Origin of the sequence: Blautia acetica, assembly GCF_038739805.1 — a bacterium.
Taxonomy (GTDB): domain Bacteria; phylum Bacillota; class Clostridia; order Lachnospirales; family Lachnospiraceae; genus Blautia.
Genome location: NZ_JBBEWO010000017.1, coordinates 1 through 57,671, shown reverse-complemented (window position 1 = coordinate 57,671; position 57,671 = coordinate 1). Strand labels below are relative to the sequence as shown.

The window sequence follows — 57,671 nt, the reverse complement described above, 5'->3', positions numbered from 1 at the left end:
TGCGATATAAAATGAAATTTAAAAGAAGGAGGTGTTCGAATTAGGGGTTACATGATATACTAACAATATCATGTTGCGTCCCCTTGGAGGTAGGATATGATTTCAAAGAGACGTGATGATAAAGGCAGAGTTCTCCAGCAAGGAGAATGGCAGGAACCAAGTGGACGTTACCGCTATAAATATACAGATTCACTTGGTAAGCGTAAAATATTATATAGTTGGAGATTGACAGAAGCAGATAAGATGCCGGAAGGTAAACGGGCAGATCTTTCTCTCAGGGAAAAAGAAAGAAAAGTTCAGTCCTTACAGATGCAAGGGATTACAGGAAGTAACATTACAGTGCTTGAACTTGTGGAACGATATCTTTCCCTGAAAACAGGAGTAAAGCATAATACTTTAGCGAATTACAAATTTGTGGTGAATGTATTGAAAAAGGAAGAATTCGCTTATAAGAAAGTGGATGATGTGAAACTTTCTGACGCAAAGATTTTTCTGATAAAACTACAAAGAGATGGTAGAGGATATAGTTCCATTCATTCCATCAGAGGTGTTTTAAGACCTGCTTTTCAAATGGCTGTGGATGATGACTTGATTCTAAAAAATCCATTTGGATTTGAATTAGGTACAGTACTTGTTAATGACAGTCAGAAAAGACAAGCTGTTTCTCCGGAAGATGAAGCAAAATTTCTCGAGTTTGTAAAGAATGATCCACATTATAATCAGTATTATGATGCATTTTATATCTTATTCAAGACAGGTCTTAGAATATCTGAATTTTGTGGGCTTACTGTAAAAGATTTGGACTTTAAAGAAGATATTATCAATGTGAATCATCAGTTGCAAAGAACTCGAGAAATGAAGTATATCATCGTATCTACAAAGACAACAAGTGGTACGCGGTTACTTCCAATGGAAGCGGATGTAAAAGAGGCATTTCTTCGAATCTTGAAGAATAGAAGGAAACCAAAACGTGAGCCGATGGTGGATGGATATGGAGGATTTCTGTTTCTGGATAAGAATGGAAGACCAATGGTTGCACTTCACTGGGAAAAGTACATGCAGCATGCAAGAGAAAAATATAATCGTGAACATTTGTTGCAGTTGCCGCCAATTACTCCTCATGTATGCAGGCATACTTATTGTACAAATATGGCCAATTCAGGGATGAACCCAAAGACACTGCAATATCTGATGGGGCATTCAGATGTATCTGTAACACTTAATATTTATACGCATACCGGCTATGATGATGCAAAGAAAGAACTTGCCAGATTAAAAGAAGCAAGGGATGAACTGGAAAAGAAAAAGTTTATAACCCAAAAACATGCACAAACAACTCATGTAAGCCTTATCTCATAAGGAATTTGGGACTTTAAAAATAACCCATTTGTACCACAAATGCCCGAAAAAACATGAGAAAATACAAGAATTTATAAGAAAAAGAACCTTTCAAGTAAAAAATGCACAAAGGCTGAAAAGCCAGTATTTATAAGGCTTTGAGAGGATATGAGGAGATAAAATGGAGAAAATAAAGGTACTATTTATTTGCCACGGCAACATCTGTCGCAGCCCCATGGCAGAATTCATTTTAAAAGACATGGTGCAGGCCCAGGGCCTTGCGTCTCAGTTTGAAATCGCCTCTGCCGCTACCAGCACCGAAGAAATCTGGAACGGTATCGGCAATCCGGTGTATCCGCCGGCCAGGGAGGAACTGGCCCGTCACAGTATTTCCTGTGAAGGTAAAAGAGCCGTGCAGTTAAAGAAGTCAGATTATGACAAGTACGACTATCTTATCGGCATGGACACCATGAACATTCGCAACATAGAGAAAATCACCGGACACAGAGGCGGAAAAATCAAAATGTTGCTGGAATACACAGGCAGCACAGCTTCTGTCATAGACCCCTGGTACAGCAGAAAATTTGATGATACATACCGAGACATCGTAACCGGCTGTAAGGCCTTTTTGGAATACCTGCAAAAACAGGGAAAAATAGAAGAATCCTGAGTACAGGAATTTATTTTTGAAAACTGCTTTCGTTTTCTCGAAGAGCTTCAAAAGTAAGCCGGGCAATGGCCTTTGCGCCGTAGGCATCCGGATGCACGCCGTCCAGGAGAAAGTATTCCGGGTGCGTCCGGGTGTAGGCATGTACATCAATGACAGGCAGATGCTCTTCTTCTCCAAGTTCTTTTACAGCATTGGATACCAAATCTGCCACGTCAGCCTGCATTTTGTAGCCGTTAGCGGGTTTGAAACTCTCCGGAAAAATAGTGGCCGGTGTCATGAGATAAATCTGAGGCTGGCTTTTCAGAGAACGGTAGTGGGCAATCAATTCCCGGTAGTCTGCCAGGAAATTTTCCGTTCCCGTCCAATTATAGGGCTTGGTATCATTGGTGCCCAGCATAATCAGCACGATATTTGGCTGAAAAGCAGAGCTTTCCTGAAAAGCAGGGTGATTCCAATAAGGGAAATTTCCGCTTTTTTGCAGTGTGTATCCACTGGCGCCGAAATTCCCCACCAGATAGTCGCTGCCCAAAAACAGCTGTAGCTGGGCTGGATAGGAATTGAGGAAATTGTCTTCAATTTTGGCTCCATAGGTAATGCTGTCACCCACGCAGGCCACCCGTATGGCAAAGTTTTTTTGCAAAGCGGAAAGCAGAATTGGCGAGGTGGTTATGAGAAAAAGAATCAAAATCAGGAAAATGGATTTTATTTTTTGATGTTTAGCTTTCATAAGCGACTCCTTTGCTGTATGCTTAGTTATAGAGATAATTGTAAAAGGTGTTGATAAAAAATACAAGGCAGGGATACAAATGAATGAGAAAAAAGAAGAAATTTTGCGAAAAAAATCGTTTTGGGAACATTTGACGGAGATTCAGAAAGAATTGCTGCTTCGAGAATCCCGGATTGTCCGGTATCAGGCCGGTGACAGCATTTATTCCAGCGTAAGAGAATGTCTGGGGGCTGTGTTTATTCTGGAGGGAATTATGCGGACATACCTGCTTTCCGATGAGGGGAAAGAGGTGACAATTTATCGTTTGCGGGAAGGGGATTGCTGCATATTGGCAGCTTCCTGTGTGCTTTCTGCCATTACTTTTGACGTGGAAATTGAAGCGCAGACGGAGTGTGCGGCTCTGGTGATTCCAGCGGGGCTTCTGGCTGCCATGTCCAGGGAGAATGTATATATGGACAACTTTATGTATAAAGAAGCGGCAAAGCGTTTTTCCGATGTGGTGGAGGCTTTGCAGCAGATGATTTTTTTAAGTCTGACCCAGAGAGTGGTTTCTTTTCTGTTAGATGAATCTGCCAAAACAGGTTCTTCCAGCATTGCTATGACTCATGAAGAGATTGCGAAAATCATTGGGAGTGCCAGAGAAGCCGTGAGCCGGACTTTGAAACAACTGGCCAAAACCGGTTCGATTTCTTTGAATCGGGGAGAAATTAAACTAGAGAGAAAAGAATCACTCTATCAGCTTTTGTAAACATGAAAGCTGATAGAGTGATTTCCAGCACTTATGCAGGGAGAGTTGCTGCAGATTTACCGGAGTAAATCCTGCAGTTTTTCTTTCGGAACCGCACCTACAGATTTACCGGCTACCTGACCGTTTTTGAAGAGCAGAACCGTAGGGATATTCATAATGCCGAATTGTGCTGCAATAGACGGGGAAGCGTCGACATCCACCTTTCCCACTTTGTAAGCCCCATTGGCTTCTTCTGCCAGTTCTTCGATGACAGGTGCCAGCATTTTGCAGGGCATGCACCAGGTAGCCCAGAAATCTACTAGTACCGGAACCTCAGAGTTTAAGACCTCCTGTTCAAAATTTGCCGTTGTGAATTCCATTGCCATAATTCCAATCTCCTTTTCGTCTTTCTGAAATTGTCTTTATTATAACGCAGAAACGTTAAAATGTCTGTGACAAAGTTACATTTTCCTGATTTTTTCTATTGCAGTTCTTTCCGCAGATAGTCTACAGCTTTTGTACCGGCCAGAGCACCTTCGTAAACGGCTTTTGAAATCTGCAGTAAGCCTCCGGTACAGTCTCCGGCTGCAAAAAGTCCGGGAAGGGCGGTGCTGGTATCTTTTTCTATCAGAATATGATTATCTTCCATGAAAAGTCCCAGTTTCCGGGCGATATCCGTGCTGTCAGCAGTCCCAAGGGCCACGAAAAGTCCATCCAGAGGGAAGAGAGTATGGTCTTCAAATTCCAGATGAGACAGAGAGGTGTCGCCTCTGGCAGAGAGTATCTTTTTTTCTTCCACGCGGATACTTCCCAGTTCTTCGGCAGCAAATGCCGGTTCAGTTCCATTTGTGAGAATGGTGACTTTTTTGGCCAGAGGCTCTAAGACTCTGGCTTCGTGCAAGGCGTAAGGCCCGTTTCCCAGAACAGCAACCTCTTTTTGGCGGTAGAAAAAACCGTCGCACACAGCACAGTAGCTGATGCCGTTTCCTTCATATTTTTTCAGCTCTTTTAAGGCCAGGGTATTTCTTTTTGTGCCTGTGGCCAGAATGACAGATTTTGCACGAAAGGTATGAAGGGCTGTATGAATCAGATAGTCTCCGTCATATTCTATGGATAGAAGTTCTTCTTGTAAAGTGGGAACAGACAGAGCCTGTATCTGAAGCAAGCCATTTTCATATAATTGCTTTCCGGAAATGGGATGGGAAAAACCATAGTAATTTTCGATTTTTACAGCTTTTTCCAACGCGCCGCCGTCTTTATAGAGAATCAAAGGCGTAATACCTGCCCGGACCGCATATAACGCAGCAGATATACCTGCCGGGCCTGCGCCTGCAATAATCAGCTTTTGCAGGGTGTTTTCCGTAGATGATTTCATATGGGTTGCACCTCCTTTTAGGTAAGATAAGCATAGCACAAGAATAAAGAGAAGAAAAGTAAAAACGCAGAGAATAGGAAAATGCACACCTGTTCACAGAATGGCCAAAGGAAAAGTGGTTTTATTGGACATTTAAAACAGCTTTTCCTTTTTATTATGAATACAAATGGTAAAAAATAATAAAAATAAATAATGAAATTATAAAATTATTGTGAAAAAAGCAAGTGGTAGAACCAGTGTATACCAAACGGTATACTAAAACCATGGAATATCACACAAAAAGAGAAGAAAACTTTAAAAAACTACAAGAAAAAGTGACGAAATTCCAGCCATTTTTTTCAAAAAAGAGAAAGATTGACAAATCAATTAATTAGCAGTAATGTGTTAAAAGCAATTAATAAGAAGACACAAAAAACAAGTGCCATATCTGTTTTATTGCTCACAGCAACAATAGAAAACGGAAAGGAGAAAGTCAAGAATTCATTAACACAGAAAGGGGAGATGTCCTACGAATAACATAGCGGAAAGAATTACGGAAGAATTAAATTGTGAAACCGTATTCAACATTCCCATCTTCGGCGGGATTCCGATAGGAGAATCTGTGGTGGTTACCTGGATTATCATGGCGGTGCTTACCCTTCTGGCCATTGTGTTTGTTCGAAATCTGAAAGTGGAAAATCCGGGAAAGAAGCAGTTGGCCCTGGAAGCTTTTATCAGTTTCCTGGATGATTTTTTTACAGATATTCTGGGCAAAGAAGGCAGAAGATATATTCCGTATCTGATTTCCACAGCCATTTATATCGGAGTGGCGAACCTTATCGGTTTGCTTGGCTTTAAGCCCCCTACTAAGGATTTAAACGTAACGGCAGCCCTTGCCATTATGAGTTTATTCCTTATTTATTATGCCGGATTCCATAAGAAGGGCACGAAGGGATTTCTGAAAAGCTTTGCAGAGCCCATGCCTATTGTGACGCCGATTAACATTATGGAAATCGCCATTCGTCCTATATCTTTGTGTATGCGACTGTTTGGTAATGTTATTGGTTCCTTTGTTATTATGGAATTGCTGAAAATGATTATGCCGGCAGTTCTGCCAGTTCCATTCAGCTTATATTTTGATATTTTTGACGGTCTGATTCAGACCTATGTATTTGTTTTTTTAACTTCCCTCTTTATTAAAGAGCAGATAGAAGACTAAAACTTAAGAAGAAAAGGAGAAATGAATTATGACAGCAGCAATTGGTGCAGGTATTGCAGTATTAACAGGTATTGGAGCAGGTCTTGGTATCGGTATAGCAACATCAAAAGCGACGGAAGCTATTGCAAGACAGCCGGAAGCAGAAGGTAAAATCAGCAAAGCACTTCTTCTGGGTTGTGCACTTGCAGAGGCAACCGCTATTTACGGTTTCGTTATTGGTTTGTTAATCTTATTCTTATAATCTATCATTAAAAGAAAGGCAGGTGCAGGAAAGGTGCTGAAATTAGGTTGGGACCTTGTCTGGACGATTATAAACCTGATTGTTCTTTATCTTTTGATGAAAAAATTCCTTATCGGGCCGGTAATGGGAATTATGGAAAAGAGAAAAGCGCTCATTGCAAGCCAATTTGATCATGCAAAGGCAGTTCAGGAAAAAGCAGATGAATTAAAAGGACAGTATGAACAGGCCCTTTCTTCTGCAAAAGAAGAATCTGCGCAGATTATTGAAGGTGCAAAAGCAGATGCAAAACGAATGGGTGAAGGCATTGTAAAAAATGCAAATCTGCAGGCAGCAAAAATCATAGAAACAGCAAAAAATACTGCAGAGCAGGAGAAAAAAAATGCCATGCAGGGTGCAAAGTCAGAAATCGCAGGCCTGGCTATGGAGGCAGCAAAGAAATTGCTTTCCGATGGCAGCAGTGACAAGGGAAACCATATGCTCTATGATGAATTTTTAGCAAAAGCAGGTGATGCAAATGACACAGACCTCCATTAATTATGCAAGAGTGCTCTATGAACTTTCCGTTACCCCGGAAAGCATCAAAGATGCAAAACGAGTCCTGGAAGAGACGCCACAGCTTTTACAGATATTGGAAAGTCCGGTGGTGCCTCTTTTACAGAAAGAAAAAGCAGTCGGAAGAATCTTTGAAAAGAAACTGGCAGACTTTATCTGTGTTCTCTGCAAATATCGTCATGCAGAACTTCTCTTTGAGATTTTTCAGGCGTATCAGGAATATTATAACGAACAGAATCATATTTTAAACGCTGTACTTTACTATGTAACTCCTCCTGCAAAAGAACAACTGGAGGAGATAAAGAAATTTTTAGAGCAGAAATACGGTGCAGAGGATACAGCGTTGGAACTAAAAGAAGATAAAAGTCTGGTGGGAGGATTTATTCTCCGGGTAGAAGACCAGGAATTTGATTACAGCTTAAAAGGCCGTATCAATGCATTACAACAAAAATTAATCTGGAGGTGAACGGTTTGAGTTCAATCAATTCAGAAGAAATTATTTCCATTCTGAAAGAAGAAATTGAAAACTTCGATACCACAGCAGGTGTCCGGGAAGTCGGAAACGTTATCTGGGTAGGCGATGGAATTGCGACTGTTTACGGGATTGACCATGCCATGTACGGCGAAATTGTGACCTTTGAAAACGGTGTCAAGGGAATGGTGCAGGATATTAAGAGAAACGAAATCGGTGTTATCATTTTCGGAAAAGACACAGGAATCAAGGAAGGCACTAAAGTGGCCCGTACAAAGAAAAAGGCAGGTATTCCTGTAGGCGAGAACTTCGTTGGAAGAATCGTAGATGCCCTGGGGGCGCCTATTGATGGCAAAGGAGAAATCGAAGCAAAGGATTACCGGCCTATAGAGCAGGAAGCGCCGGGGATTATTGACCGTAAATCCGTATCTGTGCCAATGGAAACCGGTATTCTGGCCATTGACTCCATGTTCCCTATTGGACGCGGTCAGCGTGAGTTGATTATTGGAGACCGTCAGACGGGTAAGACTTCTATTGCTGTAGATACTATCTTAAACCAGAAGGGTAAGGATGTTATCTGTATCTATGTGGCTATTGGACAGAAGGCTTCTACGGTAGCAAAACTGGTAGGAACTTTGGAAAAATACGGTGCTATGGAATACACCACGGTCTTTTCTGCTACGGCCAGCGACTGTGCGCCGTTGCAGTATATTGTGCCTTATTCCGGTACAGCCCTTGCGGAATACTTTATGTATCAGGGGAAAGATGTGCTGATTGTGTACGATGATTTGTCCAAGCATGCAGTGGCTTACCGTGCTCTGTCTCTGCTTCTGGAACGCTCTCCGGGACGTGAGGCTTATCCGGGTGATGTTTTTTATCTGCATTCAAGACTTCTGGAACGTTCCAGTCGTCTGAGCGAAGAAGCAGGCGGCGGTTCTATTACTGCACTGCCTATTATTGAGACACAGGCAGGAGATGTATCCGCATACATTCCGACGAATGTAATTTCCATCACGGATGGACAGATTTTCCTGGAAAGTGACTTATTTAATGCGGGTGTGCGCCCGGCCGTAAATGTAGGTCTTTCCGTATCCCGTGTAGGTGGCGCTGCACAGACAAAAGCTATGAAAAAGGCGTCCGGAAGCATGCGTATTGATTTGGCGCAGTATCGTGAGATGGAAGTGTTCACACAGTTCTCTTCAGATTTGGACGATGCTACAATGGCGCAGTTGGATTATGGAAAATGTTTGATGGAATTGTTAAAGCAGCCCCTTTGCAGACCGCTTGCTTCTCATGAGCAGGTAATTACATTGTGGGCAGCGACTCATAAAATCATGACAGGAATTCCGGTGAAAGAAGTGAAGAAATTTCAGATGGACATGCTGGAATATTTTGATGTTAAATATCCGGAAATCAGAGATGAAATCAATGAGAAAAAAGTCCTTTCCGATGAACTGGGCGAAAAGATTTTAAAGGTAGCAGAGGAATTTAAGAACAGGAACAGGTGATGAGATGGCAAGTGCAAAAGAAATACAAAGCCGTATGAAAAGTATCCAGGATACTATGAAAATTACCAGTGCCATGTACATGATTTCTTCATCAAAACTGAAGAGAGCCAGGAAGACCCTGGCAGATACAGAACCTTATTTTTATTCTCTGCAGTCAGCCATAGGACGTGTTCTGCGTCACATGGAGGACACGGAGCATAAATATTTTGATGAAAGAGCGGAAATCGCACCGGAAGCCAGGAAAATCGGTTATATTGTAGTTTCTGCAGATAAAGGTCTGGCTGGTGCGTATAACCACAATGTTTTTAAAATTGCTGAAGACTGTATGGAAAACCGCAAAAACGTCCAGCTTTTTGTGCTGGGGGAAGTGGGAAGACAGTATTTTTTTAAAAAAGACGTAGACGTGGATACGAATTTTCGCTTTACGGTGCAGAAACCAACCATGCACAGGGCCAGAGTGATTTCTGAAAAGATGATAGCTATGTACCTGGAGGGTGAACTGGATGAGGTTCATATTATTTACACCCGTATGGCTAATGCCGCTACTATGGTAGCGGAAAAGAAGCAGCTTTTGCCGTTGAAGAAGGCTGCTTTCAATACCTCTGTACAAAAGCTGGTAGATATTCATCAGGAAGAAATCGAAATGATTCCTTCCGCAGAGGAGGTGCTGAACAGTATTGTTCCAAACTATCTGCGTGGCATGATTTACGGCTGTCTGGTGGAATCCTATGCCAGCGAGCACAATTCTCGTATGATGGCTATGGATGCAGCAACATCCAGCGCCAGGGATATGCTGAAGGATTTATCTATTAAATATAACCGTGTGCGTCAGGCGGCGATTACCCAGGAAATTACTGAGGTTATCAGCGGAGCTAAAGCACAGAAGAAAAAACTGTAGAAGGAGGTTTCCTTTTGATGGAAAAAGGTAAAATTGTACAGGTTATGGGACCTGTCGTAGACGTAGAATTTGAAAATCAGAACCTCCCAAGCATCAAAGACGCCTTGACTGTAGAGTTAAACGGCAGAAAGCTTGTTATGGAAGTGGCACAGCATACCGGAAATCATACGGTGCGCTGTATTATGCTGGCTTCCAGTGACGGACTTAGCAAGGATATGGAGGTTACTGCTACAGGAGCAGGTATTTCCGTACCTGTAGGAAAAGAAACTCTGGGTCGTCTTTTTAATGTTCTGGGTGAAACCATAGACAAAGGCGAACAGCTGCATGATGTAAAGCACTGGGTTATTCACAGAGACCCGCCGACGTTTGAAGAACAGAGTCCTGTAGTAGAGATTCTGGAAACCGGTATTAAGGTTATCGACCTTTTGGCGCCATATGCAAAAGGTGGTAAAATCGGTCTTTTCGGTGGTGCCGGTGTAGGTAAGACGGTATTGATTCAGGAACTTATCAGCAATATTGCTACCGAGCACGGCGGATATTCCATCTTCACCGGTGTTGGAGAACGTTCCCGTGAGGGAAATGACCTCTGGACAGAAATGAAAGAATCCGGGGTTTTGGAAAAAACAGCTCTGGTGTTCGGACAGATGAATGAGCCCCCTGGTGCCCGTATGCGTGTAGCGGAAACAGGGCTTACCATGGCAGAATATTTCCGTGATGAAGAACATCAGAATGTGTTGCTGTTTATTGATAATATTTTCCGTTTTACACAGGCTGGTTCAGAAGTTTCCGCCCTTTTGGGACGTATGCCTTCTGCCGTAGGTTATCAGCCGACGCTGGCAACGGAAATGGGTGAACTGCAGGAGCGTATCGCTTCCACAAAAAATGGTTCTGTTACTTCTGTACAGGCTGTTTATGTGCCTGCCGATGACTTGACAGACCCGGCGCCGGCCACCACCTTTGCGCATCTGGATGCCACCACGGTTTTGTCCAGAAAGATTGTAGAGCAGGGTATTTATCCGGCGGTTGACCCTCTGGAGAGCAGTTCCCGTATTCTGGAAGCAGATGTAGTGGGAGAAGAACACTATGAGACAGCCAGAAAGGTGCAGGAATATCTGCAGAAATACAAAGAACTGCAGGACATCATTGCGATTCTGGGTATGGAAGAATTGTCTGAAGAAGACAAGAAAGTAGTTGCCCGTGCTAGAAAGGTGCAAAAGTTCCTTTCCCAGCCGTTCCATGTGGCAGAAGTCTTCACCGGTATTCCGGGTAAATATGTACCGTTAAAGGAAACTATCCGTGGGTTCAAGATGATTGTAAACGGAGAGATGGACGAATATCCGGAAAATGCTTTCTTTAATGTGGGTACCATTGACGAGGTAATCGAAAAAGCAAAACAGGAATCCTGAGAAGCTGTAAGGAGTGAAGGCCTATGAATACATTTGGTTTGAATGTCATTGCCAGTGATAAGGATTTTTATCATGGCAGAGGAAAATCTATCTCACTCCCTGCAAAAGATGGCGCCATTACCATACTGGCACACCATGCAGATATGATGGTTGCCATTGTTCCGGGAGAAATGCGCTTTCAGGCAGAAGACAATACCTGGTATACTGCTATTGTAGGCGGCGGCTTTGCGCAGATTATCAATAACCGCGTAACCGTGCTGGCAGACAGTATTGAAAAGCCGGAAGATATTGACCTGAAGCGGGCTCGCGATGCCAAAGAACGTGCAGAGGAACAGCTCCGTCAGAAGCAGAGTCTGCAGGAATACTATGTTTCCAAGGCTTCTCTGGCCAGAGCTATGGCCCGTATGAAAGCGGCAAGAGATAAAGGAATTTAATAACGATATATAATAAGGTAGAAACAGAGTCAGGAACCGGAAGGGGACTGGCTCTGTTTTTTGCTTCAAAGAGAATGAAAATAATATTACTTGTAATTATGCATTGCATAGTAATTAGTTATAACGTGCAGTATGCATTGACAAAGGGAAAAATAGTTGATAGAATGTCAACAAAAGTTAGCCGATAGGCATGGGAGAAGGTGCTGTATGAACAAAAGGATATTATCTATTCTGGTTGAGAATACAGCCGGTGTACTGAGCCGGGTTTCCGGATTATTCAGCCGCCGGGGATATAATATTGACAGCTTATCTGCAGGTATTACCACAGACCCCAATTACACCCGTATGACTGTAGTGTGTAAGGGAGATGAACTGATTCTGGAGCAGATTACCAGACAGGTGGAGAAGCTGGAAGATGTTCTCTCCGTGAAGGTGCTGCAGGACGGGCAGAGTGTTACCAGAGAATTGATGTTGGTAAAGGTGAAAGTCACACCGGAACAAAGAGCAGGCGTGTCTGCCATTGTAGATATTTTCAGAGCCAATATTATTGATGTGGGCAAAGAATCTATGATTATAGAGCTTACAGGAAATAAGTCAAAGCTGGAGGCTTTTATTGATTTGTTAGATGGTTATGAGATTCTGGAACTGGCGAGAACCGGTATTGCAGGTCTTTCTAGGGGCGCAGATGACATTTTCTACCCTTCCGATGAGGAGGAAGAATTTTAAACGGTTATTAGAGATTTTTATCCCTAACATACATAAAAAAAATAGGAGGAAGAAAAAATGGCAGTAAAAATTTATTATCAGGAAGATTGTAACATGGCTTTATTAGAGGGGAAAACCATTGCTATTATCGGTTATGGAAGCCAGGGTCATGCCCATGCATTAAATTTAAAGGAATCAGGCTGTAATGTAATTGTAGGTTTGTATGAAGGTTCTAAATCCTGGGACAAAGCAGTAAAACAGGGATTTGAAGTTTATACAGCGGCAGAAGCAGCAAAGAAAGCAGATATCATCATGATTCTTATCAATGATGAAAAGCAGGCGAAACTGTATAAAGAATCCATTGAGCCAAACCTGGAAGAAGGCAACATGCTCATGTTTGCTCACGGCTTTGCAATCCACTTCGGACAGATTAAACCACCTGCAAATGTAGATGTTACTATGATTGCTCCGAAGGCACCGGGACACACTGTAAGAAGCGAATACCAGATTGGTCGCGGTACACCTTGTCTGGTAGCGGTACAGCAGGATTACACAGGAAAAGCAAAAGACAAAGCGCTGGCTTATGCAGCAGCTTTAGGCGGCGCAAGAGCAGGTGTTCTGGAAACGACCTTTAAAGTAGAGACAGAAACAGACCTTTTCGGTGAGCAGGCTGTTCTCTGCGGTGGTGTAACTGCTCTTATGAAAGCCGGATTTGAAACTCTGGTAGAGGCAGGATACGCTCCGGAAAATGCTTACTTTGAATGTATCCATGAGATGAAACTGATTGTAGATTTGATTTACGAAAGTGGATTCAAGGGCATGAGATACTCTATCTCCAATACAGCAGAGTTCGGTGATTATATCACAGGACCTAAGATTGTAACAGACGAAACAAAGAAAGCCATGAAGCAGATTCTTTCCGATATTCAGGACGGCACTTTTGCAAAGAATTGGATTCTGGAAAACCAGTCCGGCTGTATGCACTTCGGCGCTATGAGAAGAAGAGAAGCAGAACATCAGTTAGAAGAAGTTGGCGCAGAGCTTCGTAAACTGTATAGCTGGAACGGAAAAGAAAAACTGATTGATAACTAAGAGATATATAAAACTGAATATAAAAAGCAAAAAGGGCAGTGGAAACAGAGGTTTTCACTGTCCTTTTTGCTGTGTAAAAAGTTACAGCAGCAGGATTTTAAAGTGTTAAGTAACCTTTTGTTGTGCTTGATAAGGAGAAAATAGGAAAGAAATTCACCAGAATACTTGAAAGAACTGGAAGGAGAAACTATAATATAGTAAAAATGTACAAAAAAACATATTATATATAGTAAAAACAGATAAAATACCGATAATCGTTGACAAGAAGAAAAACTTGTGTTAAGTTATATTTAAGAAATGTTAAGAAACAAATGAAAACGGATAAGAAGGGAGGATATAAAGTGGCTGGAAAAAAAACAGTATCTATGCAGGATATTGCAGATGAGCTGGGAATCAGCAAGGTGACTGTTTCTAAGGCGCTGAATGGAAAAGACGGAGTAGGGGAGGAACTGAAACAGAAAATTTTCCAGAGTGCGCAGGAACATGGCTATATACTTCCCGATTATGGACAGCGCAGGGCAAAAAAAGTGGGAATTGTTATGAGCGACCGCTTTAATTCCGGAGATGCCGGAAAATTCTATATGGGGATGTACGAGAAAATTATCGCAGAACTGCGCAAGGTTATGTGTGCCAGCATGATGATTACTCCGACCCGGGAAAGTCTTCAAAGCGATTTGGATATGCTGGAACGAAAAGGAACGGTTGACGGATTGATTCTTCTTGGTATCCTGGACAGAAAAGTGCGGGATGCAGTAGATGCCATTCCTTTGCCCAAGGTTTATGTAGATGTTTACGATGTGACACACAAATCGGATTCTGTAGTAACCGAAAATATATACAGTGCCTATGAGCTGACAGATTATCTGATACAAAAGGGACATAAAGACATTGGATTTGTGGGAACGGTGGGAGGAACCACCAGTATTACAGACCGTTACCTGGGATTTATGAGAGGTATTCTGGAAACCGGTAGAGCGCCGAATCAGGAATGGGTGATTCCGGACAGGAATGAGGATGGAGCAGCTATTGAACTGATGCTTCCGGAGAGACTTCCGACTGCCTTTGTCTGCAACTGTGATGAAACTGCTTTTCGGCTGGTGAAAACCTTAAAGGCCAAAGGCATACGGGTGCCGGAGGATATTTCTGTTGTAGGGTTTGACGACGATATTTATGCGGAACTTTGCGAGCCGGCGCTGACAACAGTGGCGGTTAATATCGAAGAAATCGGAAAAGTTGCTGCAAAACGTATGATGCGCTACATGGAAAGAACCAGACGCAGGCCGGGAGAAGTATTTAGAATACTGGGTAAAATTATTTACAGAGATTCTGTGAAAGAAATCAAGGAATAAGACAAGAAGAAAAGGAGGGCAACAGCCTTGGAGAAAGTAAGAAAGTCCCCGAAAGAAAAGAAAGTCAGAAAACCGAAATGGACGAAAAATGATTCGGAACTGACAGCGTTGGCACTGCCGACCACGGTCTGGTATGTACTGTTTTGTTTCCTGCCAATGTTTGGATTGGTTATCGCTTTTAAGAATTACAAAATTGCAGGCGGAAGAAGTTTTATTTACAATGTAATACATAGTGACTGGTCAGGGTTTAAAAACTTTGAATTTTTAATTAAGTCTAATGACTTGTTTGTGATTTTGAGAAACACGATACTTTACAATCTGGCTTTCATTGTACTGGGGATGATTTTCTCTGTTGGGCTGGCCATTATGATTAGCCTGCTTCACAGCAAAAGAAAATCAAAAGTATATCAGACTTTGATGTTTTTTCCGTACTTTATGTCATGGGTTGTAGCAGCATATTTTCTGGATGCCTTTTTGAATCAGGACAATGGTCTGGTTAACAGCATGCTTCGCGACGGTGGCGGTGAAGGGATTCAGTGGTATATGAAAGCGGGTGTCTGGCCGGCAATCCTGATTTTCATGTATTTGTGGAAATCAACTGGCTACAACATGGTTATCTATCTTTCCAGTATTTCCGGAATTGATACAACTTTGTATGAGGCAGCCGTTATGGACGGTGCGAATAAGAAGCAGCAGGTTCGTTATATTACACTGCCATGCCTGAAAAATGTCATTATTATGATGTTTATCTTAAATGTAGGTAAGGTTTTTTATTCAGACTTCGGGTTGTTCTTCCAGCTTTCACAGGGAGCAAGCGGTTCGATCTTCAATACGACGGCAACGATTGATACCTTTGTGTATAATGCAATCCAGTCCTCCACACCGATTGGTATGACTTCAGCAGCAACATTCTTCCAGTCTGTAGCATGTTGTATCACGATTCTGGTGGCGAACGCGATTGTAAAGAAAATTGACGCGGACAGTGCAATTATATAGGAGGCGGAAGAATGAAAAAGAATAGACAAAAAGAAGCCGCAGAGGTTTCGAAATTAAACAGGATTTCAGTAAAGACAGATGTGTGTTTTAACATCATCTTTATCATACTGGCTTTGATTTGCATTATTCCGGTTGTTTTTGTTTTCATGATTTCTATTTCATCTGAAAAGTCGATTCAGATGAATGGTTATCGCTTTATACCGGAGAAGTTTTCCATAGATTCCTACGCATTCCTGCTCAGAGAGGGAAAAATGATTCTGTCTTCTCTTGGAATCTCGGTAATGGTAACGGTAATAGGTACAGTATTGGGCGTTATGCTTACAACCATGATGGGATATGTAATTTCCAGAAGAAATTATAAAATGCAGAATTTCTTTACCATGGTGGTGTTTATACCTATGATTTTTAATGGTGGTATGCTTTCCTCTTATGTGGTAAATACACAGTTTATGCATTTGAAAAACAGCATTTGGGCCTTGATTCTGCCCCTTTGTGTTTCTTCGTTTAACGTTGTTATCTGTAAGACGTTCTTTAAGACCAATATACCGGAATCGGTCATTGAATCTGCACAGATTGACGGAGCTTCACAATTTACGATTTTCGGAAAAATCGCGCTGCCTCTGTCTAAACCTATGATGGCAACGATTGCATTATTTTTAACTTTTGGTTATTGGAATGACTGGTTTCAATCCTCTCTGTATATCACAGATAAGAAACTGTACTCTTTACAGGCCCTCCTGGACAGTATCCAGAGAAGTATTGATGTAATGGCAAACAACCCGTCTCTTGGCGTAACTATGACGCAGTATATCAATAGTATGCCGAAAGAAGGGGCGAGAATGGCAATGGCCATTTTGATTATTATCCCGATTGCATGTAGCTATCCGTTCTTCCAGAAATACTTTATTTCCGGATTGACTGTAGGCGCTGTAAAGGGCTGATATAAAAAAATAAAACAAGCAAAAACAAAAGGAGGATTTTTATGAAAGCGAAACAGGCAACAGCGTTGGTATTGGCTTCTGTTATGGGGTTAGGACTCCTGGCAGGCTGCGGCGATTCCAAAAAAGGCGGTAGCGAAACCGCAAAAAATGATGGAGATGTGGTTACTTTAAAATGGATTCAGGTAGGCGGCAGTATGCCGGATAATTACGATGCATGGCTGAAACAGATTAATCCTTATCTGGAAGAAAAAATTGGTGTCAATATCGATATGGAGATTGTTCCATGGGCAGATTGGGATAACAGAAGAAGTGTTATCACAAACTCAGGAGAAGATTTCGATATTCTTTTTACAGACCAGACACGTTACAATGCAGAAGTAAACACAGGTGCATTTTTGGATTTGACAGATATACTGGATGAAAACGCTCCGGAGCTGAAAAAGCTGATTCCTGAAGATTACTGGGAAGCAATGGAAATCGATGGAAAAATCTATGGTGTTCCTACCTACAAAGACAGTTCTGTAACGCAGTACTTTGTATGGGACAAAGCAGTTGCTGACAAGTACGGCATTGATATTAACAGCATTAAATCTTATGAAGATTTGTATCCTGCATTAAAGAAAATCAAAGAAGGGGAAGGAACTGCTCCCTATTATATGTCAAAATCCGGTGCTGATTTCTTAAATACCGTATACTTTGACCAGTTAGGCGCAGGTCTTCCGGCTCTGGGTATTCGTTATGATGACGAGACTAAAACAGTTGTAAATCCTTTAGAGGATGAAGAAATGCTGGCTCAGCTTGATATTATACATAAAATGTACAAAGAAGGCATCATCAACGGTGATGCACCGACAGCAGATGATTCCAGCAAATACAAAACGTTCTTTACAGCACAGGGATGGAGCCAGGCTGCAAAGACAACATGGGGCCCAAGCAATGGTATTGATGACTGTGAAGCAGTGGCTTTTACAGATACCATCGTATCCAATGCAAGTGTTAGAGGTTCTATTAATGCAATTTCTTCCGGCTGCAAACATCCTGAAAAAGCGCTGGAATTTTTACAGCTTGTAAACACAGATACCAAAGTCCGTGACTGGCTGTACTATGGGGTAGAAGGCGAAAACTTTGAGTATACAGATGATAAGAAGGTAAACAAACTGAATACAGACTGGCCTATGGCTGGTTATACACAGGGCAGTTACTTTGATGTTTCACAGCTTGCTACAGAGGAAGTAAATCAGTGGGATGAAGTAAAAGAACTGAACGAAAAAGCAACACCATCTATCATGCTTGGATTTGATATGGATACAAGCAACGTAGAAACAGAACTTGCAAACTGCCGTTCCGTATACGAAAAATATAAATCTGAATTCTTCACAGGCGCACAGGATCCGAGAGAACTGGTAAAAACCATTCATGATGAACTGGAAGCTGCCGGCTGGGATACTATCCGCGAGGAAGCTCAGAAGCAGGTAGATGCTGCAAAATAAAAAGTACAATGGTAAGAAGAGGGGCATTTTCACAAATGGAGAGAATGTCCCTTTCTCTATAAAATACAAAAACCAGGAGGAAAAGAATATATGTGGTTTCTTGACAAGAGAATACAGGTCATCTGTGATGAACTGAAAAAATTAATTACGGTAAAGAACATGCCAATGGAACATATTCTTTATAAAGAAGGACGCTTTTTTTACCCGGACGAAGCGGAAAAAGCAGAACAGGCATGGCAGGACTTTACACCAAAGACCATGAAATGGTACGGACCGGATAAACATTACTGGTTCCGCGCAGATTATACCGTGCCGGAAGAATTAGCCGGAAAAACCTTGCGTCTTCATGTGAAAACCCAGATTGAAGAATGGGATGATGCGAAAAATCCGCAGTTTTTACTATTTGTCAACGGAGAAGAAACGCAGGGTATGGATATGAACCACCGCATTGTGCAGATGGCTGCAGAGGCCAAAGGGGGAGAGACCTGGAGACTGGATATTCAGGCCTATACCGGAATACTTCATTCAGAATTTGACATGATTATGGAAATGCAGGTGGCAGACACACGGATTGAAAAGCTGTACTATGACCTGATGGTTCCGCTTTGGGCATTTAGCCGTATGGATAAAGATGACAAAAACCGTATGGATTTGGAACATGTCATGAACGAAGCCGTAAATCTGCTGGATTTGAGAAATCCCTATTCGCCGGAGTTTTATGACAGTGTGGAAAAAGCAGAGGTTTATCTGGAAAAGGCTCTGTATGAAGATATGGCAGGCTACAGTGATGTGATTGCCACCTGTATCGGACATACCCATATTGATGTGGCCTGGTGGTGGACCGTAGAGCAGACCAGAGAAAAGGTGGCAAGAAGCTTTTCTACCGTTTTGAAATTAATGGACGAATATCCCAATTACAAGTTTATGTCCAGCCAGCCCCAGCTTTATGAATTTTTAAAAGACCGTTATCCGAAGTTGTATGACCGTATCAAAGAGCGGGTAAAAGAAGGACGCTGGGAGCCGGAAGGCGGTATGTGGCTGGAAGCAGATACCAATCTGACGTCAGGAGAATCTCTGGTACGTCAGTTCCTGTATGGAAAACGATTCTTCAAAGACGAATTTGACGTAGACTGCAAGGTTCTGTGGCTGCCGGACGTATTCGGCTATTCCGGTGCGCTTCCGCAGATTATGAAAAAAAGCGGTATTGACTACTTTATGACCACAAAGCTGGCATGGAATCAGATTGACAAAATGCCTTACGATACTTTTATGTGGAAGGGCATTGACGGAAGTTCTGTCTTTACTCACCTGGTAACGACCCTGGGCGTGGGACAGAGCGAAGATGATTTCTTTACAACCTACAACGGAATTCTGCACCCGGACGCGCTGATGGGCGGCTGGAAGAGATATCAGAACAAGGATATCAACAACGACATTCTGATTTCCTACGGTTATGGAGACGGAGGCGGAGGTCCTACAAGAGAAATGCTGGAAACCTCTCTGCGTATGGAAAAAGGAATCAAGGGACTTCCGAAAGTACGTCAGGAATTTTCCAGAACTTATTTTGATGAATTGTATGAAAAATTAAAGGACAACCGCAGACTTCCTACCTGGGAGGGAGAACTGTATTTTGAATACCACAGAGGTACTTACACTTCCATGGCGAGAAATAAACGCTCCAACAGAAAGAGCGAAGTGCTGATGATGAATCTGGAACTTCTGGAACTTCTGGCTTCCTGGAAGGGCGCTGCTTACGCAAAAGAAGAAATGGATAAGATGTGGAAAGTCATTCTGTTAAATCAGTTCCACGACATTCTTCCCGGCTCATCCATTCATGAAGTATATGAAGTGACAAAAAAGGAGTATGCAGAACTGGAAGAACAGGGATGTGCACTTCTTGGAGATTCTATGAAAACAGTGGCAGGAGAAGGAGAAAACGTTACTCTGTTTAATACCCTTGGTTTTGAACGCAGTGATGTGGTCAGCCTTCCAAAAGAAGTTTCCGGTGCGCTGGTAGCAGAGAACGGAAAAGTATATCCCATTCAGACACTGGAAGACCGTGGGGTAGCTTATGTGGAAAATCTGCCTTCTAAGGGCTATGAATCCTTTAAGGTGGAAAGCACAGCCAAAGCGCCATCTTCATTCAGACGCCAGGGTAACTGTCTGGAAACACCGTTTTATACAGTAGAGGTGGACGAAAATGGTCTTCTCTCCTCTGTGTTTGATAAGAAAAACAAAAGGGAAGTGCTGCAGCAGGGCAAAAAGGGAAATCTCTTCTGTATGTATGAGGATAAACCGATTTATTACGATAACTGGGATATTGATATTTATTACACCGAGAAATCCTGGGAAATTACAGAACTGTCCCGTATGGAATGGAAAGAGGAAGGTCCTGTCTGCACAGTTCTGGAGCTGGAGCGCAAGGTCAGCAATTCTGTGATTAAGCAGAAGATTTATTTCTATGCTGATTCTGCAAGAATTGATTTTGAAACCTATGTGGACTGGAAAGAACACCAGCACCTTCTGAAAGTGCACTTCCCGGTAGATATTCATACAGATGAGGCTGCTTTTGATGTGCAGTTTGGAAATCTGACCAGAAAAGTGCACACCAACACAAGCTGGGATATGGCCCGTTTTGAATCCTGCGGACAGAAATGGATAGACCTTTCTGAAGGGCATTATGGAGTCAGCCTGTTAAACGATTGCAAATACGGACATTCTGTAAAGGATTCTGTGATTGGACTGACCTTAATCAAATCCGGTATTGAGCCAAATCCGGTTACAGACCAGGAAGAGCATTACTTTACCTATTCTCTGTATCCTCACGAAGGAAATCTTCGGGACTGCGATACGGTAAGAGAAAGTTATTGCCTCAATTATCCGGTGCTGGCAAAAGAACAGACACAGGCAGCAGGAAAGGCTTCTCTTTTAACTGTGGATAAGAAAAATGTTATGGTAGAGACTGTGAAACTGGCAGAAGATGGAAACGGCATGATCATCCGTGCTTATGAGTACGAAAATACAAAGACGCATGCAGAGCTTTCTCTGGGTATGGGCAAAGAAATTGAGTCAGTTTGCGAATGTAATCTGATGGAAGAAGAGATACCAGGCGAGATTGCACATACGGACAAGGGTTTTGACGTTGACATCAAGCCGTTTGAAATCAAGACTTACAGAGTCATTTTGAAATAAGACTGCTGAAATAAGATGGGAGACAAGGAAATGGAAAGACAGAATTTGAATGGGGGCTGGAACCTGTTGTGGAAAGAGAAAACTCTGGATACACAGGTACCGTTTTCCGTATATCATGATTTGTTTTCCCATGGGGAGATAGAAGATCCGTTTTACCGGGACAATGAAAAGGAAGCTCTTTTGTTGTCCCGGGAGGACTATACTTATCAGACAGAGTTTGATGTGACAGAGCAGATGATGAAAAACAGCCAGATAAGGCTGAAATTTCTCGGCATTGATACTCTGGCAGATATTTATCTCAATGGAACCCATGTGGGAAATACTTATAACATGCACCGCACCTGGGAATTTTCCGTCAGGGAGTTATTAAAAGAAAAGGGAAATCTGCTGGAAATCCGGTTTCACTCTCCGATTCTTTATATGGAAGAACAGAATCGGCTGCAAGGGAAAATTCCCTGTAACACAGATACCATAGACGGATTTCCGTATCTGAGAAAATCCAACTGTATGTCTGGCTGGGACTGGGCGCCCAAGCTTCCGGACATGGGAATCTTCCGTGATGTGATATTGGAAGGCATAGATGAGGACAGACTGGAAGATGTCTGTGTGCGTCAGAGCCATGAGCATGGTCAGGTGACGCTTTCCTTTGGAGTTCATACACTGAAAACTCACAGGGGAGAGAGGGTTCGCTATTGTGTTACCGTGACGGCACCGGATGGAAGCGTTCTGACAGAAGAAAATTCTCCAAAAGAACTGGTCATAGAAAATCCAAAACTCTGGTGGCCAAGAGGTTATGGAGAGCAGGCTCTCTACACTGTGCGGGTGGAACTTTTAAACGGGGATAAGACAGAAGATGTGTGGGAGAGAAGAATCGGACTTCGCACTATGAAAATGCACATGGAAAAAGACCAGTGGGGAGAATCCTTTGCCCATGAAGTCAATGGCGTTGCCATTTTTGCCATGGGTGCAGACTACATTCCTGAAGATTGTTTTCTGCCCAGAACCAGTAAAGAAAAGACGAAAAAACTGTTGGAACAGTGCGCTTTGGCAAATTACAATGCCATTCGTGTCTGGGGCGGCGCTTATTATCCGGAGGACTGGTTCTATGATTTGTGCGACGAATATGGATTTTTAATCTGGCAGGACTTTATGTTTGCCTGCTCCACCTATCAGCTGACCGAAGTTTTTGAAGAAAATATTTCCAGAGAAATCGAGGACAATGTAAGACGTATCCGCCACCATGCCTGCCTGGGTCTTTGGTGCGGAAACAATGAAATGGAAGGCATGATTGTAGAAGGCTACACAAAGGACCCGAAACTTCTGGGAGATTATACCAGAATGTACAGTTATGTGATTCCGAAAATTGTAAAGCGAGAGGACCCGGATACTTTCTATTGGCCATCCAGTCCATCTTCAGGAGGGGATTTCGATGACCCTCAGGATGAAACCAGGGGAGATGCCCATTATTGGAAAGTATGGCACGGATACGAACCCTTTACCGGATACCGCAAGCATAATTTCCGTTATGCCTCCGAGTTTGGTTTTGAATCTCTTCCGGCTATGAAAACCATTGAAAGCTTTACGCTTCCGGAGGACAGAAATGTATTTTCCTATGTGATGGAAAAACACCAGAGAAGTGAAAATGGGTACGCTAAAATGATGGTTTACATGGCGCAGTATTTCCCTTATGCAAAGGATTTATCCCATCTTGTATACGCCTCCCAGCTTATGCAGGCTCAGGCTATGCGCTATGGGGTAGAGCATTGGAGAAGAAACAGAGGCGAGTGCATGGGCGCTATTGTATGGCAGCTCAATGACTGCTGGCCGGTAGCTTCCTGGTCTTCCATTGATTATTATGGAAGATGGAAGGCTCTGCACTACTTTGAAAAGAGATTTTTTGCACCTGTTCTGCTTTCCTGTCATGAAGAGGGTCTGCTTTCTCAGGACCCGAACGTGAACGCGAGACCTTATGAGGTGGAGAAGAGTATTCGTCTGCACGTGGCAAACGAAACGCTGCAGGAGCAGAAGGTTCTGGTGCGTTGGAGTCTGCGTGACAGCCAATCCCGGATTGTAGGGGAAGAAAAGGAGCGGGAAGTCTGCGTCAAACCTCTTTCCGGCGTATGGCTGGAGAAAGAAGAGTATCCTCAGGCCGATTTGCAGGAACACCATGTATTCTACAGCTGCCTGCAGAATGGAGAAGTGATTTCAGAAGGCAGCGTGTTGTTTTCCATGCCAAAGTTCTATCAGTATGCAAATCCAAACCTTACGGTAGAGCGGGAAGGGGACGAACTGTTGGTACGGGCAGAAAAGTATGCCGGTTCCGTGGAACTTTTAAATGAAAATGAGGACTGGGTATTGTCTGACAATTACTTTGATATGGAAGCCGGAGAAAAGAGAGTGCGGATTCTTTCCGGAGATGCAAAAGAAATTCGGGTAAGAAGTATTTATGATATTGCAGCAAGATAAAGAACGAAACAAAAAAGGTTGTCCTTTGGGCAGCCTTTTTTGTTTCATATGTTGCTGTGCAGTTTAAGAGCGGTTTCTGTAAAAATCTATGAATTCCCGAATAGCGGGATTGGCCTGAAAATCTGCCAGGTAGGCAAAGCCGATTTCGCGTTTATGTATGGGAATTTCAAGAGGGATTTCCACCAGTGTGCCCTCTTTCAGTTCCTGCGCTACAAACTGACGGATGACGCAGGCCACTCCCAGGCCGATTTTGGCAAATTCAATGAGCAAGTCCATGGCGGATACCTCCAGTACATTGTTGTTTTCAATGTGATGCAGGGACAGATAGTCGTCAATATACTGCCGGGTAATGTTTTCTTTATCCATAAGCATAAGGGCTGACGTCCTCAGAATATCGTCCTGCTGGCTGGTTCTCAAAGCCAGGTTTTCAAGGTAGGATTTTGTGCTGACGAAAATATCTTCAATTTCTCCTACAGATGCAAAACGCACATGGTGCAGCCGTTCCGGTCTTCCAATCAGACCCAGGTCGATTTTATTTTCCCGGAGGAGCTGGAGGGTGTGGTTGGTGGACTGACATTCGATGGTCATCCGGATATGGGGGTGGGCAATGGTAAATTCCTTCAGGTAATCCAGAAGCACATATTTGCAGAGTGTGGTGGAAACGCCGATTCGCAGATGTCCTACGCCAAGCTCATTGATCTTTTTTAACTGGGCTTCTCCTAACTGAAGGGAATAAAAAGCTTTTTGTACATAATCGTATAAAATCTCCCCTTCTTCGGTCAGCTGAACCCCTCTGGAATTTCTGGAGAAAAGAGTGACCTCCAGATTTTGTTCCAGCTTGCGGATGGATTTACTGATGGCTGGCTGGCTGATAAAAAGCTCTGCAGCAGCTTTGGAAATGTTGCCGGTATTGGCAACGGTGTAGAAAACTTTGTACAGGGAAAGATTCTGGTCCATAAAGTTTTATCCTTTCTGTATATTTATAAATCAAAGTTATGTCTGACATACTTTTTATGTATTTCTATTATAACAATACATATGATAGAATGGCAATAGCAGAAATAGCAGGAGGTAGAGAACATATGGGAATGACAATGACGCAGAAAATTCTGGCAGCTCATGCCGGATTGGATAAAGTAGAAGCAGGACAGTTGATTGAAGCAGATTTGGATTTGGTACTGGGAAACGATATTACCTCTCCGGTGGCTATTCACGAAATGGATAAAATGACGGTGGATACCGTGTTTGATAAAGACAAAGTGGCATTGGTTATGGACCACTTTATTCCTAATAAAGATATTAAATCCGCAGAACACTGCAAATGTGTAAGAGAGTTTGCCTGTCGTCACGAGATTACCAACTATTTTGACGTGGGAGAAATGGGAATTGAACATGCGCTTCTTCCGGAAAAGGGTCTGACTGTGGCAGGAGACGTGATTATCGGTGCGGATTCTCATACTTGTACTTACGGCGCTTTAGGGGCATTTTCCACAGGTGTGGGAAGCACAGATATGGCAGCAGGCATGGCAACGGGAAAGGCCTGGTTTAAGGTACCCTCTGCCATTAAGTTTAATCTGGTGGGCAAGCCGGCTAAGTGGGTCAGCGGAAAAGATGTAATTCTTCATATTATCGGTATGATTGGTGTGGACGGCGCCCTTTATAAATCTATGGAATTTGCAGGAGAGGGGATTCGGAATCTATCCATGGATGACCGCTTTACCATTGCCAATATGGCTATTGAGGCAGGCGGCAAAAACGGTATTTTTCCGGTAGATGACCTTGCAGTAGCTTACATGAAAGAACATTCCATGCGCCCGTATACGGTGTACGAGGCAGATGAGGATGCGGTTTATGAGGAAGAATATACCATTGATTTAAGCACTTTGAAGTCCACCGTGTCTTTCCCCCATCTTCCTTCCAATACCAGAGTGGTGGAAGATCTTAAGGAGGATGTGGTGATTGACCAGTCGGTCATTGGTTCCTGTACCAACGGCAGAATTGATGATTTGCGCTGTGCCGCAGAGATTTTAAAAGGACGCAGGGTAAAGAAGGGGGTTCGCTGTATCGTGATTCCGGCGACCCAGAAGATTTATCTTGAGGCCATGGAAGAGGGATTGTTGAAAATCTTTATTGAGGCAGGCGCTGTAGTAAGTACTCCTACCTGCGGTCCGTGCCTGGGCGGTTACATGGGAATTCTGGCAGAAGGGGAAAGATGTATTTCCACTACCAACAGAAACTTTGTAGGACGTATGGGACATGTGAAATCAGAGGTTTATCTGGCGAGTCCTGCAGTGGCGGCAGCCAGCGCAGTGACAGGGAAGATTTCTCTGCCTCAGGAATTAGGGTTATAAGGAGGATGTGTAAATGAAGGCAACAGGAAAAGTTTTTAAATATGGTGACAATGTAGATACAGACGTAATTATTCCTGCCAGATACCTGAATTCTTCAGACCCGGCAGAACTGGCAGCCCATTGTATGGAAGATATTGACAAAGAGTTTGTGAAAAAAGTAAAAAAAGGCGATATGATTGTGGCAGATAAAAATTTTGGCTGCGGCTCTTCCAGAGAGCATGCGCCTCTTGCTATTAAAGCAGCAGGAGTCAGCTGTGTGATTGCAGAAACCTTTGCCCGGATTTTTTACCGCAATGCCATTAATATTGGTCTGCCTATTGTGGAGTGCCCGGAGGCGGCTAAAGGCATCGAAGACGGAGATGAAGTGGAAGTGGATTTTGACAGCGGTGTGATTACCAATAAGACAAAGGGAACCACCTTCCAGGGACAGGCATTTCCGGAATTTATGCAGAAAATCATAAAGGCTGAGGGATTGGTGAACTATATCAACGGACAGAAATGAGAATAAACTCCATGAGCCGTCTTGTCTTTGTAAAAGACAGGCGGCTTATTGGAGTGTTCGCCTGAGTCTTTTTGTTAAGCATGTTAAGAATTGTGAAAAAAATTTGAAAAACTATTGCTTTTTTCTTTGTAATCTGATAATATATAACTCGTTCCGGGGTATGGCGTAGCTTGGTAGCGCGCACGGCTGGGGGCCGTGAGGTCGCAGGTTCAAATCCTGTTGCCCCGATACCTAAGCCCCTTGTAAATCAAGGGGTTTTTAATTTCGTGTTGCATAGTTCTTAATATTGCATTTTTTGTGTTTCTTCATCAATAGCATTTCGGTATACACTCTTCATGACATAATCTGTCTTCCATCCACCATAATTCATAATGTACTGATCCGGTATTCCGATAGCATGCAGGATAGACGCTGCATAATGACGTAAGTCATGAAAACGAAAATCTGGGAGAGCATTCTTCTTTAACGCTCGTTTTAGTGCCTTGGTTACATTATACGGCTTCATGTTTAGAAATTTTTCCATCTATGCCAGAAAGTCGTTGTATAACGAAATCAGGAGCGTGTACAGTGCGATAAGAAGAAATAGCCGTCTACTTTTCTCAGGAGCAGGACGGCTATTTCTTATGTGTAAGATTTAGAATTGCAACAATCAGTAAAGCAACGCTTACGATTAGACTTCATTCTTCATATCTACTCATAATAATCACCGCCTTCCGTAAGGTCTCGGAATAGGTGAGAGCACGTCCCCAAGTTCCCTGGGTAAGTATTATTATATTATCAAGGTGTTATTCAATAAAAGAACAATTATGTGTTATCCAACCGGATGACACTCCGGGTATATCTTTAAGACCACTAAAGCGTGATAGTTACCTGTTCTATTTTGGGATAAAAACAAAAGGTGCTTCCGCAATGGAAACACCTTCGGTTTTAAATTGAATCACAAGCTGGGCGGCGTATCCAGCATCTCAGGTACTCTTGTGAGTGTGTCGGGAGCCTTTCCGACCTTTGCGACTCAATTTATTGTATTACCATTATAGCGGAAAATATACTATCTGTCAAATTTTTTTAAGCGACCATTTTCTATACCGTGCTTTAATTTGCCATTTGTAATGGTGTGTAGCGTAGCAACATATAGATAAATTTCTTTGATATCAAGTTTTATTCCAATTTGGATATTTTCATTAAAAATCTTAACAAGCTCGAAACTATCACCAATCTCATTAGGATTTACTCCGATATAATCAGGAGATGAGATAATAGAGGAGATAAATCTGAGATAAGGAAGACACTCAGGATGTCGTTTCGCTATATGTTTTTCTAACCCCAAGGATTGATATATAAAGTCCTGTTCAAAATGCACAGGTAGATATTTATTAAATTCTTTATTATAAGATGCAACGGGGAATACTTTGTTATTTATGATTTATCTCACCTCTTTTCTGTATGTGTTAAAACGCCAATGATTCTTTGAGTAAGTATATTATATTGTCAAGGTGTTGCTTCTGCATTGGCAGGGCAGTTTAATTTGTTTTTACCGTTGTAAGAATTAAAGTACATTCAAAAAGGTGCTATTTTTTATAAATCTCTTAGTAAAAAATATTTTAAATATAGGATTATGGAGTATCCTCTTCATGGTTATCACCTTCTATTAAATCGATGTTGTGAAATATTTCCTGCAATTTGTCATTTACATTGGATGTATTTTGTGTAATAGAAATATCAATGTTTTCTTGCGTAACAAAACACCCAAGGCAGAGATTTGCTTTTAAATCAAGAAGTTTATTTTTGACCAGAAATTTTTACCACATCATAAATATTTCTTTCGATTTTTTCTTCAAAATATTTTTTCAGTGCTAAATTTCTTTTCCACTTTTCCTCAGGATAGAAGCCGTATCTGCGCCTTACATCTGCCATGCGGATTTCTATATCCAGAACGCCCTCACTTCCAGCCAAAGCGTCACACAACTGAATCAAGCGGTCGTACTCGTCAAAGGAAATTTTCTGCAGAGTGTTTTGAATCAGAGTCAGTTCTTCTTTCGTAGTATCATATTTCCCTACATAGTCCTCCAGTTTCTGATTGGGAAAAGAGTGGGTGAGACATACCCGTGCAGCTTCTTCATATCCGAGAGACATCATATAGGAATATCCGTCAGAAACATGTCCCAGATGACGGATGCCGAATTTTCTGCCAATATCGTGCAACAATCCCAGAACATAGGCTTTTTCGGAGTCCAGATTGCCGCAGGCTTGAGCGATTTTTTGTGCGCAGTCCCCGGCAATACGACTGTGATTGCCCCATGGACCGGGGTTGCAGTATTCTCCCTCTTGCAGCAGTCTTTTGGCTTCCTCTCTTGTAGGCAGCATATGGAATTCCCCCTTCCAGTTAATGTTATAGTTAGTATACACTGTTTTTCAAACTGATACAATAGAGTGATAAAGAAACAGCTTTGAATTTTCCTGAAAGATATTGACAATCGCAAAGATTGGCGATATGGTTAATTACATAAGTAATGAACCATATAAGTAAGGGGATTCATTGGAAAACGGATAAAAAATTTTCTACAGCAGGAAAGGGAGTGAAAGAGATTGCAGGAATTGCTCAATCAGGAAAAATCTATTTATATACAAATTAAAGAAATGATTGAAACTGATATTTTAAGAGATATTCTGCTGGAGGAGGAGAGAGTACCCAGTACCAATGAACTGGCAAAACTCTATGCTATTAATCCGGCGACAGCGGCAAAGGGGGTAAATTTGTTAGTGGACGAAGGTATTTTGTATAAGAAAAGGGGTATCGGCATGTTTGTGGCAGAAGGAGCCAAAAAGACCATACAGAAGCGCAGAAGAGAAAATTTCTTTGAAACTTATATTCAGGGTATGCTGACAGAAGCAGCCAGTCTGGGCATTACGAAAGAAGATTTGATTGACATGATTACAACAGAAAGAGGAAACCAGCAGGAGGTATGAATTTATGAAGATAGAGTGCAGGGATGTCAGAAAAAACTATAAAAAGAAAGAAGTCTTAAAGGGAATCGACTTGGTATTGGAAAAAGGAAAAATTTACGGTCTGATTGGAAGAAACGGAGCAGGAAAAACGACGCTGTTGTCCATTTTGTCCGCGCAGAATCCGGCATCTTTTGGAAACATTCTCCTGGATGGCAGGGAAATCTGGGAAAATGCAGAGGCATTAAGCCATATTTATTTTGCCAGAGAGATTATCACTTCATCCAACAGCAATGCTTCCGGGCTGAAAGTGAAAGAATACTTGAAGCTGGCAGAAACCTATCTTCCCCGCTGGGACAAAGATATGGCTCAACGCCTGACAGAACTTTTTCACCTGGACAGGAAACAGCGGATTACGAAACTGTCAAAGGGAATGGTGTCTATGCTGCAAATTGTAGTAGCGCTGGCCAGCAAGGCGGATTTCACTTTTTTAGATGAGCCGGTATCCGGTCTGGATGTGGTGGCCAGAGAAGCGTTTTACAGGCTCTTACTGGAAGAATTTACCGAAACAGAAAGAACATTTGTCATTTCTACTCACATTATAGAAGAAGCCGCAGATATTTTTGAAGAAGTGATTTTTCTGCATGAGGGAAAAATTCTTTTGAAAGAGAATACCCAGGGACCTTTTGGAACACAGTGTGTATGTCAGCGGCAAGACAGAAGCCGTAGACAGGCTTATTCAGGGAAAGCAGATATACTGCCCGGAAGTTCTGGGAAGAAGCAAAAGTGCATTGGTGCGGTTACGGGAGGGAGAACGGCTTTCCGGGGGAGAGGGCGTTACCCTGCAGGGAGTCAATCTCCAGAAAATCTTTGTGGCCCTGTGCGGAGGGGAGGAACGCGTATGAGAAAGAAGAAGTCCTGGTTTTATCATGCAGCCGACAATTTGTGCGGTATGGCCTTGTTTCTGGGTATTTTGCTGGTGCTTATAGCTGTAAGGAGAGAAGAATTTTCCTGGGAAAGTGCCAAAACGGTCATTCATAATTATTTCTCTTTACCCGGAATTGTTCTAGCCGGGGTTTTGGGCGCTTTCAATGTGATTCTTCTGTACGAGAGTACAGAACCTTTGAAAATCAGTTTTGGATGCACAAGAAAACAGGTATTTAGAGATATGCAGGCAATGAAAATTGCAACGCTGTTTACTGCAGGTATTCTCTCTTTTTTCTTATCCGGACAGGAACGCAGCAGGATTTTTTTAAAGGAATTGTTGTTTTGGGGGCTTTTATTGCTGTTCTTGCAGAGTATCTGTGAATGTATGTCCATTTTGGGAATGAGATACAAGGGACTGATGCTGGTTTCCATTTTGTGTATCTCTGGAATTATTGGATTTGTGGTGGCTTTTATGGCAATGGATTTTATAAAAAACGGAGAAATTCACATGGAATGGCCGATTTCAGGAGTTTTAGAAAATTGGCTGCTTTGGGCAGCGGTGTTTTTACTGGGAACAATTTTATTGGTATTCTTTTCCTGGAAATTTTTCAGAAAAGCGGAAGTACACATCTAGGAGGTTGTTATGAGAGAGATAAAAACAGAGTGGAGGATAAAGAAAACAGATTTATTGGCAATGGGTTTGTTTCTGTTGGTATTCTTTCTGGCTGTGTTGGGACTGGATAAATGTTTGGGCTTCAGCCAGCGCATAAGTGCAGAGAAATTTCCATGGATAGCAGCTGGATTTGTAGCCGTATCATGGATAGTGGCAGATTTGTATATGAGCTTTGACTGGGCTGTGGGATTTGGCAGAACCAGAAGGCAATATCTTCTGGGAACTGTCTGGGTATATGTGGCAGGAACTTTTTTGCTGCTTTTGGAAAGCCGGTTCTTAAACGAGATTTTTCCTATAATAGCGGGAAAATATGACAGAATAGAGCTGGGGATTGTATCCGGAAGTATGGTGCTTTTAAAAATTGCTGCATGGGCAGTGTTTTTTACGGGGATAGGAGGTATATGTGCGCTGGTGTTGCACCGTTTTGGCATAAAGGGTGCTACTGCACTGATGATGTTGGTTTTTCTGTGCCTTGGGATTTGGAACAGCGATTTGTGGCAGACTCTGAAAATAGAAAACCTGACGGGCAGGCTGCAGAACGCTTCTGAACTGCTGCAGAGCATGCTCACTCTGCTGGTGGGTGTCATGTGCTGCGGAATCTGGATTTGGAGATTCAGAAAAGCCCCGGTGAATTAGATAAAGGCAAAGAAATTTCCATATTTTATGGAATTTGCGATTGACGTTTACACTTTAAAATGGTATCGTAATAAGAAATTATTTATGTGAAAAAGGGAGGAGCTAGAAAGTGAAGAACAGCAGCAAATACAAAAGACAGTATTTCCTTCCCCCGGTAAAGTGTATGGACTGGGCAGAGAAGGACTATGTAGACCATGCGCCGGTATGGTGCAGTGTGGATTTAAGAGACGGGAATCAGGCCTTGGTCATTCCCATGAATCTGGAGCAGAAGGTGGAATTTTTTAAACTACTGGTAAAAATTGGGTTTAAAGAAATTGAAGTAGGGTTTCCTGCCGCATCTGAAACAGAATACACTTTCCTTCGTACCCTGATTGAAGAAAATCTCATTCCGGATGATGTGACAATTCAGGTTCTGACGCAGGCCAGAGAGCATATTATCAAAAAAACTTTTGAAGCGGTAAAAGGCGCCAAAAACGTCATTGTTCATGTATATAACTCCACTTCTCTTGCGCAGAGAGAGCAGGTGTTTAAAAAATCCAAAGAAGAAATTCTGCGGATTGCCGTAGAGGGAGCAAAACTGTTAAAGGAGCTTACGGAGAAAGCGGGAGAACAGTACCGTTTTGAGTACAGCCCGGAGAGTTTTACGGGAACAGAGCCAGAGTATGCTCTGGAAGTGTGCAATGCAGTTTTGGAGGTATGGAAACCTCAGGCAGACCGAAAGGCCATTATAAACCTGCCGGTTACGGTACAGCATTCCATGCCTCATGTGTATGCCAGCCAGGTGGAATATATGTGTAAAAACCTGAAATACAGAGAAAACGTAGTAGTTTCCCTGCACCCGCACAATGACCGGGGGTGTGGTGTGGCAGATTCCGAAATGGGGCTTTTAGCCGGAGCAGACCGTATTGAGGGAACCCTGTTTGGAAACGGAGAGCGAACCGGAAATGTGGATATTGTAACCCTGGCTTTAAATATGTATTCCCAGGGGGTAGAACCAAATCTGGACTTTACCCATATGACAGATATCTGTGAGCAGTATGAGAACTTTACCGGCATGAAAATTAACGAGAGAAGTCCTTACAGCGGAGCGTTGGTATTTGCTGCTTTTTCCGGTTCTCATCAGGATGCCATTGCAAAGGGCATGCACTGGCTGGATGAGAAGAAGCCGGAACACTGGACGGTTCCTTATCTGCCCATTGACCCAACCGATTTGGGCAGAAATTATGACGCAGATGTGATTCGTATTAACAGCCAGTCCGGAAAAGGCGGTGTGGGCTATATTCTGGAAACAAAATTTGGACTGAATCTTCCTGCAAAAATGCGGGAGGCTATGGGATATACGGCAAAGGCAGTTTCTGACCACACCCAGAAGGAACTTATGCCGGAGGAAATCTTTGAACTGTTTAAGAAAACTTTTGAAAATAAAGTTTCTCCATTTTCTGTCCGTGAGGTACACTTTAACCGGACAGCAGACAGCATGAAGGCAGAAGTGACGTCTTCTTTTAACGGAAAAACCATTACGACCCGGGCAGCAGGAAACGGACGTCTGGACGCTGTGAGCAATGCGTTGAAGCAGGCTTATGATTTGCAGTTTGAACTGGTGACTTATCAGGAGCATGCTCTGGAAAAAAGCTCCAGCTCCAGAGCCATTGCCTATGTGGGAATCCAGAAGCCAGACAGAACACTGGCTTGGGGAGCAGGAATTGATGCGGACATTATCAGCGCTTCTATTGACGCTTTGGTCACGGCGATTAATAATCGATAAACAGAGAATATTATACGAAAAACAAAGATGAAATTGTGCAGAATTCCTAAAAACAAGGTATCAGCTTGACTTTGGTATCGAAAGTCCTTTATAATTTCAGAAAATCAGTGTTAGAAAATACAACAGGCTAAAGGAAAAACGTATGGACATTATATGTGCAATTTTAACCGGTTTTCATTACCTTATGGAGAAGATGGAAAGATTTGCGGCAAGAGTCAAGATTTCCAAAAAGAGCAGAAGAGAAAAAGCAATCTTTCTGTTAGGTGTTATTGCCGTGGCTGCTTTGGATTTTGCCTGCCACGGGGTACATGCCGCAGGATTTCATGAAGTCTATGCAGCCGAATCGGAAGAAGAGGATGAGGATGAGCCGGAGAAGAACAGCACTTACGGGCTGGATTCCATTGTGGAAGGTGTTTTCATCAGTCAGAATACCCAGACAGAAGTAGAAAAACTGGGAACTTCCTTTGAAGTGGTTCTGGTAGGGCAGCGCATGGGAAGAAGAGAACTGGCTTCAGAACTGGATTTCAGTGACCAGGGTGCCCGGGAAGTGGAAAAGCTTCAGGATAAATCCATAGGGATATCGGAAGAACAGTTACCTATGTCGGATGAGGATTACAACACCCTGCTGAAAATCGTAGAGGCAGAGGCCGGAGGCGAAGATATGAAAGGAAAGATTCTGGTGGCTAATGTGATTTTTAACCGTGTAAAAAGCCCTCAGTTTCCATCCACCGTGACAGACGTGGTTTGGGAGAATGTAGCGGGAAGTCCTCAGTTTTCCCCTACAGCAGATGGCAGGATTTACACAGTAACGGTCTCTGAAGAAACCAGAGAAGCCGTAAACCGGGCCATTGACGGCGAGGACTATTCCCAGGGTGCTTTGTTTTTTGTAGAAGAGGCGTATGCAGATAAAGGCAATGTTGCATGGTTTAAAAAAGATTTGAAATTTTTGTTTAAATACGGAGTACATGATTTTTATACATATCCGTAAGAAAGGACGGAAATATGCAGGTATTATACAGAAGTACAAGAGGAACAGACAAAGCATATACAGCATCAGAGGCAATTTTAAAGGGACTTTCCGAAGACGGCGGGCTGTTTGTACCGGACAGGATTCCAAAGCTGGATCTGCCGTTGTCCGCACTGGCAGGCATGACCTATCAGGAGACTGCTTATGAGGTTATGCGCCGTTTCCTCACAGATTTTACAGCAGAGGAATTAAAGCAGTGCATAGAGAATGCTTATGATGAAAAATTTGACACCCCAAAGATTGCCCCCTTGGTTGAGAAAAACGGCACTTTTTATCTGGAATTGTTCCACGGAGCAACCATTGCATTTAAAGATATGGCGCTTTCCATTCTTCCTCATCTGCTGACAACAGCGGCAAAGAAAAATCAGGTGAAGAATGAAATCGTAATTCTCACTGCTACTTCAGGAGATACCGGAAAAGCGGCTATGGCAGGCTTTGCAGACGTACCGGGTACCCGAATCATTGTGTTTTACCCCAAGAATGGCGTCAGCCCTATTCAGGAAAAGCAGATGGTGACACAGAAGGGGAAAAATACTTATGTAGTGGGAATTACCGGGAATTTTGATGATGCCCAGACTGGTGTGAAGAAAATGTTTAACGACAAAGAACTGGCAGCGCAGCTGGATGCAGCAGGTTTTCAGTTTTCTTCTGCAAACTCGATTAACATCGGCCGTCTAGTTCCACAGGTGGTATACTATGTCTATGCTTACGGAAAACTTCTGGCAGAAGGAAAAATCCATGAGGGTGAGAAAATCAATGTGGTAGTGCCTACCGGAAATTTTGGAAATATTCTGGCAGCTTATTACGCAAAACTTATGGGTTTGCCCCTTGGAAAATTTATCTGTGCCTCCAATGAAAATAAAGTTCTTTATGATTTCTTTTCCACTGGCTGCTATGACAGGAACAGAGCATTTATGCTTACGAATTCACCTTCCATGGATATTTTAATTTCCAGCAATCTGGAAAGGCTGATTTACCGTATTGCCGGAAATGACCCAGAGAAAAACAGCCGGCTTATGGAGGGTCTGGCGAAAGACGGAAAGTATGAAATTACGGATGAAATGAAGCAGAATCTTCAGGAATTTTACGGAAACTATGCCACAGAGGAAGAAACAGCCGGGGCTATCCGCAGACTGTATGAAGAAACAGGTTATGTTATGGATACCCATACGGCAGTGGCTGAGGCGGTTTACGAAAAATACCGTCAGGAGACCAAAGACGAGACAAAGACCGTAATCGCTTCTACAGCAAGTCCGTTTAAGTTTACCAGAAGTGTGATGAATTCCATTGATGGAAAATACGACGCCCTGTCTGATTTTGAGCTGGTAGACCAGTTGTCCCGGATTGCCGGAGTAAGAGTGCCAAAAGCTATTGAAGAAATTCGCACAGCACCGGTTCTCCATGACCGGGTAATCGCAGCAGAGGAAATGCCGCAGGCTGTGAAAGAAATCCTGGGTGTATGAGAATGCTTCGGCAGAAAGAGGAGAGAATATGGAAAAAATTGACCTGGAGTATGCGAAGAAAAGTTTTCGGGAATATCTGCAGTCCTATGACCAGAAGGATGAAAAAATCAAATTAAAGAGAATTCATACGTTCTGTGTAGTGGACGCAGCGGAATATATCTGCAGGCATGAGAGGCTTTCCCAAGAGGATACGCAGCTGGCACTTTTGATTGCCTTGCTTCATGATATCGGCCGGTTTGAGCAGCTGAAGAAATACAACAGCTATGATGACAACATTATGGATCATGCGGATTTTGGTGTGCAGGTGTTGTTTCAGGAGGGTATGATTCGGAAGTTCCTTGAGACTCAGGAATATGATGAGCTTATCCGTCAGGCCATTGCCAATCATTCCCGCTATGCGCTGCCTGAAATTGCAGATGAGAGAGCGCTTCTTCACTGCAGGATTATCCGGGATGCGGACAAACTGGACAATTTCCGGGTGAAGGCTACAGAAAGCCTCGAAGCACATTTTGATGTGTCAAAGGAGGTTGTGGAGAAAGAAACGGTTTCCGATAATATTCTGGAAGCAATCCGAGAAAACCGGTGCATTTTAAGAGGAGAGCGAACCACACATCTCGATATGTGGATTTCTTACCTGGCCTTTATTTTTGACTTGAACTTTCCCTCCAGTTTCCGATATATTCTGGAGCATGACTATGTAAATCACAACATTGACCGCATGGCATATGCGTCAGAAGTGACCAGAGGGCGAATGGAAGAAATCAGAAATATTTGCCTGGAATATCTGGAAAAGCGCAGTCGTGGTTAAAAAGTTGTTAAATTTTTCTGTGTGAATTGGCGCATTTTTGTTGAAATATTTCATATACTAGAGTATAATAACAATTAAGAAAAGTCCTGGGGTGTACGAGGCTCCCATTTATTTTGAACCTACATTACTTTAAACGGGATTCCTATATTGCCGTCTCAGATGTCAGGCCGTCATTGTGCAGCGGAAGACAGAAGATTCGGCTGCGGTTGCCCACCTAGCATAAGCTAGGAGTCAGAAGATGGGAAACGGCACTCTGGGATAAAAAATAAGACCCTGAAAAGGGTTTTTTTCATATGAAAAAACAGAATTTTTAAACATTAACAGGAAAGCAGGTAGAGAAACATGGGGATTCAGAAACAGTTATTCGGGAAAAGTCCGGACAACCGGGAGGTTTTTTTATACGAGATTACAAATGAGAATCATATGACTATAGCGGTCAGTGACTTTGGAGCCACGCTGGTAAAAGTACTGGTGCCGGATAGGGACGGACACCTTCGGGATGTGGTATTGGGATATGACAGTGCAGAAGGATACTATGATAATCCAGGGCATTTCGGCGCCGTGGTGGGAAGAAACGGAAATCGTATCAAAGCTGCAAAATTTACCATCAATGGGAAGGAATATCAGCTGGCCGTCAATGACAATAAAAACAATTTACATAGCGGTCCCAACTGGTACCGCACCCGTGTATGGAATGTAACAGAAATCAATGAAGAAAAAAACAGTGTTACCTTCGGAATTTTAAGTCCGGACGGTGACCAGGGATTTCCGGGAAATTATACCGGGTATGTGACTTATGAGCTGACAGAAGCAAATGAGATTGTGCTGCATTATGAAGGAAGTGCGGATATGGATACGGTTGTGAATATGACCAATCATTCTTACTTCAATCTGGCCGGACATAAAGCAGGTGCAGAGGCTATGCTGAATCATGTGGTGCAGATTTTTGCACCGGAATACACACCGGTCAGCGACAGCGAAGCCATTCCTACAGGAGAAATTCTTCCGGTAAAAGGGACACCTATGGACTTTACTAAGCCAAAGACCATTGGACAGGATGTGGAAGCTGACTTTGAACAGCTGAAACTTTTGGGCGGCTATGACCATAATTATGCCCTCTGCCGTGAAAAAGGAGAATTGCAGCAGGCGGCAAAAATTGTCTGCAAAGAATCCGGTATTGAGATGGAAGTTTTCACAGACCTTCCGGGCATGCAGTTCTATATCGGTAACTTTATTGAGAAAGAAAACGGAAAAGAAGGCTGTGTTTATGAAAAACGGGGCGGCTTCTGTATGGAAACCCAATACTATCCAGATGCCTGCAATCAGCCGGCGTTTCAGAGTTCTGTATTAAAAGCGGGAGAAAAATACGATACGGTAACGGTGTACAAGTTCTCATCAGAAAAATAAAGCAAAAAAGAAAGAGTTCCGAAATCGGGACCCTTTCTGGCGTATGGAAAAGGAATTTCCCACATATATTAGGAATATGAACTGGAAAGAAAAATTAAAATGGAAACTCCTGATTATCGGAGCTGCTCTGGTAGGAATTTTGATTGTGTGGTGTGCAGGAAAGGCGGGAGAGAAGCAAGCAAATGCCGGGAAAGAAATTCTGAAGGAGTATGCTTTAAGGGAGAATGAATGGGCAAGCGCAGGGACAAAATTTCAGCCTGAACAGCAGGCTGAAGAAGAGCATGCACAAAAGCAGCAGGAACAGACAGCACAGGAAGACAGTCAGCAGACACAGTCGGCCGCCGCAGATGTGCAGGAAACCTATGGAAAAGGACCGGACATCAAGGTACTGCTCATGACGTCAGGGTATCAAAGCTATTTTCATGAACAGATTTCTTTGAAAGTGCACGGGAATTATGAACTGGAAGGGGCAGAGTCTCAACAGATTCCCGATGGGGAAATTCTGACTTTGGATGCAGACAGCCCGCAGATTTCGGATGGAACTTTGTCCCTGAAGCCTTTAGAAGAAGACAGCCGGATAGAGCTGCTTTCCATAGAACGGGGCCAGGGAAACCCCCGGTATCGCGGCAGTTTGACAGTATACCGGGAAGAGAAGGGGCTGCGTATGGTAAATACGCTGCCCCTGGAAGAGTACCTCTGCGGTGTGGTTCCCAGTGAAATGCCTGCATCCTATCCGGAGGAGGCGCTGAAAGCCCAGGCGGTCTGCGCCCGTACCTATGCCAGTGTACAGATGCAGGAAAGCAAGCTGGAGGATTTGGGCGCGCAGGTAGACGACAGTGTGGCCTTTCAGGTGTATCAGAACAGCCCGGAGGCGGAGAGCAGTACCAAAGCAGTAGAAAACACGGCGGGAAAGATTCTGCTGAGTGACGGGGCGCCCATCTGCGCCTATTATTTTTCTACCTCTCACGGAAAGACCAGTACGGACGAGGTATGGGAGGCTTCTGCCCCCTCCTCTTATCTGCAGAGTGTGGCATGCAGTTATGATGCAGCAGAACCCTGGTACAAATGGAAGGTATCTGTGGCAAAAGAAACCGTTTTGTCAAATGTGCAGAAGCTTTATCCGGAGGTAAAAGCCGTAGAGGCATTGGAAATCCGGGAGAAAGGAGAGGGAGATGCCGTTCTGAAGCTGGCTGTCCATACAGATAAAGGCATAAAAGAGTGCCGCAGCGAATATGACATCCGTTCTCTGCTGGCGCCTGTAGGAGCAACCATTATTCGGCAGGATGGTTCTGAGGCCAGGGGAGGTACGCTTTTGCCCAGCGCTTATTTTGATTTGCAGGAGCAGAAGAATACGGAAGGTGTGACAGAGGGATGGGAGATAAGCGGCGGAGGTTACGGACATGGTGTGGGTATGAGCCAGAACGGCGCGAAAGGCATGGCTGCCCAGGGGAAAAACTGGGAGGAAATTCTGCAGTATTTTTACAAAGATATTGAAATCGGAAATTTGAACCAGGTTGTCAAGTGAGCAGATTCGTGATATAATTGGCGAAATTGTGTGAAAAGGAACAGAGGGGAGTCTGTATGAAACGATTCAGAAAAGCGGTGGATACCGTTATAGGCTTTACAAACAGCATGAGCAGAAATCATACTACAGCCTACGCAGCTCAGGCCGCTTATTTTATTATACTTTCCTTTATCCCTTTTATGCTGCTTTTGATGACCTCTGTAAAGTATACTCCTTTGACAAGAGAAGAAGTGATACAGGCTGTAATGCAGATATGTCCGGAAAATTTTGACAGTTTTATCCGGGGCATTGTAGGCGAGGTCTATGAAAAGTCTCTGGGTGTTGTGCCTGTTTCCGCAGTTATGGCTATGTGGTCTGCCGGTAAGGGGATTCAGGCTTTAACCAATGGATTCAACTGTATTTATCAGGTGGAAGAGACCCGTAATTATATTGTAACCAGAATCCGTGCAGTCTTTTATACGCTGGTGTTTGTCCTTGCTATTGTATTGACCCTGACGCTGCAGGTTTTTGGAAACAGTCTGCAGAGAGAACTGAGTAAGCGCCTTCCGTTTCTGGATAAGCTGGTGGGAATGATTATCAGTATGCGTGTGGTGATTACCTTAAGCATGTTGTGTCTGGTTTTCCTGCTGATATATAAATTTATTCCAAACAGAAAAGCGACCTTCTGGAGCCAGTTTCCGGGAGCCGTATTTTCTTCTTTGTGTTGGTCCGGATTTTCTTTTTGTTTTTCTATTTACATTGACGTTTACAACGGCGCTACCAATATGTACGGAAGTATGACCACCATTGTGCTGGTTCTGCTGTGGCTGTATTTCTGTATGATGTTTGTGATGATTGGGGCGCAGATAAACCATTATTTTGAAGAAAAATTTCGCAGGGTTCATGATGCAGCCAGAGAAGCCATACGGCGGGAATATTATCAGCTGACCAGGTCGGAGGAGGAAGAAGAGCCGGAGAAAAAGGCAGCTGCCGGAGAAGGAACAGAAAAGAAAAAAGAAATTCTTGACAGAAACTGAGAAAGTGGCTACAATATAGGTCAGATATGACAAAGACAAGGAAAGTGTAAGTAGATATTTGTTTCCTGCCAGAGAAGGAGAGTCATCGGCTGAAAGCTCTCTTCAGTTCAGACAGATATTGAAGTTCCCACCGGAGTTGCATTTCCTAAATTCTGTATAAGCGGAAGAGTAAGAAATGACGTGACTGTGCGTTAAACAGATACGAGTGCCTGTTGATTGTTTTGACAGGAACAAGGGTGGTACCACGGAATTTGACTTCGTCCCTTTTGGGGCGGAGTTTTTTTGTTTCATAAAATGGCTTTGTTATGATACAGAAGGGAGAATATCATGAGAGAAAAATTACAGCGTATTCAAGCGGAAGCCCGCAAGCGCATTCAGGAATCAGATGGCCTGGACAAATTAAACGAAGTGCGTGTTGCATTTTTAGGAAAAAAAGGAGAACTGACAGCTGTATTAAAGGGTATGAAGGATGTAACTGCCGAAGAAAGACCAAAGGTTGGACAGTGGGTCAATGAGACAAGAGCAGAACTTGAAGAACTTTTGGAAGAAACCAAGAAGAAACTGGAAGCAGCTGCTCTGGAACAAAAATTGAAAGAGGAAGTCATTGATGTTACCCTTCCCGCAAAGAAAATGGAAGTGGGACACAGACATCCAAATACCATTGCCCTGGAAGAAGTAGAGAGAATCTTTATTGGTATGGGGTATGAAGTGGTAGAAGGTCCGGAAGTGGAATACGACTTATACAACTTTGAAAAACTGAATATTCCGGAGGGACATCCGGCAAAAGATGAGCAGGATACTTTCTACATTAACAAAAACATTGTGCTTCGTACCCAGACTTCTCCGGTACAGGCCCGTGTTATGGAAGAAGGAAAACTGCCTATCCGTATGATTGCACCGGGAAGAGTGTTCCGTTCTGACGAGGTAGATGCTACCCATTCTCCTTCCTTCCACCAGATTGAAGGACTGGTAATTGACAAACACATTACTTTTGCAGACTTAAAGGGAACTCTGGAAGAGTTTGCCAAAGAATTGTTCGGATCGGAGACAAAGACGAAATTCCGTCCGCACCATTTCCCATTTACAGAGCCAAGCGCAGAGGTGGACGTTTCCTGCTTCAAATGCGGTGGAAAGGGCTGCCGTTTTTGTAAAGGTTCCGGCTGGATTGAAATTTTAGGCTGTGGTATGGTACATCCTCATGTACTGGAAATGTGCGGCATTGACCCGGAAGAGTACACCGGTTTTGCCTTTGGTGTGGGGCTGGAACGTATCGCGTTGCTGAAATACGAAATTGACGATATGCGTTTGCTGTATGAAAACGACACAAGATTCTTACGTCAGTTCTAGGAGGAGAGAGAAGAATGAATACATCTTTATCATGGATTAAAAAATATGTGCCTGATTTGGACGTTACGGCTCAGGAATATACAGACGCAATGACGTTATCAGGAACAAAGGTGGAAGGCTTTGAAAAGCTGGACGCAGATTTGGAAAAAATTGTAATCGGACAGATTGAGAAAATCGAGAGACATCCGGACGCAGATAAACTGATTATTTGCCAGGTGAATATCGGAGCCGAGACCATTCAGATTGTCACGGGTGCGCCAAACGTAAAAGAAGGAGATAAGGTTCCTGTAGTTTTAGATGGCGGACGTGTGGCAGGCGGCCATGATGGGAAAAAGACACCGGGAGGAATCAAAATCAAGACCGGAAAGCTGAGAGGAATCCAGTCCTGCGGTATGATGTGCTCTATTGAAGAACTGGGTTCTACTACAGAATTTTACCCGGAAGCACCGGAAAACGGCATTTACATTTTCCCGGAAGATGCAGAGGTAGGCAGCAGTGCCATTCATGCGCTTGGTTTGGACGATGTGGTTTTTGAATACGAAATCACTTCTAACCGTGTAGACTGCTACAGCGTTATCGGAATTGCAAGAGAGGCTGCAGCAACTTTTGGGAAGAACTTCCAGCCGCCGGTTGTGGAGGTGAAGGGAAACAGCGAAGACGCTCACGATTATATCAAAGTTCGTGTAGAAGATACAGATTTGTGCTCCCGTTACTGTGCGAGAGTGGTAAAAAACGTAAAAATCGGACCTTCTCCAAAATGGATGCAGAGATGTCTGGCTGCCAATGGTATTCGCCCTATTAACAACTTTGTAGACATTACCAATTATGTTATGGAAGAGTTTGGACAGCCTATGCATGCCTATGACATGGCGACCATTGAAAATCAGGAAATCGTTGTCCGCCGTGCTCAAAAAGACGAAAAATTCGTAACTCTGGACGGACAGGAACGCACCTTAGATGAATCCGTATTGATGATTTGCGACGGCAAGAAACCGGTTGGCATTGCTGGTATTATGGGCGGTGAAAATTCTATGATTACCGAAAATGCCTCTGCCGTACTTCTGGAAGCGGCTTGCTTTGATGGCGTAAATATTCGTCTTTCCAGCAAAAAAGTGGGACTTCGTACAGACGCTTCCGGTAAATTTGAAAAGGGCTTAGACCCTAACAATGCACAGGCAGCCATTGACAGAGCCTGCCAGCTGATTGAAGAATGTGGCTGCGGTGAAGTGGTAGGCGGTATGGTAGACGTTTACTCTAAAAAGAAAGAACCCGTAAGAGTGGCTTTTGATCCGGAAAAAATCAATGACCTTCTGGGTACGGATTTGACAAAGGAGCAGATGTTGGAATATCTGGAAAAAGTAGAACTGGTATACGATGCAGCTGCAAATGAAATTGTTGCTCCTACGTTCCGCCACGATATTTTCCGCATGGCAGATTTGGCAGAGGAAGTGGCGCGTTTCTACGGCTATGACAATATTCCAACCACCCTTCCAAGGGGAGAGGCTACGACAGGAAAACTGCCTTTTAAGCTGCGTATTGAGCAGGTAGCCAGAGATATGGCAGAATTCAACGGCTTTTCACAGGGATACTGCTATTCTTTTGAGAGTCCGAAGGTATTTGATAAGCTGCTGATTCCGGAAAACCATGAACTGAGAAAAGCCATTGTGATTTCCAACCCATTGGGAGAAGATTTCAGCATTATGAGAACCATTTCCTTAAACGGTATGCTGACTTCTCTGGGAACCAACTACAAGAGAAGAAACAAAGATGTGCGTTTGTATGAATTAGGAAATATTTACCTGCCAGAGAGCCTGCCTCTTACGGAGCTTCCGGAAGAGCGCATGATGTTTACTCTGGGTATGTATGGCGCAGGAGACTTCTTCTCCATGAAAGGCGTGGTAGAGGAATTCCTGGATAAAATTGGTATGCATAAGAAAGAAGAATACAATCCGAAGGCTGGAAAGCCGTTCCTGCACCCGGGACGTCAGGCAGAAATTATTTATGACGGAACCGTTGTCGGTTACATGGGCGAGGTACATCCAACGGTAGCTGCTTCTTATGGAATCGGAGAAAAGGCTTATGTGGCTGTATTGGATATTCCGGCAATTCTGGAATATGCAACCTTTGACAGAAAATATGAAGGCATTGCGAAATTCCCGGCAGTCAGCCGTGATATCAGTATGGTCGTGCCGAAAGAGGTGCTGGCCGGACAGATTGAGCAGATTATTGCCCAAAGAGGCGGCAAGATTCTGGAGAGTTATCAGCTTTTTGATATTTACGAAGGAAGCCAGATTAAGAGCGGCTATAAATCCGTTGCTTACTCTGTAACCTTCCGTGCAAAAGACAGAACACTGGAAGACGCAGATGTAAATGCAGCGATGAAGAAGATTCTTAACGGACTGGAAGGTTTGGGAATCGAACTGCGTAAATAAAAGGAGTCCATCCATGAAATTATATATTATCCGTCACGGAGAGACAGAATGGAATGTGCAGAAAAGACTGCAGGGGGTGTCGGATACCAATCTGAATGAAAAGGGTATTGAAATGGCAAAACAGACGGCAGAGGCATTAAAAGAGATTCCATTTGCCTGCTGTTTTACCAGCCCTTTAAAGCGGGCAAAAGACACAGCCATGTATATCCTGAGGGATCGCCAGGTGCCGGTGTATGAGGACGCCAGAATTCGGGAAATTTCTTTTGGAGAATGGGAGGGCAGAGAATCTGCCCTTCTGCCTCAGGATATGCTGGATAATTTTTTTCATCATATTGAGGTATATCAGGCACCAAAAGGCGGCGAAGAAATTGTTCAGGCCTGTGCCAGAGCAAAAGATTTCTGGAAGGAACTGACTGCCAGAGAAGACCTGCAGGACAAAACCATTCTGATTACAGCCCACGGCTGTATGGTAAGAGCACTTTTGCAGAATGTGTATGAAGACGCCGGTATAGAAAATTTCTGGCACGGGTGCGTGCCGCCCAACTGCTGTGCCAACATTGTAGAAATAAAGGAAAACAAGGCTATACTTCTGGCAGAAGATGTGGTATATTATAATAGGATTTAAGAGAACTTGGAAGAGACTGCGGCGTAGCAGTCTTTTCTTATGATATTTTTGCGGCATTTTATACAAGAAGGGAAGTAAGCCATGAGAACAGCAGATTTTTATTATGATTTACCTGAAGAATTGATTGCCCAGGACCCTTTGGTGGACCGTTCTTCTTCCAGGCTGATGCATTTGGACAAAAAGAGCGGAGAAATCCAGCATACAGATTTTAAGCATATTGTGCATTATCTGAAGCCTGGAGACTGTCTGGTGATTAATGACACCCGTGTAATTCCTGCCCGCCTGTACGGAAGTAAAATAGGCACAGATGCAGGAATTGAAATTCTTCTTTTAAAGAGAAAAGAGAACAATATCTGGGAAACTTTGGTAAAACCCGGTAAAAAAGCAAAGCCGGGCACAAAAATCAGCTTCGGAGATGGACTTTTAATCGGAGAAGTGCTGGATATTGTAGAAGAGGGAAACCGTCTCATTCAGTTTTCCTATGAGGGGATTTTTGAAGAAATACTGGATCAGCTGGGTGAGATGCCCCTGCCTCCTTATATTACCCATAAACTGCAGGATAAAGAGCGCTACCAGACCGTCTATGCAAAAAACGAAGGAAGCGCTGCGGCTCCTACTGCGGGACTTCACTTTACGAAAGAATTGCTGCAGCAAATCCAGGATATGGGAGTAAACATCGCCCATGTGACGCTTCATGTGGGGCTTGGAACCTTTCGGCCTGTAAAGGTAGATGATGTGGAGAAACATCATATGCATTCCGAGTTTTATGTGGTAGAAGAAGAGCAGGCGAAACTCATTAATGATACGAAAAAAAATGGGGGACGAGTGATTTCTGTGGGCACTACCAGCTGCAGAACTCTGGAGTCTGCTACAGATGAAAACGGAATGCTCCAGGCCAAAAGCGGCTGGACGGAAATTTTCATTTATCCGGGATATCAGTTTAAGATGATAGATGCCCTGATTACTAATTTCCATCTTCCGGAATCCACACTTTTGATGTTGGTTTCCGCGTTGGCTGGGAAAGACCATATTATGGCGGCTTATGAGGAAGCCGTGAAGGAGCGGTATCGGTTCTTTAGTTTTGGAGATGCGATGCTGATAGAATAAAGAAAAAAGCGAGGGACTTTACAGTTTACAGAGTCCTTCGCTTTTTCTTTCCCTTTTTCTATGCCAGCTTCTCCAGGTCTTTATAAAACCCCGGATAGGAGATATTCACACAGTCTGCCCTGGCAATCTCTGTTTCTCCCTCTGCCGCCATGCCTGCAATGGCAAAAGCCATGGCAATACGGTGGTCCAGATGACTGTCCAGAACAGCTCCATAAAGTGTTTTGCCGCCTGTAATGATCATACCGTCTTCAGTAGGTACAACGTCAGCCCCCATAGCAGACAGGTGATGTACCATAATATCCAGCCGATTGGACTCCTTTACCTTCAATTCCTGTGCGTCCCGAATCATGGTCGTGCCCTCGGCAAAGGCGGCCAGAACGGCCAGAACAGGCAATTCATCAATCAAAGTAGGAATCAGAGCTCCTTCGATGACCGTACCCTTTAAAGAACTGTGTTTCACCAGCAAATCAGCCACGTCCTCGCCGCACTGAACACGCGGATTTAAAACCTGGATATCCGCATTCATTTGCGCGCAGACCTTCAAAATCCCGTCACGGGTAGGATTGATTCCCACATTTTTAATCAGCAGTTCTGAGCCGGGGATGAGAAGAGCCGCCGCAATAAAGTACGCTGCCGAAGAAATATCGCCCGGAACAACTACTTTCTGTCCTGTAAGCTTTGGCTCCGGCTGTATAGAAACCGTTGTTCCTTCACTGAAAATTTCGGCTCCAAAGGAACGCAGCATAAGCTCGGAATGGTTTCTGGAGAGAAAAGGCTCTGTCACCGTAGTTTCCCCTTCTGCATAAAGTCCGGCCAGAAGTACGCAGGATTTCACCTGTGCGGAACTGACGGGAGATTGGTAGTGAATGCCTTTTAAGTGTTTTCCGGTAATGCAAAGAGGAGCGCAGCCATTGCCGCGCAGACTTTCCACAGAGCCGCCCATGAAAGTCAGCGGTGTGATAACCCGGGCCATAGGTCGTTTCTGAATAGAAGCATCTCCGGTCAGTTCCGTTGTGAAGTTCTGTCCTGCCAGAATACCGGACAGCAGGCGCATGGTAGTTCCGCTGTTCCCTACGTTCAGGACAGAAGCAGGCGCCAGAAGTCCGTGAAGTCCCCTGCCGTGTATGAGAATTTCACTTTCCGTTCGGGAAATCTCAATGCCCATGCTGCAGAAACAATTTATGGTAGAGAGGCAGTCCGCACCTTCCAGAAAATTGGTAACAGCCGTAGTACCCTCAGAAAGAGAACCCAGCATAATAGCCCGGTGAGAAATGGATTTATCTCCCGGAACCGTAATTTCGCCTTTTAAGGGCGCTGATTTTGTAAACCTCATAGGCCACCTCCTGTTTATCTTTCGTAAATGATGTAATTTCGTTTCTTCAACTGTTCTGCCGCCTGCTTCTGGGCTTCCTCATCATAAAATTCAATTTTCAGAACCCCGTCTTCAAACTCCCGGTTGTGAAGAATCCCGATATTTTTAATGCTGATACTGTTCATGGAGAGAATGGTGGCAATGGTAGCAATAGCCCCTGTCTCATCTACCACATCGCAGTACAGGGTAAAGGACTTCTTCAGAGGACCGCTGGGGGCGTCACTGAAGGAATTGCGGTAATCTCTGGAGTTTGCAAACATATCATACAGTCCATCCGCATCTTTTTGGTCTACCAGGTACTTGGCCTGCACAATGAGACGGATGTATTCGTCCAGAACTTTGGAAATGTGTTCCGGATTTTCCAGACAGATTTGCTGCCACATGTGAGGGGAGGAAGAGGCAATTCTGGTGATGTCCTTAAAACCTCCCGCCGCAATGGTTTTCATGTGTTCCAGAGGAGAATCCAGCTTCTGTACCACATTCACAAGAGAGGCGGCCACAATGTGAGGCAGATGGCTGACACAGGCGGTAATGTAGTCGTGCTCCTCCCAGGTGAGAATCATGGGCAGAGAGCCGATAGAGGAAACCAGTTCGGTGTATCTGCCGATTTTGTCCAGTCCCACTTCTTCGGAAGGGGTGAGTATATAGTAGGCATTTTCAATAAGATGGTCCGTGGAATGTTCATATCCCGTTTTCTCACTTCCTGCCATGGGATGTCCGCCAATGAAATTTCCCGCCATTTCAAGCGCTGTAATTTTTTTGTGAATTTCTCCTTTTACACTGCCCACATCTGTGAGAATACATCCCGGGCGAATGGTCTGCTTCAGCCAGGGGAGGCACTCCAGATTGTAGTCCACTGTAGCACAGAGGAAGATATAGTCACAGAGGGCAAAGCGGGTGTCACGTTCCGTGCAGGCAATATCTACAATGCCGTCAAAGACCGCGTCCTCCAGCACATCTTTTGTACGATTATAGGCCAGAATCTGATATCCCGGGTGAAATTTTCGTATTGCTTTGGCAATGGAGCCGCCGATAAGCCCCAGACCGATAAAACCAATGGTTGTGGTTTCCATGTATTTTAACTCCTTCTATCTTATAAATATCCTGTCAAACAGTATCATTTTATGACAGGTGAGAGAAAAAGTCAATGATTTCGCGCGTTAAAGCGAAAAAACAAAATAACTTGTTTAATTTGAATAAAATACTTGAAATTTTGAAAGATTTTTAGTAAAATATACACATAATAAATTTGGGAGGTATTACATATGGACGTTTTTAGAACCGACAGAATTAGAAATGTGGTCCTGCTCGGCCATGGGGGTGCCGGAAAAACAAGTCTGGCAGAGGCAATGGCTTATTTATCAGGTATTACAAGCCGCTTGGGGAAAGTGACAGATGGAAACACCGTCAGTGATTATGATAAAGAGGAGATAAAGAGAAAATTCTCTATTACGACATCTGTAGTTCCCATTGAATGGGGAAAAGTAAAGATTAATGTATTGGATACACCGGGATACTTCGACTTTGTGGGGGAAGTGGAAGAAGCGGTGGCAGCAGCCGATGCTGCAATTATTGTGGTTTCCGGAAAGAGCGGCATTCAGGTGGGAACCCAGAAAGCATGGGAATTGTGTGAGAAATACAATCTTCCCAGAATGTTCTTTGTGACAGAGATGGATATGGATGATGTCAGTTACCGTCAGGTGGTAGAAGATTTGACTGAACTTTACGGTAAGAAAATCGCACCTCTTCACATGCCTATCCGTGAGGACGGCAAATTTGTGGGCTATGTCAACATCGTGAAACAGGCAGGCCGCAGATACATTGAAAGAGGGCAGAAGAAGGAATGCCCGGTACCGGAATATCTGGAGGAATATCTGGAGAAATACCACGAAACGCTGATGGAATCCGTAGCAGAAATCAGTGAAGAATTTATGGACCGTTATTTTGCAGGAGAAGCCTTCTCCGTAGCTGAAGTTTCCGCTGCCTTAAAAACCAACATTTCAGACGGCAGCATTGTTCCGGTGTGTATGGGTTCTGCCATAAACATTCAGGGTGTAGCCAATCTGTTAGATGACATCTGCGGCTATTTCCCAAGTCCGGATCAGAAAGCCTGTGCCGGTATGAACACAAAGACAAACGAAATTTATCAGGCAAATTATGACTTTACAAAGGCAAAATCTGCCTATGTATTTAAAACCATTGTAGACCCCTTCCTGGGTAAATATTCGCTTATCAAAGTCTGCTCCGGTGTTATCAAGGGCGATGACACGCTGTACAATACGGGAAAAGAAACGGAAGAGAAACTGAATAAGCTGTATGTACTGGAAGGTTCCAAACCCATAGAAGTGCCGGAACTGCATGCAGGTGATATCGGAGCCATTGCCAAATTAAATACAGTGGCAACCGGAGATACTCTGGCAGTAAAAAATACCCCTATCCTTTATGGGAAAACAGAACTTTCCGTTCCTTATACTTATAAACGCTATAAAACCGTAAACAAAGGTGATGAGGATAAGGTGTCTCAGGCGCTGTCCAAGATGATGCAGGAAGATTTGACTTTGAAAGCAGTAAACGATTCCCAGAATCATCAGTCCCTGCTGTACGGTATCGGCGAGCAGCACCTGGATATTGTAGTCAGCAAGCTGAAAGAACGTTACAAAGTAGACATTGTGCTTTCTGAGCCCAGGGTTCCTTTCAAAGAAACCATCCGTAAAAAAGCAGATGTAGAATACAAGTATAAAAAACAGTCCGGCGGTCACGGTCAGTACGGTCATGTGAAAATGACTTTTGAACCTTCCGGTGATTTGGAAACACCGTATGTATTTGAACAGACTGTTGTTGGCGGCGCAGTTCCCAAGAACTACTTCCCTGCAGTGGAAAAAGGTATTCAGGAATCTGTGTTAAGAGGCCCGGTTGCTGCATATCCGGTAGTGGGTGTGAAAGCTACGCTGTATGATGGTTCTTACCACCCGGTAGACTCTTCCGAAATGGCATTTAAGACTGCTGCCATTCAGGCATTTAAGAAAGGATTTATGGAAGCGTTTCCCATTCTTCTGGAACCTATTGTTTCTATGAAAGTCAGTGTACCGGATAAATTCACTGGTGATGTGATGGGGGATTTAAACAAGAGAAGAGGCCGTGTGCTCGGCATGAATCCAGACCCTGCACATAAGGGCAATACCATTGTAGAAGCAGACGTTCCTATGCTGTCCATTTACGGATACTCCACAGACCTGCGTTCCATGACAGGCGGAAGCGGATTATTCTCCTATGAATTTGCCCGCTATGAACAGGCGCCTTCTGATATTCAGGAAAGAGAAATTGAAGCCCGTGCAAAGGCAGAAGAGGAATAGAAAACAACAAAAAACAGAAGTGATATTGTAAAAACGGGGCTGCTGCGGCAGTCCCGTTTGACGTGAACGCTTTCTAAAGGAGAGTCTTGTAAAATTCGGTCATCTTTATGTAACCTTTATAGGAACTTGCCCCCGGATTGTTGAAACTGTGTGCCGGGCATGCTACAATGAGGAACAAAGCAGAAAAATCTGCTTGGAAAGGTATGGTAAAACTATGAAAAAGAAAATTGCAGCAGGTTTGACGCTTCTGGTTCTGGCATTTTTGTATTACTATGTCACCTTGCCGGCAGTCAACATTCACGAAAGCGGTTTCTGGTTCTTTCTGGGAGCCCTGGTTGTGGCAGTGCTGGTGCTGTATGGATTCAAAAAGCGGATTTCCAGTGTGCAGGAACTGCGGACCAACAAGGTGCTAAAGGGAGGAATCTTTGTGATTCTGGCTATTGCAGTGGTATATGGGGCAGGGGCTCTTTTGTCATCCCCTATTATCAATGCAAAGAAATACCAAAAGCTGGTAACACCCGAAGAACGGGATTTTGCAGAAGATATTAAAGAAATCAGTTATGACCAGATTCCCCTTTTGGATAAGGAGTCGGCAGAACTTCTGGGAAACAGAAAAATGGGAAGTATGGTGGACATGGTGTCACAGTTTGAGGTGAGCAGTCTGTATTCCCAGATTAATTACCAGGGACAGCCTTATCGTGTCTCCCCTTTGGTTTACGCCAACGGAATTAAATGGCTGACAAATCAGAAAGAGGGGATTCCAGCTTATATCCGCATTGATATGGCAACCCAGGATACGGAACTGGTAAAGCTGGATAAGCCCATTAAATATTCGGAATCGGAATACTTTAACCGAAATATTTACCGTCATCTGAGATTCCGGTATCCCACTTATATGTTTGACCAGTTGAGTTTTGAGATTGATGACGATGGTACACCTTACTGGATTTGTCCGGTGAAAAAATTTAATATTGGGCTTTTCGGCGGTCAGACTATTGGAAAAGTCATACTGTGTAATGCTCAGACAGGAGAAACGACAGAATACAAAATCGAGGACTGCCCTCAGTGGGTGGACCGGGCCTATCCTTCGGACCTTCTTCTGGAACTGTATAATTACCACGGTATGCTGAAAAACGGATTTTTTAACAGCATTCTGGGACAGAAGGGATGTCTGAAAACCACAGACGGATTTAACTACCTGGCCTTAGAGGATGATGTGTGGGTGTACACAGGCGTGACCTCGGTCAGCGGTGACAAGTCCAATGTAGGTTTTGTGCTGATGAATCAGAGAACGATGGAAACCCGGTATTATGTGTGTGACGGCGCTCAGGAGCGTTCTGCCATGGACTCTGCGGAAGGACAGGTGCAGAACCTGAAATATGAGGCGGCTTTTCCGCTTCTTCTGAACATTTCCGACCAGCCGACGTACTTTATAGCCTTAAAGGATGGAGCGGGCCTGGTGAAAAAGTATGCCATGGTGAATGTTCAGAAATATCAGACGGTGGCCATTGGAGATACGGTGGAAGAGTGTGAAAAAAATTATGAAAAACTGCTGGAAGCAGACGGTGGTGAAAGTACAAAGGGAAAGACAGAGGAGGCATATAAAGTTACCGGAAAGATTGAAAAAATTGCCCAGGCTGTTCTTGACGGAAATTCACACTTTTATGTGACCTTTGATGATACGGATTTGGTCCTTACTCCTCCAGAGGAAGGGGCTCAGAAACTGGAAGGCACGCTGATTTTTGATATTCCGGTTACCGAGTTTCCGGAGGTGATTGCTTATAATCCGGGAGATACCCTAAGCCTTAGTTTCCTGCCCGGAAATACGGTGTGCTCCGTTGTTTCCATGGGAGAAGAGGAACAGGAGTAGAAAAAAGGCGTGCAGGGGTTGACAAAGGGGCAATCACTGGGTAAAATGTGTAATAGCTTTATAAGGAAAAGCGTTGAAGAGGAGTATTAAGAAACACCGCATAGAAACGTGGAAAACGAAGAGAAAGAGAGCTGCCGGGTGGTGCAAGGCAGGTATGCAGGATTCCCAACTCGCCTCGGAGTTCCCGGATTGAACAGACCCAAACAGTCACAAGTAGATACGGGCGGGATTTCCCGTTACAGAAAAAGGAGTGCGCAGACGCAAAAGAGTCTGCGAATTAGAGTGGTACCACGGAATATTAGCCCTTTCGTCTCTAAAGAGGAGACGGAAGGGCATTTTTTGATGTGAAGGAGGAAGAAATTATGGCAGTACCTTATAATTATAAGGCGATTGAACAGAAATGGCGTAAAAACTGGGAGGAACACCCAGTCAACGTAGAGGACGGAAACAAACCAAAATATTATTGTCTGGATATGTTTCCATATCCGTCAGGAAACGGACTTCATGTAGGACACTGGAGAGGATATGTAATCTCTGACGTGTGGAGCCGCTTCAAAATGATGCAGGGATATTACCTGATTCACCCTATGGGTTGGGATGCTTTCGGTCTTCCGGCAGAAAACTATGCCATTAAAATGGGAGTCCACCCGGCGAAATCTACGGCAGACAATATTGCAAACATTAAAAGACAGATTAACGACATTGCTGCTATTTATGACTGGGACAGAGAAGTCAATACTACAGACCCTGCTTTCTATAAATGGACGCAGTGGATTTTTGTAAAAATGTTTAAAGAAGGCCTGGCTTATGAAAAGGAATTCCCAATTAACTGGTGTCCTTCCTGTAAGACAGGTTTGGCCAACGAGGAAGTGGTAAACGGCAAATGTGAACGCTGTGGTTCTGAAGTTACCAAGAAAAACCTGCGTCAGTGGATGCTGAGAATTACCAAATATGCAGACCGTCTTTTAGATGACCTGGACAAACTGGACTGGCCGGAAAAAGTAAAGAAAATGCAGGCCGAATGGATTGGAAAATCCTATGGTGCAGAAGTAGACTTCCCGGTAGAAGGAAGAGAAGAAAAAATCACTGTTTACACCACAAGACCGGATACCCTTCACGGTGCAACCTTTATGGTACTGGCACCGGAACACGCTATGGCGAAGGAACTGGCTACGGATGAGACAAGAGAAGCCGTAGAAAAATACATTTACGACGCTTCCATGAAATCCAATGTAGACCGTCTGCAGGATAAAGAGAAAACAGGTGTGTTTACAGGAAGCTATGCAGTCAATCCTTTAAATGGAGCAAAAATGCCTATCTGGCTGTCGGATTATGTACTGGCTGATTACGGTACCGGCGCGATTATGTGTGTACCGGCTCATGATGACCGTGACTTTGAATTTGCAACCAAATTCAACATTCCGGTTATCCAGGTTATTGCCAAAGACGGAAAAGAAATTGAAAATATGACAGAAGCGTATACCGAGGCTTCTGGAACTATGATTAACTCCGGTGAATGGAATGGCATGGAATCCGCAGTGCTGAAAAAAGAAGCGCCTGTGATGATTGAAAAAATGGGCATTGGACGCAAGACGGTCAACTACAAACTTCGTGACTGGGTATTCTCCCGTCAACGTTACTGGGGCGAGCCCATTCCGATTATCCATTGTCCGAACTGTGGTAATGTACCCGTTCCGGAAGACCAGCTTCCACTGACTCTGCCGGAGGTAGAATCTTACGAACCAACAGGTACAGGAGAATCTCCGCTGGCAGGCATTGAAGACTGGGTGAACACCACTTGTCCGTGCTGCGGCGCTCCGGCAAAAAGAGAAACCAACACCATGCCTCAGTGGGCTGGATCTTCCTGGTATTTCCTGCGCTATGTGGACAGCAAAAATAACGAAGCGCTGGTATCCAAGGAAAAAGCAGATAAATATCTTCCGGTAGATATGTATATCGGTGGAGTAGAGCATGCGGTACTGCATCTTCTGTATTCCCGTTTCTATACCAAGTTCCTGCATGACATCGGTGTGGTAGACTTTGATGAGCCGTTCCAGAAACTGTTCAACCAGGGTATGATTACCGGGAAGAATGGTATCAAGATGAGTAAATCCAAAGGAAATGTAGTTTCTCCGGATGATTTGGTAAGAGATTACGGCTGCGATTCCTTGAGACTTTACGAACTCTTTGTGGGACCGCCGGAATTAGACGCAGAGTGGGATGACCGGGGAATTGACGGTGTTTACCGTTTCCTGAACCGTTTCTGGAAACTGGCTATGGACAGCAAAGAAGCGGCTGTAGCAGAGACAAAAGAAATGGTAAAACTTCGTCACAAGCTGGTATTTGACATTACCCAGCGTCTGGAAAGCTTCAGTCTGAACACCGTTATTTCCGGATTCATGGAATATAACAACAAACTGATTGATATGGCGAAGAAGACAGGCGGTATCGATAAAGCAACCATTGAAACTTTTGTTCAGCTTTTGGCGCCGTTTGCACCGCACATTGCAGAAGAACTGTGGCAGGAATACGGTCATGAGGATTCTGTATTCCACACCCAGTGGCCAAAGGCAGACGCAGAAGCAATGAAGGACGATGAAATCGAAGTTCCGGTACAGATTAACGGCAAGACAAAAGCCGTAGTTTGTATCAGCGCAGAGGCTACAAAGGAAGAGGCGATTGCAGCAGGAAAAGAGGCGATTGCAGATAAGCTGACCGGAAATATAGTGAAGGAAATTTATGTTCCTAAGAAGATAATTAATATTGTAATGAAATAATTGAGAAGAAATTCTCACAACAGAATAAAGTGCTTGGAAATATTGAAAAGTTCGCTGAAAATCAAGGTTTACAGACATTTTTCTTCAATGAAAAGGTATCGTAGAATATCGCAAAATATCGTAACAGATTTTTAAAATGGAGTAAATTTGGAGTAAAAGTTGAAAGAAAATGGAGTAAATATTTCAAGAAGACATGAAAGGAATGACGCAGATGGTAGAGATATTGTCTGCGTTATTTTTTTTGATTATAATGGTGTAAATAATTGCAAAGTATGATATTATGAGAAATAAACAAATTGGAATTTAACACGAACAAGATTTAATTATAGGAGTGTACTCAATGTGGCTTTTAGGGAGTATTTTTATATTCACATCACTATTAATTCTATACATAAAATATAGGGTTGTTTTTACTGGCGAAAAATGCAAAGGGAAAATAATCGACATTGTAGAACAAAATGCAGGTTATGTAGTAGGTGGTGTTAATGTCAAAAAGCATGCTTATATAGTGAAGATTAAAAACAAAAAATATCATACTGCACATGGTTGTATCTTTTTGTCATTGGGAAAGAGAAATATTGGAAAAGAAATTTCCGTATTTAAGAATGAAAAATATGGAAATGAGGTTTTCAAATGCTTTGATTTTCGTATAGAGATTGTTGCTTTGTTAGTATTTTTATTTGGCGTTTTTATGATCTACTCAGCCTTATGATAAAGCCAAGCAGGTTTCAGTTTGAAAAGAAGTTATACGCAAAGAAAAATTTAGAAGTTATGGAGGAAACCATATGGAAAATTTAAGTGCATATAGATACTGTATCGCTATGAAAAAAGGTCGAAAAATATTAAATCTGATTGTGGGCTGCTTAATGATTCTTATAAGTATCATTTTCATAACCACAACTGTTTTTAGCTGTATTTTTATGCAAGAATTTGTTTATTACACATTTTTAACAATATTCCTTGTAATTATACCCCTACCTCTTTTTATTTTTGGAATTATAGGTATTGTCTCAGCTACAAAACGAGTTGAAGTTTATAAAGGAAAAGTGATTTATCATATTGGTTTTAAAAATAAGGAATATCGTATGTCTGATATTAAAACATCAAAAACAAAAAGTGAAACATATAGAACAGGATTAGATTATGGAAATATTGTACCCACCTACAGTTATGATAAATTAACTGTATTCTATGATAAAAAAGGGAAAAAGATTTTTAAATTTGGATTGGCATACGATAATGTAGAACGACTGAAAGCAGATGTTAATAATACTCAAAAAAGCATAGCAAAACAGCATAACAAGAACTAAATAAATTCTTTAGGTTAGAATCGATGATGGGGTAAACGAAAAAGCAGTTTTGGCATTCCAGTGAACTGCCCCTTCGTTTACACCATTTTCGATTTGACCTAATTGAACAAAGTGAGCGTCCGGGTAGCTACTACCTATGGACTTTCAATCTTTTGTTCTTACCCATGATTATACAGGAGTTCCTGTGCAGAAGCTACAGAAATCAAGTGTTTTCAGATAAATTAGGTACGACAACAAAACCTCAAGCTTTGAGGCTTTAGAAAATGTATGAAAGAATAAGATTTTAACATCTTTGTGGTATTCGAAGCTGTGGTTTTCCAAGATGCCCACCACAGGATTTACACACACAAATATTTATTTCATAAAGCTGTTTTAATATTTCCGGCATCTCCTTACCTCGAAGCTTCGAGAGATACTTTTGGCATCCAAGGAGATTCCGGCATAAAGTAAGCTTCTTGTGTTTGCTACGGGAACAAAGAAGTCCGTAATGCCGAATCCTGACAAAACGTTTTGGCGGTACATGCATCAGAAACCGTCGTATAAATTCAACACCAGAAAGGGTCAGTTCTTTCCATTGTCCTTTGTTCCGGTAATCTTTTACAGAAAAAGTAACGTTTTCATCGTCCATACAGATGATGCGGTGATTGCTGATGGCAAT

51 protein-coding genes, 1 tRNA gene, 1 other RNA gene and 2 other annotated features (1 of these 55 running past the window's edge) are annotated in these 57,671 nt (G+C 43.3%); of the genes, 43 read left to right on the top strand and 10 right to left on the bottom strand.

The window, feature by feature from the left end; all coding sequences use genetic code 11:
* The 3 genes from WBS51_RS11590 to WBS51_RS11580 form a co-directional block, all read left to right on the top strand.
* Positions 1 to 10, top strand: partial view of an excisionase gene (locus WBS51_RS11590; RefSeq protein ID WP_117549533.1) — the 3' portion only. It extends 194 nt beyond the left edge of the window; 10 of the gene's 204 nt are visible here — the last part of the coding sequence; the start codon falls outside the window, past its left edge; its stop codon occupies positions 8 to 10.
* Between the two features lie 86 nt (positions 11 to 96).
* Positions 97 to 1,359 (top strand): tyrosine-type recombinase/integrase, encoded by a 1,263-nt coding sequence (locus WBS51_RS11585; RefSeq protein WP_117549535.1) that lies wholly within the window; start codon positions 97 to 99, stop codon positions 1,357 to 1,359.
* A 160-nt stretch (positions 1,360 to 1,519) separates the two neighbouring features.
* On the top strand, positions 1,520 to 2,008 hold the full coding sequence (locus tag WBS51_RS11580) for a low molecular weight protein-tyrosine-phosphatase (RefSeq protein WP_173749763.1): 489 nt from the start codon (positions 1,520 to 1,522) through the stop codon (positions 2,006 to 2,008).
* Between the two features lie 10 nt (positions 2,009 to 2,018).
* Here the strand turns inward: WBS51_RS11580 and WBS51_RS11575 are convergent, their stop codons facing one another.
* Positions 2,019 to 2,735, bottom strand: a complete 717-nt coding sequence (locus WBS51_RS11575) for a GDSL-type esterase/lipase family protein (protein ID WP_173749764.1) — start codon at positions 2,733 to 2,735, stop codon at positions 2,019 to 2,021.
* A 79-nt stretch (positions 2,736 to 2,814) separates the two neighbouring features.
* Here WBS51_RS11575 and WBS51_RS11570 point away from each other — a divergent pair, with 79 nt between their 5' ends.
* On the top strand, positions 2,815 to 3,483 hold the full coding sequence (locus WBS51_RS11570; RefSeq protein ID WP_294462609.1) for a Crp/Fnr family transcriptional regulator: 669 nt from the start codon (positions 2,815 to 2,817) through the stop codon (positions 3,481 to 3,483).
* Positions 3,484 to 3,539: 56 nt separating this feature from the next.
* Here the strand turns inward: WBS51_RS11570 and trxA are convergent, their stop codons facing one another.
* On the bottom strand, positions 3,540 to 3,848 hold the full coding sequence (gene trxA, locus WBS51_RS11565; RefSeq protein WP_173749766.1) for a thioredoxin: 309 nt from the start codon (positions 3,846 to 3,848) through the stop codon (positions 3,540 to 3,542).
* A 95-nt stretch (positions 3,849 to 3,943) separates the two neighbouring features.
* A complete protein-coding gene (locus tag WBS51_RS11560) occupies positions 3,944 to 4,837 on the bottom strand; it encodes an NAD(P)/FAD-dependent oxidoreductase (protein WP_294462605.1) in 894 nt (297 codons plus the stop codon).
* Positions 4,838 to 5,366: 529 nt separating this feature from the next.
* Between WBS51_RS11560 and WBS51_RS11555 the strand changes: the two genes are divergently transcribed.
* The 16 genes from WBS51_RS11555 (at position 5,367) to WBS51_RS11480 (ending at position 23,777) form a co-directional block, all read left to right on the top strand.
* Positions 5,367 to 6,035, top strand: coding sequence for a F0F1 ATP synthase subunit A (locus WBS51_RS11555; protein WP_334295097.1), 669 nt, complete (start codon positions 5,367 to 5,369; stop codon positions 6,033 to 6,035).
* A 28-nt stretch (positions 6,036 to 6,063) separates the two neighbouring features.
* Entirely contained in the window at positions 6,064 to 6,276 is a 213-nt protein-coding gene (atpE, locus tag WBS51_RS11550) for an ATP synthase F0 subunit C (RefSeq protein ID WP_294462603.1), read from the top strand.
* A gap of 33 nt (positions 6,277 to 6,309) precedes the next feature.
* Positions 6,310 to 6,810 (top strand): F0F1 ATP synthase subunit B, encoded by a 501-nt coding sequence (atpF, locus tag WBS51_RS11545; protein ID WP_291683647.1) that lies wholly within the window; start codon positions 6,310 to 6,312, stop codon positions 6,808 to 6,810.
* Complete coding sequence (gene atpH, locus WBS51_RS11540) at positions 6,791 to 7,294, top strand: ATP synthase F1 subunit delta (RefSeq protein WP_173749769.1); 504 nt, start codon at positions 6,791 to 6,793, stop codon at positions 7,292 to 7,294. Before atpF ends, atpH begins: the two co-directional genes overlap by 20 nt.
* Before the next feature lie 5 nt (positions 7,295 to 7,299).
* Positions 7,300 to 8,808, top strand: coding sequence for a F0F1 ATP synthase subunit alpha (atpA, locus tag WBS51_RS11535; protein ID WP_298061545.1), 1,509 nt, complete (start codon positions 7,300 to 7,302; stop codon positions 8,806 to 8,808).
* A gap of 4 nt (positions 8,809 to 8,812) precedes the next feature.
* On the top strand, positions 8,813 to 9,706 hold the full coding sequence (atpG, locus tag WBS51_RS11530) for an ATP synthase F1 subunit gamma (protein ID WP_294462593.1): 894 nt from the start codon (positions 8,813 to 8,815) through the stop codon (positions 9,704 to 9,706).
* A 17-nt stretch (positions 9,707 to 9,723) separates the two neighbouring features.
* The gene (gene atpD / locus WBS51_RS11525) at positions 9,724 to 11,112 is read left to right on the top strand and encodes a F0F1 ATP synthase subunit beta (protein WP_294462590.1); all 1,389 of its coding nucleotides are present in this window, start codon (positions 9,724 to 9,726) and stop codon (positions 11,110 to 11,112) included.
* A 23-nt stretch (positions 11,113 to 11,135) separates the two neighbouring features.
* Complete coding sequence (gene atpC, locus WBS51_RS11520; protein WP_173749773.1) at positions 11,136 to 11,546, top strand: ATP synthase F1 subunit epsilon; 411 nt, start codon at positions 11,136 to 11,138, stop codon at positions 11,544 to 11,546.
* Between the two features lie 207 nt (positions 11,547 to 11,753).
* A complete protein-coding gene (gene ilvN, locus WBS51_RS11515) occupies positions 11,754 to 12,272 on the top strand; it encodes an acetolactate synthase small subunit (protein ID WP_173749774.1) in 519 nt (172 codons plus the stop codon).
* Between the two features lie 57 nt (positions 12,273 to 12,329).
* A complete protein-coding gene (gene ilvC / locus WBS51_RS11510) occupies positions 12,330 to 13,343 on the top strand; it encodes a ketol-acid reductoisomerase (RefSeq protein WP_173749775.1) in 1,014 nt (337 codons plus the stop codon).
* A gap of 341 nt (positions 13,344 to 13,684) precedes the next feature.
* The gene (locus WBS51_RS11505; protein ID WP_291683648.1) at positions 13,685 to 14,692 is read left to right on the top strand and encodes a LacI family DNA-binding transcriptional regulator; all 1,008 of its coding nucleotides are present in this window, start codon (positions 13,685 to 13,687) and stop codon (positions 14,690 to 14,692) included.
* Between the two features lie 27 nt (positions 14,693 to 14,719).
* Positions 14,720 to 15,688 (top strand): ABC transporter permease, encoded by a 969-nt coding sequence (locus WBS51_RS11500; protein ID WP_294462576.1) that lies wholly within the window; start codon positions 14,720 to 14,722, stop codon positions 15,686 to 15,688.
* An 11-nt stretch (positions 15,689 to 15,699) separates the two neighbouring features.
* Positions 15,700 to 16,629 (top strand): carbohydrate ABC transporter permease, encoded by a 930-nt coding sequence (locus WBS51_RS11495; protein ID WP_173749778.1) that lies wholly within the window; start codon positions 15,700 to 15,702, stop codon positions 16,627 to 16,629.
* 41 nt (positions 16,630 to 16,670) lie between these two features.
* The gene (locus WBS51_RS11490) at positions 16,671 to 18,119 is read left to right on the top strand and encodes an ABC transporter substrate-binding protein (protein ID WP_291683712.1); all 1,449 of its coding nucleotides are present in this window, start codon (positions 16,671 to 16,673) and stop codon (positions 18,117 to 18,119) included.
* 90 nt (positions 18,120 to 18,209) lie between these two features.
* Complete coding sequence (locus WBS51_RS11485) at positions 18,210 to 21,311, top strand: alpha-mannosidase (RefSeq protein ID WP_294462569.1); 3,102 nt, start codon at positions 18,210 to 18,212, stop codon at positions 21,309 to 21,311.
* 30 nt (positions 21,312 to 21,341) lie between these two features.
* Complete coding sequence (locus WBS51_RS11480) at positions 21,342 to 23,777, top strand: beta-mannosidase (protein ID WP_291683714.1); 2,436 nt, start codon at positions 21,342 to 21,344, stop codon at positions 23,775 to 23,777.
* A gap of 63 nt (positions 23,778 to 23,840) precedes the next feature.
* Here WBS51_RS11480 and WBS51_RS11475 read toward each other — a convergent pair whose 3' ends face one another.
* Complete coding sequence (locus WBS51_RS11475) at positions 23,841 to 24,734, bottom strand: LysR family transcriptional regulator (protein WP_173749782.1); 894 nt, start codon at positions 24,732 to 24,734, stop codon at positions 23,841 to 23,843.
* Between the two features lie 125 nt (positions 24,735 to 24,859).
* Between WBS51_RS11475 and leuC the strand changes: the two genes are divergently transcribed.
* The 3 genes from leuC to WBS51_RS11460 all read left to right on the top strand — a co-directional run bounded on the left by leuC (position 24,860) and on the right by WBS51_RS11460 (position 26,858).
* Positions 24,860 to 26,128, top strand: coding sequence for a 3-isopropylmalate dehydratase large subunit (gene leuC / locus WBS51_RS11470; RefSeq protein WP_173749783.1), 1,269 nt, complete (start codon positions 24,860 to 24,862; stop codon positions 26,126 to 26,128).
* 13 nt (positions 26,129 to 26,141) lie between these two features.
* A complete protein-coding gene (gene leuD, locus WBS51_RS11465; RefSeq protein ID WP_173749784.1) occupies positions 26,142 to 26,630 on the top strand; it encodes a 3-isopropylmalate dehydratase small subunit in 489 nt (162 codons plus the stop codon).
* A gap of 154 nt (positions 26,631 to 26,784) precedes the next feature.
* Positions 26,785 to 26,858 (top strand) — tRNA-Pro (locus WBS51_RS11460).
* Between the two features lie 52 nt (positions 26,859 to 26,910).
* On the opposite strand, the gene WBS51_RS11455 is transcribed toward WBS51_RS11460, so the two are convergent.
* From WBS51_RS11455 to WBS51_RS11445, 3 genes are all read right to left on the bottom strand, one after another.
* Positions 26,911 to 27,135 (bottom strand): tyrosine-type recombinase/integrase, encoded by a 225-nt coding sequence (locus WBS51_RS11455; RefSeq protein ID WP_291683540.1) that lies wholly within the window; start codon positions 27,133 to 27,135, stop codon positions 26,911 to 26,913.
* Positions 27,136 to 27,678: 543 nt separating this feature from the next.
* The gene (locus tag WBS51_RS11450; RefSeq protein ID WP_226853682.1) at positions 27,679 to 28,050 is read right to left on the bottom strand and encodes a PBECR3 domain-containing polyvalent protein; all 372 of its coding nucleotides are present in this window, start codon (positions 28,048 to 28,050) and stop codon (positions 27,679 to 27,681) included.
* A 359-nt stretch (positions 28,051 to 28,409) separates the two neighbouring features.
* Complete coding sequence (locus WBS51_RS11445) at positions 28,410 to 28,994, bottom strand: HD domain-containing protein (RefSeq protein WP_173749787.1); 585 nt, start codon at positions 28,992 to 28,994, stop codon at positions 28,410 to 28,412.
* A gap of 222 nt (positions 28,995 to 29,216) precedes the next feature.
* Between WBS51_RS11445 and WBS51_RS11440 the strand changes: the two genes are divergently transcribed.
* The 15 genes from WBS51_RS11440 to queA all read left to right on the top strand — a co-directional run bounded on the left by WBS51_RS11440 (position 29,217) and on the right by queA (position 46,331).
* Positions 29,217 to 29,597, top strand: coding sequence for a GntR family transcriptional regulator (locus WBS51_RS11440; RefSeq protein ID WP_173749788.1), 381 nt, complete (start codon positions 29,217 to 29,219; stop codon positions 29,595 to 29,597).
* 4 nt (positions 29,598 to 29,601) lie between these two features.
* Positions 29,602 to 31,134: an ATP-binding cassette domain-containing protein gene (locus tag WBS51_RS11435; RefSeq protein WP_330489642.1), complete on the top strand. Its 1,533-nt coding sequence runs from the start codon at positions 29,602 to 29,604 to the stop codon at positions 31,132 to 31,134.
* A gap of 9 nt (positions 31,135 to 31,143) precedes the next feature.
* On the top strand, positions 31,144 to 31,809 hold the full coding sequence (locus WBS51_RS11430) for a hypothetical protein (protein ID WP_173749791.1): 666 nt from the start codon (positions 31,144 to 31,146) through the stop codon (positions 31,807 to 31,809).
* Positions 31,810 to 31,918: 109 nt separating this feature from the next.
* On the top strand, positions 31,919 to 33,574 hold the full coding sequence (locus WBS51_RS11425) for a 2-isopropylmalate synthase (protein WP_173749792.1): 1,656 nt from the start codon (positions 31,919 to 31,921) through the stop codon (positions 33,572 to 33,574).
* 142 nt (positions 33,575 to 33,716) lie between these two features.
* Positions 33,717 to 34,562 carry a cell wall hydrolase gene (locus WBS51_RS11420; protein WP_226853678.1) on the top strand — a complete coding sequence of 282 codons (846 nt, stop codon included), beginning with the start codon at positions 33,717 to 33,719 and terminating at the stop codon, positions 34,560 to 34,562.
* A 14-nt stretch (positions 34,563 to 34,576) separates the two neighbouring features.
* Positions 34,577 to 36,064 carry a threonine synthase gene (gene thrC / locus WBS51_RS11415; RefSeq protein WP_173749793.1) on the top strand — a complete coding sequence of 496 codons (1,488 nt, stop codon included), beginning with the start codon at positions 34,577 to 34,579 and terminating at the stop codon, positions 36,062 to 36,064.
* Between the two features lie 28 nt (positions 36,065 to 36,092).
* Positions 36,093 to 36,872 carry an HD domain-containing protein gene (locus WBS51_RS11410; protein ID WP_173749794.1) on the top strand — a complete coding sequence of 260 codons (780 nt, stop codon included), beginning with the start codon at positions 36,093 to 36,095 and terminating at the stop codon, positions 36,870 to 36,872.
* An 80-nt stretch (positions 36,873 to 36,952) separates the two neighbouring features.
* Positions 36,953 to 37,136: non-coding RNA, 6S RNA (ssrS, locus tag WBS51_RS11405), on the top strand.
* 78 nt (positions 37,137 to 37,214) lie between these two features.
* Complete coding sequence (locus WBS51_RS11400) at positions 37,215 to 38,279, top strand: aldose epimerase family protein (RefSeq protein WP_173749795.1); 1,065 nt, start codon at positions 37,215 to 37,217, stop codon at positions 38,277 to 38,279.
* A 76-nt stretch (positions 38,280 to 38,355) separates the two neighbouring features.
* Entirely contained in the window at positions 38,356 to 39,804 is a 1,449-nt protein-coding gene (locus WBS51_RS11395) for a SpoIID/LytB domain-containing protein (protein WP_226853680.1), read from the top strand.
* Between the two features lie 56 nt (positions 39,805 to 39,860).
* Positions 39,861 to 40,820, top strand: coding sequence for a YihY/virulence factor BrkB family protein (locus WBS51_RS11390; protein ID WP_173749797.1), 960 nt, complete (start codon positions 39,861 to 39,863; stop codon positions 40,818 to 40,820).
* Between the two features lie 29 nt (positions 40,821 to 40,849).
* Positions 40,850 to 41,088: a binding site (T-box leader), on the top strand.
* A 59-nt stretch (positions 41,089 to 41,147) separates the two neighbouring features.
* Positions 41,148 to 42,167, top strand: coding sequence for a phenylalanine--tRNA ligase subunit alpha (pheS, locus tag WBS51_RS11385; protein WP_342694090.1), 1,020 nt, complete (start codon positions 41,148 to 41,150; stop codon positions 42,165 to 42,167).
* 14 nt (positions 42,168 to 42,181) lie between these two features.
* Complete coding sequence (gene pheT, locus WBS51_RS11380) at positions 42,182 to 44,599, top strand: phenylalanine--tRNA ligase subunit beta (RefSeq protein WP_294462384.1); 2,418 nt, start codon at positions 42,182 to 42,184, stop codon at positions 44,597 to 44,599.
* 13 nt (positions 44,600 to 44,612) lie between these two features.
* Entirely contained in the window at positions 44,613 to 45,224 is a 612-nt protein-coding gene (locus WBS51_RS11375; RefSeq protein WP_173749800.1) for a histidine phosphatase family protein, read from the top strand.
* A gap of 81 nt (positions 45,225 to 45,305) precedes the next feature.
* The gene (gene queA / locus WBS51_RS11370) at positions 45,306 to 46,331 is read left to right on the top strand and encodes a tRNA preQ1(34) S-adenosylmethionine ribosyltransferase-isomerase QueA (RefSeq protein ID WP_173749801.1); all 1,026 of its coding nucleotides are present in this window, start codon (positions 45,306 to 45,308) and stop codon (positions 46,329 to 46,331) included.
* A gap of 58 nt (positions 46,332 to 46,389) precedes the next feature.
* On the opposite strand, the gene aroA is transcribed toward queA, so the two are convergent.
* Complete coding sequence (gene aroA, locus WBS51_RS11365; protein WP_173749802.1) at positions 46,390 to 47,664, bottom strand: 3-phosphoshikimate 1-carboxyvinyltransferase; 1,275 nt, start codon at positions 47,662 to 47,664, stop codon at positions 46,390 to 46,392.
* Between the two features lie 14 nt (positions 47,665 to 47,678).
* Positions 47,679 to 48,776 (bottom strand): prephenate dehydrogenase, encoded by a 1,098-nt coding sequence (locus WBS51_RS11360; RefSeq protein WP_173749803.1) that lies wholly within the window; start codon positions 48,774 to 48,776, stop codon positions 47,679 to 47,681.
* A gap of 192 nt (positions 48,777 to 48,968) precedes the next feature.
* On the opposite strand from WBS51_RS11360, the gene WBS51_RS11355 reads away from it, so the two are divergent.
* The 5 genes from WBS51_RS11355 to WBS51_RS11335 all read left to right on the top strand — a co-directional run bounded on the left by WBS51_RS11355 (position 48,969) and on the right by WBS51_RS11335 (position 57,013).
* A complete protein-coding gene (locus WBS51_RS11355; protein WP_294462376.1) occupies positions 48,969 to 51,056 on the top strand; it encodes an elongation factor G in 2,088 nt (695 codons plus the stop codon).
* Between the two features lie 214 nt (positions 51,057 to 51,270).
* Positions 51,271 to 52,926, top strand: coding sequence for a CvpA family protein (locus WBS51_RS11350; RefSeq protein ID WP_173749805.1), 1,656 nt, complete (start codon positions 51,271 to 51,273; stop codon positions 52,924 to 52,926).
* A 64-nt stretch (positions 52,927 to 52,990) separates the two neighbouring features.
* Positions 52,991 to 53,244, top strand: a binding site (T-box leader).
* Positions 53,245 to 53,288: 44 nt separating this feature from the next.
* Positions 53,289 to 55,703, top strand: a complete 2,415-nt coding sequence (gene leuS / locus WBS51_RS11345; RefSeq protein WP_173749806.1) for a leucine--tRNA ligase — start codon at positions 53,289 to 53,291, stop codon at positions 55,701 to 55,703.
* A gap of 340 nt (positions 55,704 to 56,043) precedes the next feature.
* Positions 56,044 to 56,415, top strand: a complete 372-nt coding sequence (locus tag WBS51_RS11340; protein WP_003436578.1) for a hypothetical protein — start codon at positions 56,044 to 56,046, stop codon at positions 56,413 to 56,415.
* A 73-nt stretch (positions 56,416 to 56,488) separates the two neighbouring features.
* A complete protein-coding gene (locus WBS51_RS11335; RefSeq protein WP_077726093.1) occupies positions 56,489 to 57,013 on the top strand; it encodes a hypothetical protein in 525 nt (174 codons plus the stop codon).
* 283 nt (positions 57,014 to 57,296) lie between these two features.
* On the opposite strand, the gene WBS51_RS11330 is transcribed toward WBS51_RS11335, so the two are convergent.
* Positions 57,297 to 57,671, bottom strand: a 375-nt coding sequence (locus tag WBS51_RS11330; protein WP_342694089.1) for a transposase, incomplete at its 5' end; no start/stop codon positions are given.

Bases quoted from the DNA above. Each gene is read 5' to 3' on its own strand.
- WBS51_RS11585 (WP_117549535.1), top strand. From the start codon at position 97: ATGATTTCAAAGAGACGTGATGATAAAGGCAGAGTTCTCCAGCAAGGA.
- WBS51_RS11580 (WP_173749763.1), top strand. From the start codon at position 1,520: ATGGAGAAAATAAAGGTACTATTTATTTGCCACGGCAACATCTGTCGC.
- WBS51_RS11575 (WP_173749764.1), bottom strand. From the start codon at position 2,735: ATGAAAGCTAAACATCAAAAAATAAAATCCATTTTCCTGATTTTGATT.
- WBS51_RS11570 (WP_294462609.1), top strand. From the start codon at position 2,815: ATGAATGAGAAAAAAGAAGAAATTTTGCGAAAAAAATCGTTTTGGGAA.
- trxA (WP_173749766.1), bottom strand. From the start codon at position 3,848: ATGGCAATGGAATTCACAACGGCAAATTTTGAACAGGAGGTCTTAAAC.
- WBS51_RS11560 (WP_294462605.1), bottom strand. From the start codon at position 4,837: ATGAAATCATCTACGGAAAACACCCTGCAAAAGCTGATTATTGCAGGC.
- atpE (WP_294462603.1), top strand. From the start codon at position 6,064: ATGACAGCAGCAATTGGTGCAGGTATTGCAGTATTAACAGGTATTGGA.
- atpH (WP_173749769.1), top strand. From the start codon at position 6,791: ATGACACAGACCTCCATTAATTATGCAAGAGTGCTCTATGAACTTTCC.
- atpG (WP_294462593.1), top strand. From the start codon at position 8,813: ATGGCAAGTGCAAAAGAAATACAAAGCCGTATGAAAAGTATCCAGGAT.
- atpD (WP_294462590.1), top strand. From the start codon at position 9,724: ATGGAAAAAGGTAAAATTGTACAGGTTATGGGACCTGTCGTAGACGTA.
- atpC (WP_173749773.1), top strand. From the start codon at position 11,136: ATGAATACATTTGGTTTGAATGTCATTGCCAGTGATAAGGATTTTTAT.
- ilvN (WP_173749774.1), top strand. From the start codon at position 11,754: ATGAACAAAAGGATATTATCTATTCTGGTTGAGAATACAGCCGGTGTA.
- ilvC (WP_173749775.1), top strand. From the start codon at position 12,330: ATGGCAGTAAAAATTTATTATCAGGAAGATTGTAACATGGCTTTATTA.
- WBS51_RS11495 (WP_173749778.1), top strand. From the start codon at position 15,700: ATGAAAAAGAATAGACAAAAAGAAGCCGCAGAGGTTTCGAAATTAAAC.
- WBS51_RS11490 (WP_291683712.1), top strand. From the start codon at position 16,671: ATGAAAGCGAAACAGGCAACAGCGTTGGTATTGGCTTCTGTTATGGGG.
- WBS51_RS11485 (WP_294462569.1), top strand. From the start codon at position 18,210: ATGTGGTTTCTTGACAAGAGAATACAGGTCATCTGTGATGAACTGAAA.
- WBS51_RS11480 (WP_291683714.1), top strand. From the start codon at position 21,342: ATGGAAAGACAGAATTTGAATGGGGGCTGGAACCTGTTGTGGAAAGAG.
- WBS51_RS11475 (WP_173749782.1), bottom strand. From the start codon at position 24,734: ATGGACCAGAATCTTTCCCTGTACAAAGTTTTCTACACCGTTGCCAAT.
- leuC (WP_173749783.1), top strand. From the start codon at position 24,860: ATGGGAATGACAATGACGCAGAAAATTCTGGCAGCTCATGCCGGATTG.
- leuD (WP_173749784.1), top strand. From the start codon at position 26,142: ATGAAGGCAACAGGAAAAGTTTTTAAATATGGTGACAATGTAGATACA.
- WBS51_RS11455 (WP_291683540.1), bottom strand. From the start codon at position 27,135: ATGAAGCCGTATAATGTAACCAAGGCACTAAAACGAGCGTTAAAGAAG.
- WBS51_RS11445 (WP_173749787.1), bottom strand. From the start codon at position 28,994: ATGCTGCCTACAAGAGAGGAAGCCAAAAGACTGCTGCAAGAGGGAGAA.
- WBS51_RS11435 (WP_330489642.1), top strand. From the start codon at position 29,602: ATGAAGATAGAGTGCAGGGATGTCAGAAAAAACTATAAAAAGAAAGAA.
- WBS51_RS11430 (WP_173749791.1), top strand. From the start codon at position 31,144: ATGAGAGAGATAAAAACAGAGTGGAGGATAAAGAAAACAGATTTATTG.
- WBS51_RS11420 (WP_226853678.1), top strand. From the start codon at position 33,717: ATGGACATTATATGTGCAATTTTAACCGGTTTTCATTACCTTATGGAG.
- thrC (WP_173749793.1), top strand. From the start codon at position 34,577: ATGCAGGTATTATACAGAAGTACAAGAGGAACAGACAAAGCATATACA.
- WBS51_RS11410 (WP_173749794.1), top strand. From the start codon at position 36,093: ATGGAAAAAATTGACCTGGAGTATGCGAAGAAAAGTTTTCGGGAATAT.
- WBS51_RS11400 (WP_173749795.1), top strand. From the start codon at position 37,215: ATGGGGATTCAGAAACAGTTATTCGGGAAAAGTCCGGACAACCGGGAG.
- WBS51_RS11395 (WP_226853680.1), top strand. From the start codon at position 38,356: ATGAACTGGAAAGAAAAATTAAAATGGAAACTCCTGATTATCGGAGCT.
- WBS51_RS11390 (WP_173749797.1), top strand. From the start codon at position 39,861: ATGAAACGATTCAGAAAAGCGGTGGATACCGTTATAGGCTTTACAAAC.
- pheS (WP_342694090.1), top strand. From the start codon at position 41,148: ATGAGAGAAAAATTACAGCGTATTCAAGCGGAAGCCCGCAAGCGCATT.
- pheT (WP_294462384.1), top strand. From the start codon at position 42,182: ATGAATACATCTTTATCATGGATTAAAAAATATGTGCCTGATTTGGAC.
- WBS51_RS11375 (WP_173749800.1), top strand. From the start codon at position 44,613: ATGAAATTATATATTATCCGTCACGGAGAGACAGAATGGAATGTGCAG.
- queA (WP_173749801.1), top strand. From the start codon at position 45,306: ATGAGAACAGCAGATTTTTATTATGATTTACCTGAAGAATTGATTGCC.
- aroA (WP_173749802.1), bottom strand. From the start codon at position 47,664: ATGAGGTTTACAAAATCAGCGCCCTTAAAAGGCGAAATTACGGTTCCG.
- WBS51_RS11360 (WP_173749803.1), bottom strand. From the start codon at position 48,776: ATGGAAACCACAACCATTGGTTTTATCGGTCTGGGGCTTATCGGCGGC.
- WBS51_RS11355 (WP_294462376.1), top strand. From the start codon at position 48,969: ATGGACGTTTTTAGAACCGACAGAATTAGAAATGTGGTCCTGCTCGGC.
- WBS51_RS11350 (WP_173749805.1), top strand. From the start codon at position 51,271: ATGAAAAAGAAAATTGCAGCAGGTTTGACGCTTCTGGTTCTGGCATTT.
- leuS (WP_173749806.1), top strand. From the start codon at position 53,289: ATGGCAGTACCTTATAATTATAAGGCGATTGAACAGAAATGGCGTAAA.
- WBS51_RS11340 (WP_003436578.1), top strand. From the start codon at position 56,044: ATGTGGCTTTTAGGGAGTATTTTTATATTCACATCACTATTAATTCTA.
- WBS51_RS11335 (WP_077726093.1), top strand. From the start codon at position 56,489: ATGGAAAATTTAAGTGCATATAGATACTGTATCGCTATGAAAAAAGGT.